The organism is Thioclava sp. ES.031 (assembly GCF_002563775.1).
GTDB lineage: Bacteria > Pseudomonadota > Alphaproteobacteria > Rhodobacterales > Rhodobacteraceae > Thioclava.
Genome location: NZ_PDJO01000001.1, coordinates 1,669,629 through 1,725,794, shown reverse-complemented (window position 1 = coordinate 1,725,794; position 56,166 = coordinate 1,669,629). Strand labels below are relative to the sequence as shown.

The window sequence follows — 56,166 nt, the reverse complement described above, 5'->3', positions numbered from 1 at the left end:
TTCTGGTGACGATGACGTTGAGCCTCTTCATGTCCAATACCGCGACCGCCGTGCTGATGGGCCCGATCGCGCTTGCCATCGCCAAGGGGATGGGCGCCTCGCCCGAACCCTTCATGATGTGCGTGGCATTGGCCGCGTCGACGGCCTTCATGACCCCCGTCGCCTCGCCGGTGAACCTTCTCGTGCTGAACCCCGGCGGATACCGGTTCGTCGATTTCCTGAAAATCGGGGCGCCCCTCGCGCTTTTCACGATGATTGTCGCGGTCGGGCTTCTGCCCATCGTCTATGCGTTCTGACCGCAGCCGCCAGCCATCAGGTGGCGCCCACCGAACCAGACCGGTCGCGCCCCGTCATATTTTCTGCGCGAGAAACGCCGCCGCAAGATCCGGGGTGGCGATCTGGGGATAATCCGCCTCGGCAATCGCGACGCCGAAGCGCTGGTTGAGCGCGATCACGAGGTTCAGGATATCCATCGAGTCGAGCTCGAGATCGTCCTGCAGATGGTCCGATCCCGCGATTTCGGTGGGATCGAGATCGGGGGCGACGCGCACGAGCTCCTCGATATAGGCGCTGCGGATTTCGTCTTCGGTCATAGCTCCTCCGGGGTTTGCAGCTTCGCGTCGATCGCGGTCAGGAATTTCGAGCCCAGCCGCCCGTCGCTCACGCGGTGATCGGCGGCGAGGGTCAGCGTGACGGCCTGCGCGGCGATCACCTTGCCGTCGCACACCAGCGGTTGCGGGCCGGGCGCACCGGCGGTCACGATGGCGACCTGCGGCGGCACGATGATCCCGGCCATCGCCTCGACCCCGCTTTCGCCGAGCGCCGAAAAGGTCAGCGTCGCCATGCTCATCTCCGAGCTTTTGAGCCGCCCGGCACGGGCGCGCATCGTGAGGTCGCGCATCGCCTCCATCAAATCCTGCAAGCTCTTCTTGTCGGCATCGAGGATTGCGGGCGCGACAAGCCCGCCGCCCCGCAGCGCGATGGCGAGGCCGAGATGGATCGCCGTGGAGGGCGTAAACCCATCCTCGCCATAATGCCCGCTCACCGCCTTTTCCTCGCGCGCCGCCAGCGCCATGGCCTTCATCAAGAGCGCGCCCATCAGGATGCGCTCTTCGGGCGGGCGGTCCGCATTGGCCGCGCTCAGCCAATCGCTCGCGGTGCTGAGGTCGACCGTGTGGGTGACGTAGTAATGCGGGATCTCACGTTTGGACCGGGCCATCGCGGCGGCGATCGCCTTGCGCATCTCGGCGAGATAGGCGCCGCGATCTTGCGCCGGGGACGGAGCCGCGGTGGGTTTCGTCGTCTCGACATCGGCGAGGACGATCGCGCCCCCCGGCCCGCTCCCGGTGAGATTCTCCAGCGCGATCCCCAATTCCGCCGCGCGCGCCCTGGCAGCGGGTGATGCGGCGATCCCCGACCGGGTTGCTGCGGGCGGAGCACTTGGCGGCGCCGCTTTCGCCACGGGCGCGACGGGTTCGGCCGCGGTCTGCGGCACAACTGGCGGCGCTTCCTCACTGGGTTCCGCGAGGGTCTCCCCCGGTGCCTGAATAACGGCGAGCGGCGCGCCGACGGGCAGGTCTTGCCCAAGCTCGGCCACCAGCTTCTCGACCACGCCATCCTCGAAGACCTCGATCTCGATCGCGCCTTTCTGGGTCTCGACCACCGCGACGATATCGCCATGCTTGACCGTATCGCCGGGCTTCACCAGCCATTCGACCAGCTTGCCCGCCTCCATATCCGCGCCGAGCGAGGGCATCTTGAAAACGGCCATCGCGTTACCCTTTCCCGAGCGCCGCCTTCACGGCGGCCACGATGGCGGGCACCTGCGGAATGGCGGCGTCCTCGAGATGTTTGGGATAGGGGATCGGCACCTCGGCCGAGCATACCCGCCCCACCGGTGCATCGAGATGCCAGAAGGATTTCTCGCCGATCCGGGCCGCAATCTCGGCCGAGAGCGAACCGGACCGCCAGCCTTCGTCCACGATCACCGCGCGGCGCGTGCGCGCAAGCGAGGCCATGATCGTCTCGTCATCGAGCGGCCGCAGGGAGCGCAGGTCGATCACCTCCGCCTCGATCCCCTCGCCTGCCAGCGCCTCGGCGGCCTCCAGCGTCTTCCAGAGCGAGCCGCCATAGGTGATCAGGCTGATATCCTTGCCCGCGCGCCGGATCGCGGCTTTGTCGATATCGACCGGCCCCGCATTCGCCGCGATCTTCCCGGTGATGTTGTAGAGCATGACGTTCTCGAAGATCAGCACCGGATCGGGATCCTCGATCGCGGTCCAGAGCATCCCGCGCGCGTCCTCCAGCGTGGCAGGCGCGAGGATGCGCAGCCCCGGAATATGCGCGTACCACCCTTCGAGCGAATGGGAATGCTGCGCCGCCAGCTGCTTGCCCGCGCCGGTCGCGAGGCGGATCACCACGGGCGCGCCGAACTGCCCGCCCGACATGTGCCGGATCGTGGCGGCGGTATTCATGATCTGGTCGAGCGCGAGCAGCGAGAAATTCACCGTCATCACCTCGACGATGGGACGCATCCCGGCCGCCGCCGCGCCGATCCCGGCCCCGGTGAAGCCGGACTCCGACAGCGGCGTGTCGCGGATACGGTCTTCGCCGAACTCGTCCATCAGCCCTTTCGAGACCGCGTAGCAGCCGCCGTATGCGCCCACATCCTCGCCCATCAGGAAGACCCGCTCGTCGCGGCTCATCGCGTCGCGGATGCCCTGCTTGACCGCCTCGCGATAGGTCATCTCGACGGTCTCGGCACTCGGTTCGGGCGGCGCGGGCGGCGCGGGGCGCTCCTCGGCCATGACATGGCGGGTGAGCGTTTCGAGCGGCTCCCACTCGCTCGCCTCGGCATAGGCCACGGCGGCGGCGATCTCGTCTTCAACCCCGGCCTCGATCTGCGCGACCTCTTCGGGATGCATCAGCCCGGTCTCGTAAAGCCAGGTCTGGAACCGCACGATCGGCCCCTTCTCGCGCCACGAGGCCACCTCGCTCTTGTCGCGATAGAGCTGGGCGTCGAACATCGAATGCGCCCGGAACCGATAGGTCAGACATTCGAGGAAATAAGGCTTGCCGGTCTCGCGGATCGCGGCGAGCGCGCGGCGGGTGGCCGCCTCGACCGCGACCACGTCCATCCCGTCCACTTGTTCCGTGGTCGTCCCATAAGCCGCCGCCTTGCGCCTTATGTCGGTCTCGGCCTCGGTGCGCGCCAGGGCCGAGCCCATCGCGTAGCCGTTATTCTCGCACACGAACAGCACCGGCAGCGACCAGAGCTGCGCGAGGTTCATCGACTCGTGGAACTCGCCCTCGGCCACAGCCCCTTCGCCGAAGAAGCAGGCGGTGACATTGGGCGCGCCCGTCATCCGGTCGCGCAGCGCGAGGCCCACGGCCAGCGGCAAACCACCCCCCACGATCGCGTTGCCGCCGTAGAAATTCCGCTCGGCATCGAAGATATGCATCGAGCCGCCCCGCCCGCCCGAGGCGCCCGTAACCTTGCCATACATCTCGGCCATCACGCGCTCCATCGGCACGCCGCGCACCAACGCATGGCCGTGCTCACGATAGGTCGCCACGACGCGATCCTCGGGGCCAAGCCGCGGGATCACGCCCGAGGCCACCGCCTCCTCGCCATCGTAGAGATGGAGGAAGCCGCGGATTTTCTCCTGCGTGTAGAGCTCGGCGCATTTATCCTCGAAATGGCGCACACGGATCATCGCCGTGAGCAATTCGCGGATGTGGTCATGGGTCAGGTGCGGTTTGTCGGCAGTCATGTCTCGTCACTCTCCAGCGTCGAAATATCGCCTTCCGGCAGGCCCAGCTCGCGCGCTTTCAGCAGACGGCGCATGATCTTGCCCGAACGGGTCTTCGGCAGGGTTTTGCGGAATACCACCTCGCGCGGGGCGACCGCCGCGCCGAGTTTCTTGCGCGCAAGGCCGCGGATGTCGCGTTCGAGGTCTTCGGAGGGCTCGAAGCCCGGATTAAGCGCGACATAGGCCTTCACCACCTCGCCCGCGGTCTCCTCGGGCAGCCCGATCACGGCGGCCTCGGCCACTGCCGGGTGCTCGATCAGCGCGCTTTCAACCTCGAAGGGGCCGATCAGGTGACCAGAGGATTTGATCAGATCGTCGGCGCGGCCCACGAACCAGAAATAGCCCTCGCTATCGCGCATCGCGAGATCGCCCGAGAGATACCAGCCATCCACGAAACACTTCTTGTAGCGCGCCTCTTCATGCAGATAGGCGCGCATCATCGAGGGCCAGCCGGGCCGCAACGCCAGTTCGCCGATCTCGCCGGGCTTGCAGTCGCGCAGCCCCTCATCGACACGCTCGACGATCCCCGCCTCGATCCCGGGCAGCGGCTTGCCCATAGAGCCGGGATGCACATCCATCGCGCGGGTATTGGCGATCATGATGCCGCCGGTCTCGGTCTGCCACCAGTTGTCGTGGAAGGGCTTGCCGAAGACCTCGTTGCCCCAGACCACGGCCTCGGGGTTGAGCGGCTCGCCCACCGAGGCCATAAACCGCAGCTTCGAGAAATCGTAAGGCTCGGCCGCCTCTTTCCCTGCGCGCATCATCATGCGGATCGCGGTCGGCGCGGTGTACCAGACCTCGATCTGCTCGCGCTCGAGAATGCCATACCAGCGGTCGAGATCGAAATCGGCCTCGTCGATGACCATCCGCACCCGGTTCACCAGCGGCGAGATGATCCCAAAGGAGGTGCCCGTCACCCAGCCCGGATCGGCGGTGCACCAGTAGCGCGTGCCCGGCGTCAGTTCGAGCGCGTAGCGACCCGCGGCGGCATGCATCACCACCGCATTATGCACATGCACCGCGCCTTTCGGGCGGCCCGTGGTGCCGGAGGTGAAATGGATCAGCGCGGGGTCTTCGGGGGCCGTGCGGACCGTCTCGAACTCCTCCGAGGCCGCCGCCATCGCGGGGCCGAGGGCTACGCAATCGTCGGGCGCCTCGTCGCCGATGATCAGCACCAGTTTCAGCGACGGGATCACGTCCCGCCAGGCGGCAATCTTGCGGCGATAGATCGAGGCGGTGGTGATCAGCGCATTGGCCTCGCCGATCTCGAGCCGCGTGCGCAAGGGTTCAGGCCCGAAGGCGGAAAAGAGCGGCGAGAAGATCATCCCCGCTTTCAGCGTGCCCAGCGCGGCTACGTAGAGATCGGGCACACGCCCCGCGAGACCGAAGAGCCGGTCGCCCGGTTTCAGTCCGTGGCTTGTCAGCACATTGGCGAAGCGCGCGGTCCGGGCGGCGAGGTCACCATAGCTCAGGCTTTCTCGCTCTCCCGACTTGCCCAGCCACAGGATCGCCTCGTCTGCCCCATGGCCCGAGGCGACATGGCGATCCACCGCCTCGTAGGCGATGTTCAACCCGCCATCGGGAAAGCCGTCGAGCATCGCCCGCGCGGTGTCCCAGGTGAACGCCTCGCGGACCTCATCGGTCAGCGTGGCGGCTGCCCGTTCGGCGGCCGGCTTCCGGATAATCGCCCAAGTCATCACGCCTCCTCCCATGGTGATGCCAGTCGATGGGCCGCCCCTGTCACGAACGGCCATGACCTTCCCTAGGCGAAGACAAGAGGCAGTTTCATTGATGTGGCTCAACGCGGGAGCGGAAATTATCTGCGGGTTGCGCGCGATACGACCAGATGCCCCAGCAGCGGCGGCAGCAGGCTCATCGCCCCGGCGAGCCCCAGCCCCGCGATACCGGGCGACGGCAGCTGCAGCACATCGGAGAGCCCCGGCAGCCAAAGCGCCCCGGCGATCAGCACAAGACACAGGACAAGCGCCCCCCAGACATAGGGGTTGCGCGTCACATCGTTGCGCAGGGCGTGGGTGTCGGCCTCGCGCATGTTGAACACGTTCCAAAGCTGGCCCAGCGCGAGAGTGACGAAGGCCACGGTGACGGCGGCGGCGGGCTCGAGCCGCAGACCGTAGAGCGCGCCCCCGAAAGCCAGCATCGTCGCCAGCGTGACGATCGCCCCGAGCGCAACGATGCGTCCCCATTCCCTGCGCGCGAGGATCGGCTCGGCGCGGTCGCGGGGCGGACGGCGCATCTCATGGCCGTCCCCATGTCCCAAGCCGAGCGCCAGCGCGGGAAAGACATCGGTGACGAGATTGAGAAACAGGATCTGCAGCGGCAGGAGCGGTGCAGGAAGCCCCACCCCCACGGCGATCCCGACCACAAGGATCTCCGAGAGATTGCACGACATCAGGTAGACGATGAATTTGCGGATATTGCCGAAGATCACCCTGCCCTGTCGCACCGCTTCGACGATGGTCGCGAAATCGTCGTCCTTGAGCACCATATGCGCCGCCTCGCGGGCGACCTGAGTGCCGCGCTGGCCCATCGCGATGCCGATATCGGCTTTCTTCAGCGCCGGCGCGTCATTCACCCCGTCGCCCGTCATCGCGACAGTCTCGCCCTCGCGCTGATAGAAGCTGACGAGGTCCAGCTTCGTCGCCGGAGCCACGCGGGCGAAGACGCTGGCCTTGCGCAGGCGGTCGAGCGTTTCCTCCGGGGCGTTTTCCAGATCGAGCCCTGTGAGGTCTCGCCCCTCGATCGCCACCGCACCGTTTCCGCTGATCCCGGCATCCTTCGCGATGCGCGCGGCGGTCTCGGCATGATCGCCCGTCAGCATGATCACCCGAACCCCGGCGCTCTGGCAGGCCGCGATCGCGGGAGGCACATCCTTGCGCAACGGATCGGCAAGGCAGGCAATCGCGACAAGCGTCAGCCCCTCATAGGGCGCGTCCTCCGCCCCGTCCGTCCGCTTCATCGCAAGGCCGATCCCACGCAGCCCCTCGCTCGCGGCGTCCGCGTTCCGCGCGATCCAGTCGGCCTTGTCTTCGGCACTCAGAGGGCGCGGGCCTTCCGCCCCCAGAACCTCGGAGCAAGAGGCGATCACCGCCTCGGGCGCGCCCTTCACCGCATAGAGCGCGCCCCCGTCCGGCAACGCATGGACGGTCGCCATCATCAGACTGTCGCTCTCGAACGCATGTTGGCGCAGGCGTGGCTCCGCTCCGTCCTCGGTCACCCCCGCCTGTCGTGCCGCACTCAGCAAGGCCAGTTCGGTCGGGTCGCCGATCCGGCCCTCATCGCCGTCGCCCAGCTCGGCATTGTTGCACAGCATGCCGATCTTCAACGCGGCGCGCAGACGGTCCTCCGCGATACCGGTCTCCGGCCCATCCAGATCCACGCTCCCCCCATCGAGCAAGACCTGCACCACGCTCATCCGGTTCTCGGTCAGGGTCCCGGTCTTGTCCGTCAGGATCAGCGTCGTCGCCCCGAGCGTCTCGACCGAGGACAGGCGGCTGATCAGGGCATTGCGCTGCACCATGCGCCACATCCCGCGCGCAAGCGACAAGGTGGCCACGACGGGGATGCCTTCGGGGATCGCGGCCACGGCAAGAGCGACCCCGGTCTGGATCATACTGGTGAGCGGGTGGCCCTGCGCCAGCCCCGTGACGATGATCGCGACGGCAAGAACGATCGTCAGCCAGACCAGTCGCTGCCCGAGCCGCGTCAATTGGTGTTCGAGCGGTGTGGGTTCCGTACTGGCCGCCATCGCAAGCTGGCTGATCTTGCCGATCTCGGTCTCCATGCCGGTCCGCACCACCACGCCGGTTCCGGCCCCCCGTGTGACGGCCGCGCCCTTGAACCCCATATTGGTGCGATCCCCCAGCACCGCATCGGATGGCAGCGGCTCGGTGGTCTTGAGCACCGGAAGGGACTCGCCGGTCAGCACGGATTCGTCGCAATGAAGCCCCGACGCCTCGACGAGTCGCAGATCGGCGGTCACCACATCGCCCGCTTCGAGCATGACGAGATCGCCCGGCACGAGATCGCGGGCATCCACCTCGATGAGCATCCCGTCCCGACGGACGCGGGTGCGGACCTCGGCGACGCTGAACAGCGCCTCCATCGAGCGGGTGGCGCGCAACTCAGTGAAAAACCCGATCGCGCCGTTCAAGAGCAGCACGACGAGGATCGCCAGCGCCTCGACGATATCGTCGATGACCAGCGAGAACACCGTTGCCAGAACGAGAAGCGCGACGATCACCCCCTGAAACTGATGCAGCAGGATGCGCAATGCGCTTCGGGGCTTGGGACGTCGCAGAGCGTTCGGGCCGTGGCGCGCGAGGCGCGTGGCGGCCTCCTCAGCGCTCAGCCCGTTCGGAAAGGGGACGGACAGACGCGCGATCACCGCCTCGGCGGTTTCGGCAAAAGCTGGCGCGGCGTCGGTATCCTGCATCACGGGGCCTTCAGTCATCCCGAGGCGATGGTAAGCCTTTCGGCAGGCAGCGCAATCGCCCGGACTTGCGTAGGGATGCCAAGGGTCAAACTCGCCTCTGCCCGGTCCGGCTCACCCGCGATTCACAAATCGTTGATCGAGATCAATGACGTTCTGCGCCTGTCGTCTCAGCCTAAATCTCGTGTCGGGCTGCGATCTTGGACCGCGAACTCGACCGGGAGGAGGAGGAAAACATGCACATTTGTAAAGCCATGATGGCGGCGGCAAGCGTCGCCGGCGCGCTCTGTGCGAGCGCGGCGCAGGCGGATGGCACGGTCGAGGTCCTGCACTGGTGGACTTCGGGCGGCGAGGCCAAGGCCGTCGGAGAACTGAAGAAAGCCTTCGAAGCCGAGGGCGGCGAATGGATCGACTCGCCGATCGCGGGCGGTGGCGGCGATGCCGCGATGACGGCGCTGCGCGCCCGCGTCGTCGCCGGCAATCCGCCGACGGCTGTCCAGCTCAAGGGGCCGGGCATCCAGGAATGGGCCGAGCAAGGCGCGCTCAACGACGTCCAATCCGTGGCGGATGCGGGCAACTGGGACTCGGTGCTGCCACCGGCGTTGGCCGAGATCATGAAATACCAGGGCAAATACGTCGCCGCGCCGGTCAACATCCACCGCGTCGACTGGATGTGGGCCAACCCGGAGGCGCTGAAGAAGGCAGGCGTCGAAGAGATGCCCACGACCTGGGACGAGTTCAACGCAGCCGCCGACAAGCTGCAGGCGGCGGGCATCGTGCCGCTCGCCCATGGCGGTCAGCCGTGGCAGGACGCGACGCTGTTCGAAGACGTGGTGCTGGGCATCGGCGGCGCCGATTTCTTCCGCAAGGCGCTGGTGGAGCTCGACCCGGAGGCTCTGACCTCGGACATGATGGTCAAGTCCTTCGATCAGCTGCGCAAGCTGCGCGGCTATGTCGATCCGAACTTCTCGGGGCGCGACTGGAACCTCGCGACCGCGATGGTGATGCGCGGCGAGGCCGGGTTCCAGATCATGGGCGACTGGGCGAAGGGCGAATTCCTTGCCGCCGGCAAAGTGCCGGAGAAGGATTTCCTGTGCTGGCCCACGCCGGGCAAAGGCTTCGTGCTGAACTCGGACAGCTTCACCTTCTTCAAGGTGGAGGGCGAAGACCGCATCGAGGGCCAGAAAGTGCTCGCACGGTTGATCATGTCGCCCGAGTTCCAGAAGGTGTTCAACCTCGCCAAGGGGTCGATCCCGGCGCGCACCGACGTGCCGCTCGACGATTTCGACGCCTGCGCCAAACGCTCGCACGCCGATCTGCTGGCGGCGATCGAGAACGACACGCTGGTGCCCTCGATGGCGCATGAGATGGCGGTGCCGCGCTCGGTGCGGGGCGAGTTCCTCGACGTCGTGACCGCTTTCTTCAACTCTGACATGAGTTCCGAGGACGCGGTCAAGCAACTCGCGGCCGCGATCAAGCGCGCGCAGGAAAACTAGGGCCTGCAATGCCCGGAGGCACGGGGCCCATGGCAAGGTTCGGGCGGGCGCTGGAACGGCGCCTGCCCGCGATCGTGGTCTCGCCGCTTTTCGCGGCGAGCCTGTTCTTCGTTTACGGCTTCATACTCTGGACCGCCTATATCTCGCTGACCCGGTCGGGGGTAATGCCCAACTACCAATTCGACGGTGTGAGCCAATATGTCCGGCTCTGGGAGACGCCACGCTGGTATGTGGCGATCCGTAACCTCTTCGTCTTCTCGGGTCTGTTCATCTCGATCTCGATGGCGATCGGCATCCTTCTGGCGATCCTGCTCGACCAAAAAGTGCGCATCGAGGGGGTGATCCGCACGATCTACCTCTACCCGATGGCGCTCAGTTTCATCGTCACCGGCACGGTCTGGAAATGGATGCTGAACCCCGGCCTCGGGCTGGAGCGGCTGATGCATCAGGCGGGCTTCGAGAATTTCAGTTTCGACTGGCTGGTAAACTCTCATTACGCGATCTACACGGTGGTGATCGCAGCCGTCTGGCAAAGCTCCGGCTACGCGATGGCGCTGTTTCTGGCCGGGCTCCGCTCGGTCGATGACGAGGTCCTGAAAGCGGCGGCGATCGACGGCGCGGGCCTGTGGCGCACCTATACCGGGATCGTGCTGCCGATGCTGCGGCCGGTGTTCCTGTCCACCGTCATCATCCTCGCCCATCTCGCGATCAAGAGCTTCGATCTGGTGATCGCGCTGACCGGCGGGGGGCCGGGCTATGCCACCGACATGCCCGCCACCTTCATGTATTCCTTCGCCTTCCAGCGCAGCGAGCTGGGCGTGGCGGCGGCGAGCGCCACGATGATGCTGATGACGGTCATCGCGATCATCGTGCCCTATCTCTACTCGGAACTGAGGAAGACAAGCGGATGAGCGGGCGGAGCAAAAGCGGGATCGTCCAGCGCCGGGGGCTGCATCACAGCCTGATGCGCGCCGTGCTGTTCGCCGTGCTCGGGGTGTTCTGCATCTACTACCTGATCCCGCTTCTGGTGATGATCTCGACCTCGCTGAAATCGCTGGCCGAGATCCGGGAGGGCTCGCTGATCAGCCTGCCGAAAGAGTTCGACTTCAGCGCCTGGGAGAAGGCGTGGAACGGCGCCTGCGTGGGCGTGCGCTGCAATGGGCTCGCGCCCTATGTCTGGAACTCGGTGATGATGACCGTGCCGGCGGTGGCGATCTCGACGATACTGGGCGCGCTCAACGGCTATGCACTGACCAAGTGGCGCTTTCGCGGCGCCGACACGATCTTCGCGCTGATGCTGTTCGGCGCTTTCATCCCGTTTCAGGTGATCTTGCTGCCGATGGCGCGGGTGCTGGGCCAGCTTGGCCTTGCGGGCACGATCCCGGGGCTGATCCTCGTACACACGGTCTATGGCCTCGCTTTCACCACGCTGTTCTTCCGCAACTTCTTCATTGGGGTTTCCAGCGGCATCATTCAGGCGGCGAAAGTCGACGGGGCGGGCTTCTTCGGGATCTTCTTCCGGCTCGTGCTGCCGATGTCGCTGCCCGCCATCGTGGTGACCGTGATCTGGCAGTTCACCCAGATCTGGAACGATTTCCTGTTCGGCGTGGCCTTCACCATCGGAGACAGCAATCCGGTGACGGTGGCGCTCAACAACGTGGTGAACACCTCCACGGGGGTGAAGGAATACAATGTCGACATGGCCGCGGCGATCATCGCGGCGCTGCCGACGCTGGCGGTTTATGTCGTCGCCGGAGCCTGGTTCGTGCGCGGGCTCTCGGCCGGAGCGGTGAAAGGGTAGCAATGGCAGCGGGAATTTCCCTTCAGGGCGTGCGCAAACGCTTCGGGACGAACGAGGTGATCAAGGGCATCGACCTCGAGATCGAGGCGGGCGAATTCATCGTCCTCGTCGGGCCCTCGGGCTGCGGCAAGTCCACCCTGCTCAACCTGATCGCCGGGCTCGAGACGCTGAGCGACGGCCATATCGAAATCGCCGGGCGGCTGGTCGATGACACCCCGCCGCGCGACCGCGACATCGCGATGGTGTTCCAGTCCTACGCGCTCTACCCGACCAAGACGGTGCGCGAGAACATCACGTTCGGGATGCAGACCCGCCACGTCCCGCGCGCCGAACAGGCCACCGCGGTCGAGGAGTTCAGCACGCTTTTGCAGATCCATCCCTATCTCGACCGCAAGCCCGGTCAGCTTTCGGGCGGCCAGCGCCAGCGCGTCGCGATGGGCCGCGCGCTGGTGCGCAAGCCCGAGGTCTTCCTGTTCGACGAACCCCTGTCGAACCTCGACGCCAAGCTGCGGATCGAGATGCGCACCGAAATCAAGAAGCTGCACCAGCGGCTGGGCAAGACCGTCGTCTATGTCACCCACGACCAGATCGAGGCGATGACGCTGGCGACCCGGATCGCGGTAATGGATAACGGCCATATCCGTCAGGTGGCCGAACCCGGAGAGATCTACGACGATCCGGTCGACCTCTTCGTCGCGAGCTTCATGGGATCGCCGTCAATGAACATGCTGCCCGGCGCCCTGCGGCGCGATGGACAGACGGGCGCGCTGTCGGTGGAGGTGACCGACGAGGGCACGGCGGGGGCGCTTCGCTTTCCCCTGCCCGCGAGGTTCACGGAGCGGGTCACCGCACCCGATGGGCACAAGGTCGTTCTGGGGCTCCGGCCGGAGGCGATCTTTATGGCCGGGACCGAACTGCCCGGCCCCGATCGTTTCGTCTTCGAACGCCCGGTCGATCTGGTCGAACCAACGGGCCCCGACACGATGATCGTCTTCGCCCTTGGCGAGATCGAGGTGATCGCCCGGGTCCGCCCGGAAGACGCCCTGCCCCCGGGTGCGCCCTTCAGCTTCGAGGTCGATATGGGCAAGGCCAAGGTCTTCGATGCCGAGACGGGCCTGCGGCTGTAAGGCTGTAAGTCGGAAACGCGGGACATTGCAGGGCCTCTTGTCCGGCCGCGGGTTGGAGACGGGCGCGCTCTGTTTGCAGGCGGGCTTAGGTCCCTCCCGACCGACACCAGCGCCGCCACATCCGCATCTTCGTCTCTCCCCCAATCCGATCTGGACAGGGCCGAATTTTCCTGCGATCAAATCCGGGATGGTGTCCGGCCCCAACGGGTCGGCTGAAAAGGGAACACGGTGCGGGCGATGCCCAACTCCGTGACTGCCCCCGCAACTGTAAGCGGCGAGCGCCACCGGAAACGCCACTGACCTGCAAAGGTTGGGAAGGTCCGGTGAAGCCACGACCCGCGAGTCAGGAGACCTGCCATCTCGGATGCGCGCCCGCGCGCATCTCGGTCACCTTAAACCCGGGCGGGGTGCCTTGGGACGGAGAGACGAGAGATGGACCAGATCGGACCTCGCATATCGCCGTGCCGCGACCACTTCCGCCGTTTTGCGCGGAGGGCGCGATGCTTTTGGAACGAACGCTTTCACTCTTACAACTCGATATAGGACCGATCTCGCCGCTGCGCGCGCGTGAGCTGGGCACGCTGGGCTACATGGAATGGCTCGGCGGACTGCCGGGCGACATGCCCTATGCGAAGGCGGCGATCATCGCCCATACGCAGGCCTATCCGTTCGGCGCAGCCTCGCCCGCCGTCGCGGTGTTCTGCGAGTTGCTGCTGGACTCGCTGCGCCCGCAGCCTTTCGCCCTGCCGATCGAGATGCCCCCGCCGCTCCGGCGCGGCGGCGCTCGCGCCCGACGCGGCCTCTGAGCCTGTTTTTCGTCTTGCGGTCGCATCCTGCGGCCCGGCCGAGGACCATTGCAGCAGGGAACGGCAGCCCCGTTCCCTGTGAGGCTCGGCACTCCAAACGATGGTCATGGATGAACTGAGAGGATCTCTCCATGAATGACAACAAACTGACCCGCCTGCTCGACGCGCGCCCGGTGATCTGCGCCGAGGGCTTTCTGTTCGAACTGGAACGGCGCGGCTATCTGACTGCCGGGGAATTCGTGCCCGAGGTGGCGCTCGAATACCCGCAGGCGCTGCGCAATCTGCATGTCGATTTCCAGCGCGCCGGCAGCGATATCGTCGAGGCCTTCACCTATAACGGCCACCGCGAGAAGATGCGCGTGATCGGTAAGGAAGACCTGCTGGAGCCGCTCAACCGCGCGGCGCTGAAGATCGCGCGCGAGGTCGCCGATGCGAAAACCGGCAACCTGATGGCGGGCAATATCTCGAATACGAATATCTGGGACCCCGCCGATCCGGCGCGGCAGGCCGAGGTGCGTGCGATGTTCGACGAGATGGTCGGCTGGGCGGTCGAGGAAGGCGCGGATATCCTCATCGGCGAGACCTTCTACTACGCGGGCGAGGCGCTTTGTGCGCTGGAGGCTGCGAAGGCGTCGGGTCTGCCGGTGGTGCTGACGCTCGCGCCGATGGCGGCCAACGAGATGATGGACGGAGTCGGCATCGTCGAGACCTGCCAGCAGCTCGAACAGGCGGGCGCCGATGTCGTCGGGCTGAACTGCTTCCGCGGGCCGCAGACGATGATGCCGTGGCTGCGCAAGGTACGCGCGGCGGTGAGCTGCCATGTCGGCGCCCTGCCCGTGCCCTACCGGACCACGAAGGAGGAGCCGACCTTCTTCAACCTCTCCGATCACAACGGCTGCACCTGCCCCTCGCCGCATGGCCGGACCTTCCCGACCGCGCTCGATCCGCTGGCCTGCAACCGCTACGAGATCGGCACCTTCGCGCGTGAGGCGCAGGCGATCGGGGTGAATTACCTCGGCGTGTGCTGCGGGGCGAGCCCGATGCATATCCGCGAAATGGCCGAGGCCGTGGGCCGCGAGACCGAGGCTAGCCGCTTCTCGGAGCGCATGGAGAACCACTTCATGTATGGCCAGAGCGCCCGCCTCCCGGCGCATATCCGGGCCCTTGGCGACGGGGCCTGAGGCGTGACACTGCCCTGTCGCGCGCGCATTTCGCGCGGCAGGTAAATCTATATATTGACAGCCGTCATCGCATTAACCCAATATGATGTTGCTTTGGTTCCTGCGAGTCACTCCGCAGGCGAAGAGGGAAGCCGGTGAGATTCCGGCGCTGCCCCCGCAACTGTAAGCGGCGAGCCTTAGGTCCGAATGTCACTGGTGCGATGCGCCGGGAAGACGGGCCCCGAGGCGCTCGAGCCGCGAGCCAGGAGACCTGCCAGAGCAGATAGACGACGACCGCGGCGGAGGGCCCGGGCGCGTGGCTATGTGCTGCGGCACCCTGCCCACGAGCCTTGTCCCGCGCTGCCGACAGCAAACAAAGGGACAGAACATGACCATCACCGTCTATTCGAAACCGGCCTGCGTGCAATGCACCGCGACGACCCGCGCGCTCGATGCCAAGGGGATCTCCTATGACGTGATCGACCTCACCGAGGACGCCGCCGCGATGGAGATGGTGCAGGATCTCGGCTACCGGCAGGCGCCGGTCGTGATCGCGGGCGAGGATCACTGGGCGGGCTTCCGGCCCGACATGATCAACCGGTTGGCCTGAGACCTAGCCGCGATGGGACAGGCACGGCTGATCTATTACTCTTCGGCATCGGGGAACACGCAGCGCTTCGTGGAGCGGCTGGGCCTGCCCGCGCAGCGCTTACCCGTCTCGGCAGACGCCCCGATGCCGACGCCCTCCGGCCCCTATGTGCTGATCTGCCCGAGCTATGCCGACGGCAAGGGGCGCGGCGCGGTCGCGAAACCGGTCATCGCCTTTCTCAACGATCCCACCCGCCGCGCGGGCCTGCGCGGCGTCATCGCCAGCGGCAATCGGAATTTCGGCGCGCTCTTCGCCTGCGCGGGCGATCTGCTTGCGCGCAAATGCAATATTCCCGTGCTCTACCGGTTCGAACTGGCGGGCACGGACAGTGACATCGCCCGCGTGCGCGCGGGTCTCGAAACCTTCTGGAGGCAGGAATGCTCGACAGCGACGTGACACCGAGCGGGGCCGCGGCCTCGGAATTCGCGGGGCTTGATCACCACGCGCTCAACGCGATGCTCAATCTCTATGACGCGGAAGGAAATATCCGCTTCGACGCCGACCGGATGGCGGCGCGGCAATATTTCCTGCGCCATGTGAACCAGAACACGGTGTTTTTCCATTCGCTGGATGAAAAGCTCGGCTATCTGGTGGAGGAAGGCTATTACGACGCCGCCGTGCTCGATCAGTATTCGCGCTACTTCCAGCGCGCGATCTGGGAGGCGGCCTTTGCCGCCAAGTTCCGCTTTCCGACCTTCCTCGGCGCTTTCAAATATTACACCTCCTACACGCTGAAGACCCGCGACGGGCAGCGATATCTCGAACGCTACGAGGACCGGGTGGTGATGGTGGCGCTGACGCTGGCGCGCGGCGACGAGGCGCTGGCGATGCGGCTGATGGAAGAGATGCTGGCGGGGCGTTTCCAGCCCGCGACGCCCACCTTCCTCAACGCAGGCAAGACAGCGCGGGGCGAGTTCGTCTCCTGCTTCCTGCTGCGGCTGGAAGACAACATGGAAAGCATCGGGCGCGGCATCAACTCGGCGCTGCAACTGTCGAAACGCGGCGGCGGCGTGGCCCTGATGCTGACCAATATCCGCGAATACGGCGCGCCGATCAAAGGGATCGAGAACCAGTCCTCGGGCGTGATCCCGGTGATGAAACTGCTCGAAGACAGCTTCAGCTACGCCAACCAGCTGGGCGCGCGTCAGGGCGCGGGCGCGGTCTATCTGCACGCGCATCACCCCGACATCCTGCGTTTCCTCGACACCAAGCGCGAGAATGCGGACGAGAAGATCCGGATCAAGACGCTGAGCCTCGGCGTGGTGATCCCCGATATCACCTTCGAGCTCGCGAAGAAAAACGAGGAGATGTATCTTTTCTCGCCCCATGACGTGGAGCGGGTCTATGGCTGCGCCTTCTCGGAGATTTCGGTCACCGAGAAATATCACGAGATGGTCGACGACGCGCGCATCCGCAAACGCAAGATCAACGCCCGCGCCTTCTTCCAGACACTGGCCGAAATCCAGTTCGAGAGCGGCTATCCCTACATCATGTTCGAGGACACGGTGAACCGCGCCAACCCGATCGCGGGGCGGATCACCATGTCGAACCTGTGCTCGGAAATCCTGCAGGTGGCCGAGCCGTCGGAGTTCGACGAGGATCTGGGCTATGCGCAGATGGGCACCGATATTTCGTGTAATCTGGGCTCGCTCAACATCGCGAAAGTGATGGATGGCGGCGATCTCGGCGCGAGCGTCGGGGCTGCGATCCGGGCGCTCTCGGCGGTGTCGGAGATGAACGCGATCAACGCCGTCCCCTCCATCCGCAAGGGCAACGAGGAAAGCCACGCGATCGGCTTGGGCCAGATGAACCTGCATGGTTTCCTCGCCCGCGAGCGCATCCATTACGGCAGCCCCGAAGGGATCGAGTTCACCTCCGTCTATTTCGCCGCCGTGGCCTATCACGCGCTGGCGGAGTCTAACCGGCTGGCCGCCGAGCATGGCCGCAGCTTCAAGGGGTTCGAGACCTCCGCCTATGCCGATGGCAGCTTCTTCGAAAAATACGTCACCCGCGACTGGCTGCCTGAGAGTGAGGCCGTCGTGGCCCTGTTCAAGCGCTTCGGGATCACCCTGCCCTCGCGCGACGACTGGGCCGCCCTGCGCGACCGGGTGATGGAGACCGGCCTGTGGAACCGCAACCTGCAAGCCGTGCCGCCCACCGGCTCGATCAGCTATATCAACAACGCCACCGCCTCGATCCACCCGATCACCGCGAAGATCGAGATCCGCAAGGAAGGCAAGATCGGCCGGGTCTATTACCCCGCGCCCTACATGACGAACGACAATCTGGAGTTCTACCGCGACGCCTATCAGATCGGCCCCGAGGCGATCATCGACACCTATGCGGCGGCGACCGAGCATGTCGATCAGGGGCTCTCTCTGACGCTGTTCTTCCCCGCCGAGGCCACCACCCGCGACATCAACCGCGCCCAGATCTACGCCTGGCGGCGTGGCATCAAGACCATCTACTACATCCGCCTGCGCCAAGCGGCCCTTGAGGGGACCGAGGTGCAGGGCTGCGTTTCCTGTTCCCTGTGAGGCCCGCCATGAAAGATCTGCACACGCCCCGCCCCGTTCCGCGCCCCGTCCCCCGTGCCGTCAACTGGAACCGCCTTCAGGACGACAAGGATCTGGAGGTCTGGAACCGGCTCACGTCGAATTTCTGGCTGCCCGAGAAGGTGCCGCTGTCGAATGACATTCAAAGCTGGTCGCAACTGACCGAGGACGAACAGACGCTCACGATCCGGGTCTTCACCGGGCTGACGCTGCTGGACACGATCCAGAACACGGTCGGCGCGCCCGCGCTGATGGCGGATGCCTCGACGCCCCACGAGGAAGCCGTGCTGTCCAACATCGCCTTCATGGAGGCGGTCCATGCGCGCAGCTATTCCTCTGTCTTCTCGACGCTGTGCAACACCGCAGAGGTCGACGAGGCCTTCCGCTGGTCGCAGGAGAACCCGCATCTGCAGGCGAAGTCGCGGCTGATCCTCGACGAATACGACGCGACGGCGAGCCCGCTCAAGCGCAAGCTCGCGAGCGTCTTCCTCGAGAGCTTCCTGTTCTATTCGGGCTTCTACCTGCCGATGCACTGGTCGAGCCGCGCGCGCCTGACCAACACCGCGGACCTGATCCGGCTGATCATCCGCGACGAGGCGATCCACGGCTATTACATCGGCTACAAGTTCCAGCGCGCGCTGGAGCATGTGACCGAGGCCGAGCGCGCCGAGATCAAGGATTTCGCCTTCTCGCTGATGTTCGATCTCTATGACATCGAGGGCCGCTATACCGAGCAGCTCTATGACGGTCTGGGCCTGACCGAGGATGTGAAGCATTTCCTGCATTACAACGCCAACAAGGCGCTGCAGAACCTCGGCTACGAGGCGCTCTTCCCCGACGAGGCCACCCGCGTGAACCCCGCGATCCTCGCCGCCCTCTCGCCCGGATCGGACGAGAACCACGACTTCTTCTCGGGCTCGGGGTCGAGCTACGTGATCGGCAAGGCCGTCGCGACCGAGGACGAGGACTGGGCGTTCTGAGAGCACGTCCGCCGCAGAAATGCGAAAGCCCCCTGCCGCGTGCGACAGGGGGCTCCGGGACGATCCGTTTCAAAGGCGATCAGGCTTGGCCGTCGACCACCACGACCAGATTGCCGTCGGCGTCGATATAGGCGGCGGCGACATCCTCGGCCGTGTAGCCGGTGCCGTCGAAGACGCTGCTGGGAAGCTGGCTGTAATCGGCATCCACGTCGGCGCTCATCGCGTTCTCGAGCGCGGCGGAGCCATTCTCTGCGCCTGCGCCTTTCAGGTCGGAAAGCGCGACGATCTCCGCATTGCCATCGGTGCCCACTTCATAATCGGCGAACTGCTCGGTGGAGGCCTCCCCGTTGGCCTTCAGGCCCGCGATGAGCTGCCCATAGGTCGTCACCGACCCATCTTGACCCATGCCGGCATTGGTTCCGGCCTCTGCCGAAGCGCCCATATCCGCGCTCGCGCCGACCTCAGCGCCTGCACCCTGTGCCGCAACCGATGCGGCGCCGTTCGTTTCCGTCGAGACGTCAGCCTGAGCGAGGGCCGCAACGGGCGCGGCACCGGCCAGAAGTCCCGCGATGGCGATCGACTTGATGGTGTAGGTCATAGTGTTCTCCTTCCATTATATGCGCCGACCGTCGGCCGGCAGACAGAGAACACCGCGGGGTGAGGACCGTTCCTGAGCCCCCGCGGGCTCGGAGAAACCCCGCTCAAAGGTCGAAAATCCTGCGCACGATCATGCCGGGGAACCGGGCGGCAGTCTGTTTGGCAGGAACGACTTCTAAAGCCGTCGATTGCGCGCGATCCCTCGATCGCCTTGGCTCAGCTGTTCAGCGTCAGCGAGCTGTCGAAGGTCAGCCGGAAGTAATCGTAGAGCGCGACCGCGCCCGGAGACAGCTCGGCCCCGCGGCGCCACGCCAGGCCGACATCCATCGTCGGAACCGGCGGATCGGTTTCGACCGTCACGATGCGTTTGCCCTCGAGAGACCAGGGCCGATAGACCATGTCGGAGAGCACGGTTACCCCCTGCCCGTTCGCCACGATCGAGCGCACGGCCTCGATCGACGAGGTGCGCAGCTTCACGCGCGGCTGGGTCGAACCGAAGTTCCAGTATTTCATCGTCGTGTTCGCCGCCTCGTCGACGGTGAGCATGATATAGTCCTCGTCGGCGATCTCCTTGAAATCGACGCTGCGCAGGTTCGCCAGCCGATGGCCTTGCGGCAGCCAGAGCCTGCGGGGCGAGCGCATCAGCGTCTCGCTCTCCAGTTCCGGGTTCATCACGTTCGAGGTCAGCACGATCGCGATGTCGAAGCGGTTCGACAGCAGCCCTTCCTCCACCGCCTCGCGGTTCAGCTCGTGGAGCTGAATATCGAGATTGGGATGCAACCGCGCCAGCCGCCCCAGATGATAGGGCAGGAAATATCCGATCACCGTGTAGGTGGTCGCGACGAGAACCCGCCCGGTGACGCCGGAGCTGCGCTCGCGGATATTCACCGCCTCGTCGAGCTTGGTGAGGATATCGTAGGACAGGCCCAGCAACTCGCGCCCGGATTGGGTCAGCTCCATCCCGTGCGAGGTCCGGGTGAAAAGCTCGGTATCCATCTCGGCCTCAAGCTCGCGGATCGCGGTGGTCACCGAGGACTGGGAAATCGAGAGTTCGTTGGCCGCCCGGCTGACCTGTCCGGTCTCGGCGGTGGCCACGAAATACTTGAGCTGACGGAAGTTCATGCCGTCTCCTTTCGGATTTTCCGATAATGGCATCCCACCATTTCAGATACCCAACGTTCGCAATCTGCACAGCGCAAAATCAGCGTTCTATTTTTCAATGGGTTACGCCTGACGTCGCGACCCATCTATATCGGTTAACACGATAAAGCTGTCGGTGATATTAGAATTTTACATGTCGTTCACATTATCGAAAGCTGATCTTGCAACAGAGATCTGGAAAGAGACATGCCGAAACTCATCGACCTGAACTGTGACCTCGGAGAAGGCTTCGGCCATTGGGCCATGGCTGGCGCGCCGGATGATCAGCTGATGCCGCTGATCTCCTCGGCCAATGTCGCGAACGGTTTTCACGCTGGCGACCCGATGCAGATGAACCGGGTCGCGAAGCTCTGCCATCAGCATTCCGTCGGTCTCGGCGCGCATCCCGGCTATCGCGATCTCGTAGGTTTCGGGCGCCGCCACATCAACGCGAGCTCCGAGGAGCTGGTGAACGACATCATCTACCAGGTGGGGGCGATGCGCGAATTCGGCCGCCGCTACGGGGTGCCGCTGCAGCACGTCAAACCGCACGGCGCGCTCTACATGGAGGCCGCGCGCAACGAGGACCTCTCGCGCCATCTGGTCGAGACGCTGCAACGCTACGCGCCGGGGCTGATCCTGTTCTGCATGGATATCTCGAAGACCTACGCGGTCGCCAAGCGCCTCGGTCAGCCGGTCGTGCGCGAGTTCTATGCCGACCGCGACTATGACGACAGCGGCTCGATCGTCTTCGCCCGCCACGTCTCCGCCCCCGACCCCAAGAAGCTCGCCGCGAAATGCGTACGCGCCTGCCTCGAGAACACCGTCGAGACGGTCACCGGAAAGACGATTACGGTGGAGTTCGAGTCGATCTGCTTCCACTCGGACACGCCCGGTGCGCTGGAAATCGGCCACGCGATCAAGACTGCACTGCAAGAAAACGGCGTCACCATTGCCCCCGCGGCGATGGTTCTCGCTGAAAATGAAAAGACCTGACAGGAGAGAGCCATGACGGATATCGTTTCCCCGCTTCCCGGAACTTTCTACCACAAGCCCGACCCGAATTCGGCGCCGTTCAAATCCGCGGGCGACGCGGTCACGGTCGGCGACACGATCGGGCTGATCGAGGTGATGAAGACCTTCATCGAGGTGAAGGCCGAGGCCGCGGGCACCTTCTCGGACTATGTCGCGGCGGATGCGACGCCGGTTTCGGCGGGCGATGTGCTCGCGAAGATGGGCTGATCCAATGGCGATCGAAACTCTCTTCATTGCAAACCGGGGCGAGATCGCCGTGCGGATCATCCGCGCTGCGCAATCGCTCGGCATCAAGACGGTGCAGGCCTATTCCGAGGCCGATGCCGAGATGCTGGCGGTCAAGCTCGCCGATGAGGCGGTCTGTGTCGGGCCTGCCCCGGCTGCGAAATCCTACCTGAACATCCCCGCCGTCGTGGCGGCCGCGAAAGACGCGGGCGCCGATGCGGTCCATCCGGGCTACGGGTTTCTCGCCGAGAACGCCGATTTCGCCCGCGCCGTGGAAGACGCCGGGATGATCTTCGTCGGCCCCAAGGCCGAGACGATCGAGCGGATGGGCGACAAGGTCGCCGCCCGGATCGCCGCGAAAGAGGCTGACGTGCCGACGGTGCCCGGCTCTGACGGGCGCATCTCGGCAGACGAGGCCCTGCGCGTGGCGGACGAGATCGGCTACCCGGTGATGATCAAGGCCGCCGCCGGTGGTGGTGGTCGCGGCATCCGGATCGCGCAGGACGCGGCCGAACTTTCCCGTCTCGCCCCGCAGGCCCGCGCCGAGGCCGAAGCGGCTTTCGGCGACGGTGGCCTCTATCTGGAAAAGGTGATCGTCAATCCGCGCCATATCGAGGTGCAGATCCTCGGTGACGGCACGGGGGCCGCGGTCCATTGCTACGAGCGCGAATGCTCGCTGCAGCGCCGCCGCCAGAAGGTCTGGGAAGAAGCCCCCGCTTTCGGCCTGCCGGACGCCACCCGCGAGGCGATGTGCAACGCGGCGGTCGCGCTGGCCGAAGCCGTGAACTACCGCGGCGCGGGCACGATCGAATATCTCTACGATGCGGCCGCCGATGAGTTCTACTTCATCGAGATGAACACCCGTATTCAGGTCGAACATCCCGTGACCGAGATGATCACCGGGCTCGATCTGGTCGCGATGATGCTGCTGATCGCGGGCGGCGAGACGCTGCCCGTCACGCAAGATCAGATCACCTGCACGGGCCACGCGATCGAGGTGCGCCTCAATGCCGAGGATCCGCTGATGCAGTTCCTGCCCTTCCCCGGCAAGGTGGCCTCGCTGTCGATCCCCGAAGGCAACGGTCTGCGCTTCGATCACTTCCTCTATGAGGGCTATCAGATCCCGCCCTTCTACGACTCGCTTCTGGGCAAGATGATCGTTCATGCGCCGACCCGCGAGGCCGCGATCGACCTGATGGCCGAGACGCTGAAAGACCTGGAAATCGGCGGTCTGAAGACCACCACGCCCCTGCATCTGGCGCTCGCCGCCGATCCGGGCGTGCGCGCCGGCGACTTCCATACGCAATGGCTCGAGCCGTGGCTCGATGCCGGCAACCTCACCGCAACCGACGCAGCATAGGAGATCCCCATGAAGACAAGGTATTCCTTTGGCGGCGACGAGCACGTCTATGTCGAGGTCGACGAGGAGATGTCGCTCGAAGCCTTCTTCGTAGCACTGTCGCTGCGCAACGCCGTGGCCGAGGCGAACATTCCCGGTGTGACCGAGATCTGCCCCGCCAATGCCAGCTTTGAAGTGCGCTTCAACCCCGACGTGATCTCGCCCGACGAGATGATGGCGCGGATCAAGGAACTCGAGCACAAGGCCGAGGCCGGCGAGAAGCGCCTCGACACGAGGATCGTCGAGGTCCCGGTCTATTTCCAGGACCCCTGGACCCACGAAACCCTGATGCGGTTCCGCGAACGCCATCAGGATCCGGAGGCGACCGATCTCGAATATGCCGCGCGGATCAACGGCTATGACAGCGTGGAGGCCTTCATCGAGGCCTATCACTCGCAGCCGTGGTTCGTGTCGATGGTGGGTTTCGTGGCGGGCTTGCCCTTCCTTTACCAGCTCGTCGAGCGCGAGAAGCAGATCGAGGTGCCGAAATACCTGCGCCCCCGGACCGACACGCCCAAGCACACGGTCGGTATAGGCGGCTGCTTCGGCTGCATCTACTCGGTGCGCGGCGCGGGCGGTTACCAGATGTTCGGCATCACCCCGATGACGATCTTCGATCCGACCCAGACCGTCTCTTATCTGCAAGACTTCATGGTCTTCTTCAAACCCGGCGACATCGTGAAGTGGAAACCGATCGACCGCGCCGAGTTCGACCGGATCGAGGCCGCCGTGAAAGACGGCACCTATACCCCCCGCATTGCCGAAGTGACCTTCGATCTCGAAGCGTTCAACGCCGATATGGCGGGCACCAATGCGAAACTGATGGAGGCCCTCAATGGCGTTTAAGGTTGTCAAACCCGGCCTGTCGACGACGATCCAGGATCTTGGTCGTCCGGGCTATTTCCATCTCGGCATTCCCGAAGGCGGCGCGATGGATCGCTTCGCGATGCGGGTCGCCAACATGCTGGTCGGCAATGACGAGGCCGAGGCCGGTCTGGAAGCCGTCTTCATGGGCCCGGAGCTGAGTTTCGAGGATGACACGCTCGTGGCCGTCACCGGTGGCGAGATGCCGATCATGGTCGATGGCGAGCCGCGCGAAAGCTGGTCCTCCTTCGTCGTGAAGGCCGGTCAGACGCTGAGCTTCGGCTTCCTGAAATCCGGCGCGCGCATCTACATCGCCTTCGGCGGCGGGATCGACACGCCGAGCGCACTCGGCTCGCGCTCGACCTATCCGATCGGCGCACTTGGCGGGGTCGAGGGCCGCGCCATTGCGGCGGACGACGTGATCCCTGTCGGCAAGTCCAAGGACATGACCGAGCGCACGCTCGACAAGGCGCTGCTCGCCCCGGTCGAGACGCCGGTCAGCCTGCGGGTCCTCCCGGGCCTCTACTGGCACCGGCTGACCCCGGCCTCGCAGGCGCAGTTCTTCGCCGACGAGTGGACCGTCGCCCCCGAGGCGGACCGGATGGGCTATCGCTTCCGCGGCGGCGCGCCGATGGAATTCGTCGAGCGTGAACAGCCCTTCGGCGCGGGCTCCGACCCGTCGAACATCGTCGATGGCTGCTATTCCTACGGCTCGATCCAGGTGCCGGGCGGACAGGAGCCCATAGTGCTCCATCGCGACGCGGTCTCGGGCGGGGGGTATTTCACCCTCGGCGCGGTGATCTCGGCCGATATGGACCTGATCGGGCAGCTGCAACCCAACACCAAGGTGCGCTTCGTCGAAGTGACCATGGAACAGGCACTGGCCGCGCGCACCGCACGCCGCGAACGGCTCGACAAGATCCGCGCCGCGCTCGGGTAAATCCCGGGTGCCCCGCGCCGACGCTATTCCACAAGCGGGGTCAACCCGCGATCAAACCAAGCAACAGAGAGGTCTCTGAACAATGAAACATGTCCTGACATCCGTCGCGCTTCTGGGCGCAACGTGTGCCGCGCTCCCGGCCATGGCCGAGGATGCGTGGTTCCCCTACCCCGCCGAAGAGGTCGTCCCGGCCTTCTCCGCCGATGGCACCGCCCAGCCCATCGAATATGAGGCGCTGGCCAAGGCCGACAAGGATTACAAGATCTGCGTCTCCTTCCCCCACATGAAAGACGCCTATTGGCTCGGCGTCGATTACGGCGTGACCGAAGAGGCCAAGCGCGAAGGCGTCAGCCTGAACGTGGTCGAGGCCGGTGGCTACACCAACCTCGCCAAGCAGATCAGCCAGATCGAGGACTGTGCCGCCGGTGGCGCGCAGGCGGTCATCATCGGGGCGATCTCCTATGACGGTCTGAACTCGGTCGTGAAGGAACTGGCCGACAAGAACATCCCGGTCATCGACCTTGTCAACGGCATGTCCTCGCCCGACCTCGCGGCCAAGTCGCTCGTCTCCTTCGAGACGATGGGCAAGGAAATCGGCTCCTACCTAGCGCAGAAGCACCCCGAGGGCAGCGACGAAGTGACCGTCGGCTGGTTCCCGGGCCCGGCAGGCGCAGGCTGGGTCGAAGCCGCGAACAAGGGCTTCATGGAAGCCGTGAAAGGCTCGGCCGTGAAAGTGCTCGAGCCGCGCTATGGCGACACCGGCAAGGAAGCCCAGCTCAAGCTCGTCGAAGACGTGCTGCAGGCGAACCCGGAAGTGAGCTACATCGCGGGCACCGCGGTGACCGCGGAAGTGGCACAGGGCCTGCTGCGCGAGCGCGGCCTGACCGACAAGGTCGGCAACCTCGCCTTCTACCTGACGCCCGGCGTCTATAGCGGCATCCAGCGCGGCTTCATCGAGGCAGCCCCGGCGGACTCGATGGTCATCCAGGGCCGGATCGCAGTCGATCAGGCGGTGCGGATCCTCGAGGGCAAGGACTACGTCAAACATGTCGGTCCGAAGATCTTCGTCATCACCAAGGACAATATCGAAGACACGCCGCGTTCCGCGGTGCTGCCGCCGGACGGCTTCCAGCCGGTCTTCTCGGTGAACTGACGACGCGCGGCGCCGGCCCTCCCCCTTCCGCCGGCGCCGCCAATTCCTGCCCTGGGAGACAGCAAATGACGAGCAAACCGCTTCTACAGGCGCATGGGCTGAGCAAAGCCTATCCGGGCGTCCTCGCCCTCGATGCCGTCGATTTCGACCTCTATGCGGGTGAGCTGCATGTGCTGTTCGGTGAGAACGGCGCGGGGAAATCGACGATGATCTCGCTGCTGGCGGGCGCCAATACCCCGACCTCCGGCACGATCGAGATGCGCGGCGAGCCGGTCCAGTTCGCCTCGGTGGCCGATGCGCAGGCCAAAGGCATCCATACCGTTTTTCAAGAATTTTCGCTGATCCCGACGATGAGCGTGGCGCAGAACATGTTTCTGGGCCACGAGCCGGGCGTCGGCCCCTTCCTGTCGCCGCGCGCGATGCGCCAGCGGGCAAAGCAGATCCTGACCGATCTGGACTTCGACATCGACCCGGATCTGACCGTGGCGCGCCTGTCGCGGGCGCAGCAGCAGATGGTCGAGATCGCCAAGGCGATGCAGGGCGATCTGTCGGTCCTGATCCTCGACGAGCCTACCGCCTCGCTGACCGATCGCGAGGTCGATCAGCTCTTCGAGGTGATCGGGCGGCTCAAATCCGAAGGTGTGGGGATCATCTATATCTCGCACCGCGTGCATGAATTCGAGCGCATCGCCGAGCGCGTGACGGTGCTGCGCGACGGCGCGCATATCGGCACCGCGCCGATGGCCGAGATGACCGAGCAATCTCTCGTGGACATGATGGCCGGACGCGAGATCCGCGACATCTACCCGACGATCGCCCATACGCCCGGCGAGGTCGTCCTCGACGTGCAAGACCTCAGTGCCCCCGGTATCGATCACGCTTCCTTCGAGGTGCGCCGGGGCGAGGTTCTGGGCGTCGCGGGCCTCGTGGGCTCGGGCAAGTCGCGGCTGTTCCGCTCGGTGATGGGGCTCAACCCGACCCATGCCGGACAGGTCCGCTTCAAGGGCCGGGACGTCACCGGCGCCCAGACCCGCAAGCTGGTGAAGGCGGGCGCGTGGTATCTCTCGCCCGACCGCAAGCACGAGGGCCTGATCCTCGCCGAGACGCCGCGCGGCAATCTGGTGATGGATCTGATGGCCGAAGGCGGCCCGCTGCTGCGCTCGCGTCAGTTGAGCACCCGCGCGGCGGAAATCTTCGGCCATGTCGAACTGCACGAAAGCTACCGCAGCCGCGTCGTCGGCAAGCTCTCGGGCGGCAATCAGCAGAAGGTGCTGTTCGGCAAGGCCTTCGGGCATGAGGCCGATCTCTACATCTTCGACGAGCCGACCGTGGGCGTCGACATGGGCACCCGCGCGGCGCTCTACCGGCTGATCGCGGAACTGGCCGAGGCCGGAAAGGCCGTGGTGGTGATCTCGTCGGATCTGCCCGAGGTGATGAACCTCGCCCACCGCGCCATCGTGCTCGCCAATGGCAAGATCACCGCCGAGCTGCCGCGCGATGACCTGCGCGAGGACATCGTCCTGCGCTATTTCTTCGACCAGCCCGGCGCCTCCCAACAGACACTCCAAGACACAGAAGGAAGCCCCGCATGATGCAGGCCAATTCCAAGCCGTCGCTGGCGGCGCTGCCGCTGCGTATCTTCATCAAGCTCGGCGTGCTGCCGTTCTTCCTCATCGCGGCCGTCGTGATCTTCACCCTCGCCGCGCCGAACTTCCTGTCGCCGCAGAACCTGATTAACGTGGCACGGCAATCGGTCTATCTGGTGCTCGTGTCGCTGGGCCAGATGCTGGTGCTGATCTCGGGGGGCTTCGACCTCTCGGTGGGCACGGTGATCGCGCTCAGTTCCGTCGTCTCGGCGCTGGCGATGACATGGGCCGCGCAAATCTTCCCCGATGCGATCTGGCTCGTCATACTGATCGGCGCTTTCGCAGGCTTCGCGGTCGCGCTGATCGTGGGCGCGGTGAACGGGATCGGCGTCGCGCTGTTCGACGTCTCGCCCTTCATCATGACGCTGGGTGTCTCGTCTGTCGGGACCGGGCTTGCGCTGTTCCTGACCGGGGGCGTGCCGGTCTCGGGCCTGCCCTTCGCCTTTGGCGACACGTTCGGCTTCGGCCGGGTGTTCGGAGTTCCCGTGCCCGTGGTGATCGCCGTGATCGCCATCATCGTGATGTGGGTGCTGATGGCCCGCACCCGCGTCGGCGCCCGGATCTATGCCGTGGGCGGCAACATCAAGGCGGCCCATCTGTCGGCGATCAACACCCGCGGCACACTGATCCTCGTCTATGGGCTTTGCGCCGTGATCGCGGCCCTGACCGGCCTGCTGCTGACCGCGCGCGTCGAGAGCGGCGATGCGAACCTCGGCGGCACGATCGCTATGGAGAGCATCGCGGCCTGCGTCATTGCCGGGGTCTCGCTGCGCGGCGGGATCGGCCGGGTGGAGAATGTCGTGCTCGGCGCGTTCTTCATCATCCTGATGCAAAACGGGATGAACCTCGCGCAGGTCAGCTCCTACATGCAGATGGTGCTCATCGGCCTGTTGCTCATCTTCGCGGTGATCTTCGACCAGCTGCGCTATCGGATGATCGTGAAAGGCTAAACAGCCTTGCCCCGCCGGGTGCGCGTCCTGCGCGCGCCCGGCCTTTCCTTTTCCGCTTCGGCGGCCCTCCCCCATACCATGATCGACGCACGCCAAGCAGCCGCCCGCAGGACGCCTGCCCAAGAGCGCCCCCGTGCGAAACCGTCTTCCCGGAAAACACTGAAAGCCAACAAAGTTCGCCGCAAATGGGCGCGATCCACCCTGCGTCACATTTGCGCTAGCTACCGGCGCTCAGGTTTGCAAAAGTAGTCAAAAGACATGCGCGAAGAGGGACGTCATGGTTGGAATTGGAACGGGCCTCGCACGGCTCGCGATGGTGGCGGTTCCGACCGCGCTCGGTGTGGCCGCGATCGTTTTTGCGGGCGATCTGAAATCTCTGCCCAGCCCGAGCGAGGCGAACCGGCCCGCCGCGCTGGTGCGGGTGATCACGCTCGCCCCGATCGAGATGATCCCGCGCGTCACCGGCTATGGCACGGTCGCGCCGGTGCGCGAATGGCGCGCCGTCGCCCGGATCGAGGGAGAGATCCGCGACATCGCCAAGCCGCTCGCGCCGGGCGATATCGTGGCCAAGGACACGCCGCTTTTCACCATCGACGACAGCGATCTGAAGCTGCAGCGCGCCAGTCTCGAGGCGCAGGTCGCGGCCTCCAAGGTCAAGGATGACACGGTGCGCACGAGCCTCGAGCTGGCGCGCTCCGATCTTGCGCTGGCCCAGGACGAACTCGACCGCCAGAAGACGCTGCACGATCTGGGCCGGATCACCCAGCCCCAGCTCGACGCGGCGCGCCGCCAGCAGCTGACCGCGCAGACCAAGGTGACCGATCTCGAAAGCCAGCTGAAGCTGAACGAGGCCGAACGCGAGGTGCTCGATACGCAGGCGGCGACGATCGACCGCTCGATCGGGCTGTCGACGATCACCGCGCCCTTTGAGCTGCGGGTGAACGCGCTCGACGCGGATCTGGGCCAATACGTCAATCGCGGTCAGGTTCTGCTGAGTGGCGAAGGCGTCGCAGCGGTCGATATCTCGGCGCAATTCCCGATCGGGCGGATGGGACCCCTGCTCCGGCTCGCGGGCGACGGCACCAAGGTCACCGATCTAAAGGCGCGCGTCACCCTGCCCGAGCCCGAGCATCCCATTGTCTGGAAGGCCCGGGTCGAGCGGATGGGCGAGGCGATCGACGAGACCACGCAAAGCGCGCCCGTCGTGGTGCGCGTCGACGATCCGCTGGGTCAGGCGCAGGCGGGCGAGCGCCCGCCCCTGCGGCGCAACATGGTCGTCGCGGTGGAGCTCGCCGCGCCAAAGCAAAGCCTGCTCGTCGTGCCCGCCGAGGCGGTCGCTGGCGGCACCGCGATGGTGGTGTCCGAGGATGGTACGCTGGAGAAGCGCGCGGTGAAGACCAGCTTCGTCTCGGGCGATCTGGCAGTGATCGCGCAGGGGCTCAAAGCGGGCGACAAGCTGGTCGTCACCGATCCCTCCATCGCCGTGCCGGGCATGACGGTAAAGGCGACCGAGGATGAGGCGCGCAAGGCCGAGATCGCCGCCGAGGCGCTCGGCCAGACGGCCACCAGCCCGCAACCGGGCAGCGGTGGCGGTGGCGGAGGTGGCGGCGGCGGCAAGGGCACCGCGCCCGAAGGCGACGCCGCACCGAGCGGAGACAGCGCCGCCAAGCCCGCGGGAGATGCGCAATGATCGCGCTTTTTGCTGGTCATCGCACGGCGGCCAATATCGCGATGATCGCGATTGCGGGCCTCGGGCTGATGGCGCTGCCGAGCCTGCAGCGCGACACCTTCCCGGCGACCCCGCCCTCTGATGTCTCGGTCCGCATCACCTATCCCGGCGCCGCGCCTTCGGAGGTCGAGACCGGCATCTGCACCGTGACCGATCCGGTCCTGACGCGGGTCGAGAACCTTGCGAAACTGACCTGCCTTGCACGCGACAACAGCGCCCAGATCACCGCCGAGATGATCGAGGGCGCCGACATGACGCGCTTCTACAACGACATCAAGGATGCGGTGGACGGGATCAATTCCTTCCCCGAAAAGGCCGACGATCCGGTGGTGCAGATCGTCGAGCGCACCGCCTCGGTCTCGTCGGTGGCGGTGACCGGGCCGGACGATCCGGCGGTGCTCTACGCCTATGCCCAGAGCTTCGCCGATCAGCTGCGCGCCGACCCGGCGATCTCGCTGGTCTCGGTGAACGGCTTTTCCGACCGCGAGATCGCGATCGAGTTCGACCGCGCCGCGCTGGAGCGCTTCGGGCTTAACCTGAGTTCCGTGGGCGCGACGCTGGCGCGTTACAGCCTCGATATGCCCGCAGGCTCGATCGAGGGGCGTTCGGGCGAAGTGGCGCTGCGCTTCCTTGGCGAGAAACGCACGCCCGCCGAGCTGGCGCAGATCCCGATTGCGGGCAGTGCCGCGGGCGGCGAGGTGCGCTTGGGCGATGTCGCGAAGATCCGCGAAGGCTTCGCCGATCCCTCGCAGGCCACCTATTTCGACGGCAAGCGCGCCGCCATCGTCACGGTGCAGAAGACCGCTTCTCAGGATGCGCTGCGGGTGCGGGCCGCGCTCGACCGCGAAATGGCACAGGCACAGGCCGAAGCGCCGGGCAATATCCAGCTCGCGATCTCGGCGGATTCCACGCGTAACATCGTCGAGCGCCTGCGCATCATCGGGGTCAACGGGCTGCAGGGCCTGATCCTCGTGCTGGTCGCGATGTGGCTGTTCTTCGGGCTGCGCATGTCCTTCTGGGTCGCGATGGGCCTACCGATCAGCTTCCTCGGCGCGATCTTCGCGATGCAGATGCTGGGCTATACGATCAACATGATGACGATGGTGGCGCTGTTGGTCGCCACGGGTCTGTTGATGGACGATGCGATCGTGATCTCGGAAAACATCGTGCGCAGGCGACAAACGGGAGAGCCCGCCCGTGTCGCCGCCGTCAAAGGAACGATGCAGGTCTTTCCCGGCGTTCTGGCGTCTTTCCTGACCACCGCGATGGTGATCGGGCCGCTCAGTTTCCTGACCGGAAATATCGGCGCGCTGCTGAAATACATCCCGATCGTGCTGCTGATCACGCTGACGGTCAGCCTGATCGAGGCCTTCCTGATCCTGCCCGCGCATATGCGCCACTCGCTGAAACACGACATGCGCCCCGGCCCCGTGCAACGCGCGGTCAACGGCGCTTTCGAGCGGCTGCGCGACCGTGCCATCGTGCCGCTTGCCGGGGTCGCGCTGCGTTGGCGTTACCTGACGCTGGGGCTGGCTATCTTTGTCGTGGCGCTCTCGATCGCGCCCTTCACCGGAGGGTTCCTGAAATACCAGAGCTTCCCAACCTTGGAGAGCGACACGGTCGAGGCGCGGCTTCTGCTGCCCGCGGGCGCGCCGCTCTCGCTGACCGAGGCGCGGGTGAGCAAGGTCGTCAAGGCGCTCAAGGAGATGGATGCCGAGCTGAGCCCCGCTCAGCCGGACGGCCAGCCCCTCGTCAGAAGCTACACGATCACCTATGGCAGCAATGCCGACAGCCCGACCACGGGGCCGAACATGGCCACCGTGAGCGCCTCGCTGCTGCCTGCCGGAACGCGCACCACCGAGGTCGGCACGGTGCTCGATCGCTGGAAGCAGTTGGTCGGCAAGATGCCCGACATGGCCGCCTTCCGGATCACCGACAAGGAGCGCGGCGCGGGCGGCAAACCGATCGATCTGCTGGTCACCGGGCCGGATCTTGACGAACTGGCGACTACCGCGCGCGAGCTGCGCCGCTTCTTCCGCGGCTTCGACGGGGTGCGTGACGTGACCTTCGATCTGCAGCCGGGCAAGCCCGAGCTGGTGGTGCGGATGAAACCGGCGGTGGCCAATCTGCTGGGTGTGACGCCTGCCGCGCTGGCGGGTGAGCTGCGTGCGGCCTTCCGGGGCGACAGCGCAGTGAGCTTCGCCGATGCTCGCGGTCAGGTCGATATCGTGGCCCGGCTCGCGCCCTCCGAGCGGCGCGCTATCGGCGATGTTCTGGCGCTGCGGGTGCCCGGCAAGAACGGCGCGCTGGTGCCTCTGTCTGCAGTGGCGACGGTCAGCGAGACGCGCGGTTACACCACGATCACCCATGTGAACGGGCAGCGCGCGGTCTCGGTGCAGGGCACGATCGACCCGACGCGGGCCAATTCGCGCGAGCTGATGGCGGCGATGCGGGCGGATTACCTGCCCGAACTTGCGCAAAAGCGTCCCGACGTGAAGGTGCAGGTTCTGGGCGAGGAACAGGACACCGCGACCACCGGCGCCTCGCTTGCGCGTTTCATGACGACGGGCGCGGTCGGGGTCTACCTGCTGCTGGCCTTCTACATGGGCAGCTTCATCCGCCCCATCGCGGTGATCGCGACGATCCCGCTCAGCCTGATCGGCGTGATGTGGGGGCATGTGCTGCTTGGCCTGCCGCTCTCGCTGCCGAGCCTCGTGGGGCTGGCGACGCTGGCGGGCGTGGTGGTGAACGACGCGATCCTGCTCGACGCCTTCATCGGCGAGAGACGTGCAACCGGAACGCCGATGCTCGAGGCCGGAAAGGAGGCCGTGCGCGACCGCTTCCGCGCGATCTTCCTGACCTCGCTGACGACGGTGGTCGGGCTCGGCCCGCTTTTGCTGGAGACCTCGACGCAGGCGCAATTCCTGCGCCCGATCGTGGCGAGCCTCGCCTTCGGTCTGAGCGCGGCCACGGTGCTGTCGCTCTTCGTGACCCCGGCGATCCTCGCCGTGCTCGAGGATTTCGGCATCCGCACCGCCGAGCCCGAGCCCGAGGAGACGGACCCCTCTGTCGAGCACCCCGCCGACGCGCTGCGCGTCTGAGGCCCGCCCGCGCCGGGGCGGCGCGGCGGTCCTATCCGCGGCAGGTCTCGACGATCACCTCGCGCAGCCAGCGATGGATGGCGGAATCGTTCTTGCGCGCGGTCCAGACGACCGACAGGTCGAACGGGCCGGGAAACGGGCTTTCGTTGAGCACGAGCCCCTCCATCGTCTTGCCGAGCCGACTGGGCATCGTCGCGACAAGGTTCGACTGGGCAAGCAGCGAGGCCAGCCCGGCCGGGCTTGGCACCGTGATCGTCGGGCGCAGCGAATGGCCTGCGGCTTCGAGTTCATGGATATAGGCCGATTTCCAGCCGCCGCCGTAATTGATGTAGACATGGTTGAGCGCAAGGTAGCTGTCCACATCGAGCGCCTGCCCCGCCATCGGATGCCCCGGATCCATGAAACAGGCATATTCCTCGGTATAGAGCCTGCGCGAATGGAAACCGGACTCGCCGCGCGCGAAAGGTCCGACCAGAACATCGGCCTCACGCCGCAGAAGCCGCAGGTGGCCGTCGCCCAACGCATTCACCACCTCTACCTCGAGATGGGGCGCCTGTTTGCGCAGGGCCGAGACGATCTTCGGGATCATCAGGATGCGCTCGTAATAATTGCAGGCGATCGTCACCTTGGCGCGCGATTGCGCGGGATCGAATTCCTCCGGCTGCGCGACATCGTCGAGCTTCTCGAGGATCTCGATCACCTGCTGGAGGATATGTTCGCAGCGCTCCGTCGAGACCTGCCGCCCGCCCTCGCGCACGAAGAGCGGGTCCTGAAAATAGCTACGCAGCTTGGCGATCGTGTAGCTCACCGCCGACTGGTTCACGTCGAGCTTCTCGGCGGCCGCCGTGAAGGAGCCCAATTCATGGACGAGCCGCAGCGTCTCGAGCGCGGCGATATCGATCCTGCCGGTGAACGTGGTTGATTGTGACATGAGATCCATCAAATTATTTGATGATATATACTAAATTCATCTTATTGTTACAAGTTACTGCAGCCTTTAGTCAGGACCCCGGAGGAGATTTCGGGAGGAAACTATGGCGCTCGCACCGCTGGACGAGGAGATTACGCTCGCGCAACTGACGACGGATCCCTATCCGATCTATCGCAGATTACGCGCTGAAAGCCCGGTTCTGCGGGTCGCCTCTGCCGGGCGCACATTCCTGACGACGGCAGAGCTGACCAAGCAGGTGAAGGACAATCCGACGCTGTTCAGCAGCGACGACCCCAACACGCCGATGAAGCCCGCCTTCCGCGCGCATACCCTGATGCGCAAGGATGGCGAGGAGCATCTGCGCGAGCGCATGGCGATGGCGCCGGCGCTGACGCCCAAGAAAATCCAGTCGGACTGGGGGCCGCTCTATCAGAAATTCGCCGAGGAATATGTCGGGCGGCTGCCGCGTGGCGAGATGGTCGATCTGTTCTCCGAGCTTTGCGGCCCTCTGGCCGCGCGCATCCTCGCGCATATCCTCGGCATCCCCGAGGCCAGCGACGCGCAGATGCAGCGCTGGTCGCAGCACCTGATCGACGGGGCGGGAAACTTCGGCTGGCAGCCAGAGCCCTTCGCGATCTCAGACAAGGCCAATGACGAGATGGACGCGCTCTTTACCGAGCTGCGCGAGAAGCGGATCGCGGAGCCCGACGGCTCGGCCTATTCGGTGATGCTCAATGCCGATAATCCGATCCCGATGAGCCAGATCTGGGCCAATATCAAGATCGCGATCGGCGGCGGCATCAACGAGCCGCGCGACGCGCTGGCCACGATCCTTTACGGGCTCCTGACCAATCCCGACCAGCTGGCACAGGTGCGTGCCGAGGGCGCGTGGAGCAAGGCTTTCGAGGAGGGCGTGCGCTGGGTCGCGCCGATTCAGGCCAGCTCGCGGCTAGTGACCGAGGATACCGAGTTGGGCGGCTTCGAGATCCCGAAAGGCGATACGGTGATGACGATCCAGGCCTCGGCCAATCGCGACGAGAGCATCTTTGAGAATGGCGAGGAGTATTTCGTCTTCCGCGACAAGAACCCCCATCAGGCCTTCGGCAACGGTCCCCACCATTGCGCGGGCGCCCATATCGCGCGGCGCACGGTGGGCAAGATCATCCTGCCGCTGCTGTTCGACCGCTTCCCCGATATGCGCCTGCCCGACCCGGACGCGGTGATCTGGCGCGGCTTCGGGTTCCGCGGACCGATCAACCTGCCGGTGGAGCTGAACTGACCCGACCCCGCGCGGATCGGAGAGAGGAGGAGGAATTTCAATGGTTAAAGTGACTTACGTCGCTCAGGACGGCACCCGCACCGATATCGACGCCGATGAGGGCGACAGCGTGATGCATGCGGCGGTCTCGAACGATGTCGACGGGATCGTCGGCGAATGCGGCGGCTCGATGATGTGCGCGACCTGCCATTGCTATGTCGACGAGGCATGGGCGGACCGGGTCGGACCGCGCAGCAGCGGCGAGGAGGACATGCTCGAAGGCGCAGCCTCGGAAGTGACCGACCGGTCTCGCCTGTCGTGCCAGATCAAGCTGACGCCCGAGCTTGACGGGCTCGTGGTCCATCTGCCCGAGGAACAGTTTTGACCCCCGAGAGCGTCACGATAGTCGGCGCGGGCCAAGGCGGTCTGCAGGCGGCGATCAGCCTGCGGCAGAACGGCTTCGAGGGCGCGATCACCCTGATCGGCGACGAGCCGGGCCTGCCCTATCAGCGCCCGCCGCTCTCGAAGGTCTATCTGCAGGACGGCAAGGCCGAGGCGCTCTACCTGCGCCCCGAGAGTTTCTTCGACACCAAGCGGATCGACTACCTGCCGGGCGCGCGGGTGGAGGCGATCGACCGCGCGGCGCAGCGGCTGAGCGTCCTGCGCGACGGGGCCGAGCAGTCCCTGCCCTATGACCATCTGATCCTCGCGACCGGGACGCGCAACCTGCGCCCGCCGATCGAGGGGATCGCCCATGCCTGCGATCTGCGCACGCTGGCCGACGCGCAGCGCCTGCGCGAGAAACTCGACCAACCGACCCGCATCGCGGTGATCGGCGGCGGTTTCATCGGGTTGGAATTCGCAGCCGTCGCGCGCAAGCTCGGCCATGAGGTCGCGGTCATCGAGGCCGCCCCGCGCCTGATGGCCCGCGCGGTCTCGCAGCGGATGTCGGAGCATTTCGCCGATCTGCATCGCGGTTGGGGCAACGCACTTCATCTGGGCCAGCCCGCCGTAGCAGTGGAGCCTTCGGGCGTGACGCTGGCCGATGGGACCGCGATCGCCGCCGATTTCGTGCTGGTGGCGGCGGGCGTGCGCCCGAATGTGGAACTGGCCGAGGCGGCGGGGCTCGCGATAGACAACGGCGTGAAGACGGATGCCCGGCTTCTGACCTCAGACCCTGCGATTTCGGCGCTCGGCGATTGCGCGAGCTTCCCCGATCCGCGCGGTCGCGTGCATATCCGGCTCGAGAGCGTGCAGGCCGCCACCGATCACGCGCGGCTCATTGCGAAGCGGATCGCGAAGGGCGACACCGACGCTTACGGCGCGCTGCCGTGGTTCTGGTCGGATCAGGGCGCGTGCAAATTGCAGATCGCGGGCTATGCGACCCCCGATGCGGCGGAGGAGGAGATCGCCGCGGGGATCGTGGGCCGGTTCGACGAACGCGGGCTTGCCGCGATCGAGACCGTCGACAACGCGCGGGCCCATATGCGGGCCCGCAAACTCATCGCGTCGCCGGAGCCGGTGACGCGCGCAGATCTGGAGGAGCTCGCCGCCTAGCGCGGCACATGAACGACAGGCCCTCGGAGGAGGGGCTCAAACGGTCCAAAGGGAGGAGAGACCATGAAACACACGACCCTTAGCGTCGCCACCGCCATCGCGGTCGGTGCCACGATGAGCATCGCGACCGGCGCCGGCGCGCAGGAGCTGAAATACGCGAACTGGGCGCCGCCGACCCACACGATCAACGCGGCCCAGATCGAGCCTCTGGCCAAGGCGCTCTCCGAGGGCACCGACGGGGCGGTGACGCTGCGCGGCTATCACGGCGGCGAGCTGGGCGCGGGTCCGGCCGATCAATATGTGCGCGTGCTGCAGGGCACGGCCGATATGGGCTGGGGGCTGCAGGGCTATACCTCGTCGCAATTCCCGAAAAGCCTGATCGCGGAACTGCCGGGCGCGCTGCCGCTCGACGCGCCGGGCTACAAGGCGCTCTGGCAGGCCTTCGACACCATCAAGGGCGAATATCCGCAGACCGAGGTGATCGCGCTCTGGGGGTCGGAGCCCAACGTCCTGATGATGCGCGACAAGGAGGTGCGCACACCCGCCGATCTGAAGGGCCTCAAGATCCGCGTCGCGGGGTCGATTTCGGCGGCCGCGATGGATGCGCTCGGCGCGACCCCGGTGCAGATCCCGATGACGCAGGTCTATAACGGGTTGCAGACCGGGCTGATCGACGGCGTGGTCAGCGGCGCTTCGGTGCTGTCGGATTTCAAGCTCAACGAGGTCGTGGGCAGCGTGACGACGGGTCCGAACCTTGGCCGCCTCGCCTTCTACACGGTGATGAACAAGGCCGCCTATGACGGGCTGTCGCCCAAGGCCAAAGCGGCGCTCGATGCGATGAAGGGCGAGAAGGTCTCGAAGATGACCGAGGAGGCGTGGATCGCCACCGCGAACAAGGCGCTGGAGGCCGCGCGGGCCTCCGACAGCACCACGGTGATCGATCTCGACGCGGCTGGCTCGAAAGCCTTCGACGACGCGCTCGCCGACGTGACCGACACCTATGTGAGCAAGGTCGGCGGAGAGGCGACGCTCGCCGCGATGCGGGGCGAGTGATGCTCGCGCGCGCGCAGAAACTGGCGGACAGGCTGATCGGCCTGTCCGCGATCATCGGCACGACGGGGTTGATCTTCGTCGTGGCCGTGATCGTCATCGACGTGATCGGGCGCAATTTCGGCATGCCGCTTTACGGCTCGCAGGACCTGATCACGATGACGATGGTGCTGATCGTCTTCGGCGGCATGGCGCTGTGCGATCGCCGCGACGGTCATATCGTCGTCGACATCTTCGAGAGCGCCTTCCCCCCTGCCCTCAACCGCGCGATCGACATTTTCTCGGCGCTCCTGGGCGTCGCGATCTTCGTGCTGATCGCGGTGACGGTCTACAAGAGCGCGCAGCTGAGCCAGATGCTCAACCTCTCGACCAATCTTCTGAACCTGCCCAATGCGTGGTTCCAATATGCGCTTTGCGTACTCTCGCTGGTGGGCGCGCTGACGATGGTCCTGCGCGCACTGCGGCTCATGTCGCGCCACGGCTATGAGCACCACTCCGAAAGGGACGTAATATGACCCCCGCTCTCACCGGATCGGTCGGGCTCGCGCTGCTTCTCGGCATGCTCCTGATGCGCGTGCCGGTGGCCTTCGCGATGTTCGCGGTGGGCTTCGTCGGCATCTGGATCCTGAACGGGCTGCAGGCCGCGACCGGGCTTCTGGCCTCCGAGACCTTCTCGCTCGCGTCGAATTCCGAACTGATCGTGGTGCCGCTCTTCATCCTGATGGGCAATGTCGCGAGCGTCACCGGCATGAGCCGCAAGCTCTATGACGCGGCCTATGCGACCGTGGGCCAGGTGCGCGGCGGGCTGGCGCTGGCGACAGTCGTGGGCTGCGGCGGGTTTGCGGCGCTGTCGGGCTCGTCGGTCGCCTCGGCGCTGACGATGGGCCGCACCGCACTGGCCGAGATGGACCGCTACGCCTACAGCCCGCGCCTCTCGACCGGGGTCGTGGCCGCGGGCGGCACGCTGGGCATCCTGATCCCGCCCTCGACCGGCTTCGTGATCTACGCGATCCTCACCCAACAAAGCATCGGGCGGCTCTTCATGGCGGGCATCCTGCCGGGGCTTCTGCTGCTGAGCGCCTTCATCCTGACCATCGCGATCCTCTGCGTGCTGCGCGCCGAGATGGGACCGAAAGGCCCCGCGACCAGCACCGCCGAGAAAGGCCGCGCATTCCTCGGTGCGATCCCGATCCTCATGGTGATCGTGCTGACCATCGGCGGCATCTATTCGGGCCTGTTCTCGCCCACCGAAGCGGCGGGCGTCGGCGCGGCCTTCGTGATCGCGATCGGGGCTTTCAGTGGCACGCTGAGCCTGCGCAGCTTCTGGCGCGCCGCGCAGGACAGCATCGTGACCACCGCCTCGGTCATGCTGATCCTGATCGCGGCGCATCTGATCAATCCCTTCGTGGCGCTGAGCCACCTGCCCGCCGAGGTGAGCGACCTTCTCGTCTCCCTCGATCTGGGCCGGATCGGCACGCTGGTCCTGATCCTTGCGATCTACATGGTGCTGGGCTGCTTCCTCGAAGGGCTCGCGATGCTGGTGCTGACCCTGCCGATCTTCCTGCCGGTGATCCTCAATCTCGGCATCGACCCGATCTGGTTCGGGGTGCTGGTGGTGCTGACGCTCGAGATGGGGCTGATCTCGCCCCCGGTGGGGATCAACGTCTTCATCGTGAAATCGGTCGCGCAGAACGTGCCGCTGATCGAGATCTTCCGCGGCGTCCTGCCCTTCTGGTTCGCGATGTTTGTAACCCTTGCAATCCTCGTCGCGGTGCCCGGAATATCGCTGTGGCTGCCCGGGATGATGTGAGGCACAAAGGTCTGGAACGGCGCCGATCCGCGAACCGCCGCGCCGCGTAACGCAAGAGCGAACACTCAAAGGGAGGACATTTCATGAAAGAGATCGGATTGCTGCTGGACGGGGCCTCCGCCCCCGCCGCTTCGGGCGCAACCTACGACCGGATCGACCCCGTCACCGGCGCGGTCGCCACCCGCGCCGCCGCGGCGGGGCGTGACGATGTCGAGGCGGTCGTGGCTTCCGCCGCGCGCGCCTTTCCCGGCTGGTCCGCGACCGGGCCGAACGGGCGGCGCAAGATCCTGTCGAAAGCCGCCGACGTGATGGAGGCGCGCGTCGACGATTTCATTCAGGCGGTGATTGCCGAGACCGGCGCGACCGGGCCCTGGGCCGGGTTCAACGTGCATCTCGCCGCGGGCATGATCCGCGAGGCTGCGGCGATGACCACCCAGATCGGCGGCGAGATCATCCCCTCCGACAAGCCCGGCACGATGGCGATGGGCGTTGCGCGCGCCAAGGGCGTCTGCCTCGGCATCGCGCCGTGGAACGCGCCGGTCATTCTCGGCACGCGGGCGGTCGCGATGGCGCTTGCCTGCGGCAATACCGTGGTGCTGAAAGCGTCCGAGATGTGCCCTGCGACGCATCGCCTGATCGGGGAATGTTTCGCCGAAGCCGGGCTTCCCGAGGGCGCGCTCAACGTCGTGACCAACGCCCCCGAGGACGCGGCCGATGTGGTCGAGGCGCTGATCGCGCACCCGGACGTGAAGCATGTGAACTTCACCGGCTCTTCCGCCGTCGGCCGGATCATCGGGCGGCTCGCAGGCGAGCATCTGAAACCCTCGCTGCTGGAGCTGGGCGGCAAGGCGCCGCTGATCGTGCTCGACGATGCCGATCTCGACGGTGCGGTGAATGCCGCGATCTTCGGCGCCTTCATGAACCAGGGCCAGATCTGCATGTCGACCGAGCGGATCATCGTAGACGAGAAAGTGGCCGACGCTTTCGTCGAGAAGCTCGCCGCACGCGCCAGTGCCCTGCCCGCAGGCGATCCGCGTGGCGAGGTGGCGCTTGGGGCGCTTGTCTCCGAAGCGGCGGCCGAGAAGATGGATGCGCTGATCGCCGATGCCACCGGGAAAGGTGCGAAGCTGGTCGCCGGCGGGTCGCGCGAGGGGACGATCGTTGCGGCCACACTGCTCGACGGGGTCTCGGAAAGCATGCGCATCTATGCGGAGGAAAGCTTCGGCCCGGTCAAGTCGATCATCCGGGTTAAGGGCGACGAAGAGGCGCTGAAAGTGGCCAATGACACCGAATATGGGCTCTCGAGCGCGATCTTCAGCGCCGATGTCTCGCGCGCGATGGCGCTGGCGAACCGGCTTGAGACCGGCATCTGCCATATCAACGGCCCGACGGTCGGCGACGAGCCGCAGATGCCCTTCGGCGGGGTCAAGGCCTCGGGCTACGGGCGGTTCGGCGGGCGCGCGGCGATTGCCGAATTTACCGATCTGCGCTGGATCACCATCGAGGACCCCAAGCAGCATTACCCGATCTGAGCCGGGCTCTCAGAGGGTCGAAACAGCAAGGAGCCGGCCCCGATGGGCCGGCTCCTTTCAATGTCGGATCGCCGCAGAGGCGGCCCGCCCCGATCAGTCCGTCTTCGGTTTGGGATAGACCGGCAGATGCGGGATCAGAACGTGATCGGGCTGGTCGATCGCGAAGAGGAAGGCCCGCGCGACATCGTCGGGGCGCAGCGCGTCGGGCTTTGCCTCGTCGAAGAAGGGCGTGTCGACCATGCCCGGATGCAGACAGGTGACGCGACCGCCCGCCGCGCCAAGCTCTTCGCCGAGATTGTCGGCATAGCCTCGGATGAACCACTTCGTCGCCGAGTAGACCGAACCGAACATCGCGCCCTGCGACGCCTTCGAGCCGGTCAGCACCATATGCCCTTTCGAGGCGCGCAGATGCGGCAGCGTGAATTTCGCGGTGTAGGTCACGGCAAGGCAGTTCACCTCGATCATCTTCTGGAAGCTCTCGACCGATCCGGCCTCGGTCCCGCGCGCCGAGGCGCCGACGCCCGCATTGGCCAGCACCACGTCGAGACGTCCGAAATGCTCGACCGCGCGCGCGACCATGCGTTCCTGAGCATCGGGGTCGGTGACATCGGTGGGCAGCGCGAGGGCGTTTTCCTCGCCCAGATCTTTGACCAGAGCTTCGAGCTTGTCCTCGGAGCGCGCGGCCAGCGCCACCTTATGACCCGCTTCGACCGCATGGCGCGCACAGCTCTCGCCGATGCCCGTGGATGCACCGGTGATTAGAATGACTTTCGACATGTCAGCCTCTCTGAATTGATGTGGAACGAAGACGGCGCCGCCCGAACCGGGCGGCGCCTCTCGATATCAGCCCAGCAGGGCCAGCACTTCTTTCGCAGCCGCCTCGGACGATGCCGGGTTCTGGCCCGTCACCAGACGCCCGTCGGCCACGGCATGGGGCTGCCAGTCGTCGGTGCTCTCGAACTGAGCGCCAAGCTCGCGCAGGCGGGTTTCCAGAAGGAACGGCACTGCATCGGCAAGACCCACGCCACGCTCTTCGCTATCGGTGAAGGCCGAAACCTTGCGGCCTTTCACGATGGAGTCGCCGTTCTTGTCCACGACTTTGTCGAAGGCCGCGGGACCGTGACAGACCGAGGCGACCACCTTGCCGCTATCCCACGCGGTGCCGATCGCCTTGGCGGAGATATCGCTTTCGGCGAGGTCATACATCGCGCCGTGGCCGCCGGGGATGTAGAGCGCGTCATAGGCAGTGATGTCCTCGTCCTCGATCCGCGACGGGTTATCCAGAACCGCCTTGGCCTCCGCATCGTCGCGGAAGCGGGTGACCGAGGCCGGGGCGTCTTCGCCGGTCACGTCGGAATTCGGATCGATCGGGATCGCGCGACCGCCGATGGTGGCCACTTTCACCTCGTGGCCTGCGTCGAGGAAGGCGTAATAGGGCGTCGCCAGTTCCTCATACCAGACGCCGGTCTTTTTGCCCGTGTCGCCCAGAGCGTCGGCTGCGGTGGAGAGAATAAGAATGCGTGCCATGGGTTTGGCCTCCTTCGTCATGAATGTGAGGGCATTTCCGGCCCTGTTCGTCTCGGGCCGTCAACGCGTCCCAGCAGAGATAGGTTGCGTTTACTGATCGAGAAATTGATGCAGACAACGTCAGAAATCGATAATTCAAAGACATGACACCCGATATCTCGCTTCTGCGCGTGTTCCATGCGGTCATGGAAGAACGCAATGTCACCGCCGCCGCCCAGCGGCTCGGCCAATCCCAGAGTACCGTGAGCGCGGCGCTGTCACGTCTGCGTGCGGCGCTGGGTGACGAACTGTTCCTGCGCGCCCGCTACGGCGTGGAGCCGACCGAGAAGGCGCTCGAGATCGCGCCCGACATCGCCGCCGGGCTAGAGCGGCTGGAACAGGCCTTCCGCGCCGCCGAGCCCTTCGATCCCGCGCGCACCACGCGCCGCTTCCGGCTGTTGCTGGGCCCCTATACCGAGATCGTTCTCGCGCCGGAACTCGCGGCGGCCTTTGCCGACAGGGCCCCTTCGGCCCGTCTCGAAATCTCGCCCATCGGGCCCGATCTGGACCCCCGCGCGCTTGCCGGACGGGCTTTCGATCTGGCGGTCGGGCGGTTCGACGCCCCGCCCGAGGATCTCGTGGTCTCAGACCTGTTCGAGGACGGGTTCCGCTGCATCGTCGCGCCGCAGGCGTTGCCCGAGGGCGCGTCGCTCGACCGGAACCTCTATGAGACCCTGCCGCATGTGGTCGTCGCCCCGCCCGGCAAGTGGCGCACAGGGGTCCATAAGCGCACCGAGGCGACGGGGCTGCACCGGAATACGGCCGTCGTGGTCACACATTTCCTGACCGCCGCGCCCGCGGTCGCGCGTCTCGGCGGCATAGCCACCGTGCCCGCGCGGGTGGCCGCGATGACCGCCGGGCCCTATGGGTTGCGCAACGCGCCCGTGCCGGTCGACCTCGGCACCTTCCCCAGCCAGATCGCGTGGCACCCGCATCTGCGCCGGGATCAGGGCCATGTCTGGCTGCGCGAGCTGATCCGAGAGGTCGTCGCCGAATTCACGTCGCCGGGCTGACCGGCGCACGCAAGGGAAACGGGGGCGCAAAAGGTGTTGTTTCGCTATGCAGGACGGATCGGACGTCGTTGCCCCGCCAAAGCGCGTCTAGCGCTACGCGCGTTCTATCGGTTTTCGCATATTGATGCCTGTCGGAGCGAAACCCGCCGACAGGTATAGGTTCTTTGCAATACTGTTGCCTGCTGCGACACGGAGGCGAAATTCGCCAAACTCGGTTTCTGAGAACCACTCGTTCAGCGCTGCCAATGCAAGACGCGCAAACCCTTTTCCCCGATGCGGCGGCAGAATGCAGAAGTCGCTGATGAACACGGTTTGATTTTCCGCGTTCGACTGGCACCAGAGATATCCGACCAGGGTGTCCGCCTCGTCCCGTTCTGCGACGATGCATAACAAGAGCTGACCGGGCGTTTCGACACCCTGTGCCAAGCTTTCCTCGACCGCCTGCTCGGCTCGTTTCGTGGCGGTCTGGATATCCACGTCATAATTCGCAGAGATATCTGCGGCATAATCCGGAACGAAATACTCAACGTAGGCCGAAAATTCGTCAGCCCTCATTCTCCGAAGCTTAACCATCGTAGTGCCAATCTCCTGTAGAATGAGCGCGCCGTAGGGGCAGCGTTCGTCGTGAAAACCGACTACGTGCCGCATGCTCGCGGTTCAAGTTCAAAACAAAACCCAAATGTCGTGGGTGGGCTATAACAGACTAACGACAGCGCGGCTCGCGCGAAGGGGGGCGCGCTCGGATGACGCCAGCGGACAATCCGCACCTCTTGGAACAGGCTTCATGGCAGCCAGTTGTCCGCCCGGAGCCCTTCATGCCCCGCAATTAAAGGGATTTCGAGAGCAAGAGCGCGTCACCGCCGTCTGACCGGAAACCGCAGCTTTCGTAGAATGATCGGGCCGTAACGGTGCTTTCCAAACGGCAGCGCCGGATGCCACGCGCGCGCAAGACGTCCTCCAAGCCTGAAAGAATAGCTTTGCTGACGCCACCAAAGCGGGCATCGGGATGGACATAGTTCAAGAGGATGTCACCGCTCAGGCTGGCCATCCCGACCCCTAAGATCTTCCTGTCCCGCTCGGCCACCAGCACCACGGCGTCATCCCGCGCGACCCACTGTCGCCAGGTCTCGACCGTCTTATTGCCAAGCCAGTCTTCGATATCGGACGGATCGTTCTGATGATCTGCAACACAAAGTTCGGTGATCGAGCGACGCAGGGTGTTTACCGCCTCGACAGCATCGGCATCCATCGCTTGCCTGATCTCGATCATGCTTCCTCACTCTCCGTCTCTAGCTTACCGACGCCGCGTTTGCCCGCAACAGCGGCTTTGTCCACTTAACCGACCAACACGCATTGCGAACGCCCCCAAACGAAAAACGCCCGACCGGGATTCGGTCGGGCGCTGTCTGGATGGGTCTCCCGGCGCTCGGGATCAGACCGCCATGCCGTCCGCGTCGAAGAACACCGTGCGCTCGGCCTCGAAGCTCAGCCCCGCCACGTCGCCCGGACGCAGATCGGTGTCGCCCGCGACGCGCACGTTCACGGCGCCCAAGGGGCCGCAATCGAACAGGATGAACGTGTCGGCGCCGAGGAATTCCACCACGTCGACGCGCCCGTCGCATTGCCCCTCGCCCTCGGCCACCAGCGAGATGTGTTCGGGCCGGATGCCAAGCTGCGTGGCTTGCGGCGCAGGACAGGTCCCGCCGCGCCCGCCTTCGAGGCTGTAGCTGCCCCCCGAGACCGCGCAGGGCATCACGTTCATCTTCGGGCTGCCGATGAATTGCGCGACGAACAGGTTCGCGGGCTTCTCGTAGAGCTCGCGCGGGGTGCCGACCTGCGCGATCCGGCCGTATTCCAGCACCACGATCCGGTCGGCGAGCGTCATCGCCTCCACCTGATCGTGGGTGACGTAGATCATCGTGCGCTGGAGGTTGCGGTGCAGCCGGGCGATCTCCAGCCGCATCTCCACGCGCAGCGCCGCATCGAGGTTCGACAGCGGCTCGTCGAAGAGGAACGCCGTCGGGTCGCGCACGATCGAACGCCCGATCGCGACGCGCTGACGCTGGCCGCCCGACAGGTCCTTGGGGCGCCGGTCGAGGAAGCTCTGCAGCTTCAGGATATCGGCCGCCTCGTCGACCTTGGCGCGCCATTCGTCCTGCGGCGAACCGGCCATCTTGAGCGAGAAGCCCATATTCTCGGCCACCGACATATGCGGGTAGAGCGCATAGGACTGGAACACCATCGCGAGGCCGCGTTTCGAGGGCGGCTGATCGGTGACGTTCGCGCCGTCGATCTCGATCGCCCCGCGCGAGGTATCCTCAAGCCCGCCGATCATCCGCAGAAGCGTGGACTTGCCGCAGCCCGAGGGCCCCACGAAGACGACGAATTCGCCATCCTTGATCTCGAGGTCGATGCCCTTGATGACCTGGACGTCGCCGAACCACTTCTCGACACCGTTTAGCGTGATCGAACCCATTTCACCCCTCCTTGCCGGCCCAGGCGAGCCAGACGGCCGCCGTCCAGGTAAATGCCTTGCCGCCCGCGGCCGCGCCCGTCATCGGGTCGAAATACTCGACGAAACCGTAGCGCCCGATCACCTCGCGGGTGCGCTTGCGGACCTCTTCGCCAAGCGCGACGCCCCGCTCCGAGGCGCCCTCGCCGATCATCATGTTCATCATTCCCCAGGTCGGACCACGCCAGTAGCGCTTGGCGTCGAACCGCGGATCGAAGGGCGCGAGCGAGGGCACGCCATAGGGGGCCGCATCGAGCACGCGGGCCAGATGCTGCTCCATATGCGGCGCGTCGAGCCCGCCGAACCAGCACAGGAAGGAGGCGTTGCTCAGCGCGTTCGACCAGATGCCGTTGTTGCAGTTGTAGCTGTCGTAATAGCCCATGCCGGGGTTCCACAGCGCGTCCGCACCGGCTTCCAGCTCGGCCAGCTGCGCGGCCATGTCGCCGGTGTCGAGATCCTGCGCCTCGCCAGCCGCCAGCAGGTCGCGCAGGCCGCGCATCAGGATGAAATGCATCGTCGGATCGGCCACCTTGAACGGGTTGCCCTCGGCGACTTTCGCGTCGTCCCAATCCAGCGCCTTGGCGCGCTGCACCAGCCAGATGTAACGGTCGTAATCGTATTTCGTCGGGCGCATCGAGGCGTCGACATGCTGGGTGTCGCGGCGCTCGTAATGGCCCACATCCTGCGGGTCGATCCCGCTCATCGCGTCATCCCAGTCGGGCGCGTTGTCACGACCCGACTCCCACGGATGGATCACGAAGATTGCGCCCTTTTCGTCGCGGCGCCATTTCAGGAACCACTCCGCCCATTTGCGCATCTTCGGATAGAGCGCCGCGAAGCGGGCCGCGCCTGCTTCCGGGTCAGCCGCCAGAAGCCGCGTCGCGAAGCTGAGCGCAACCGGCGGCTGGGTGATGCCCGAGGACGCGATCGGCCCGTTGCAACCCCAGACGTCGGGGCCGGGGAAATAGCCCGGATCGGGCTTGTGGAAGATGATATGCGGGACCATGCCGTTGTCCCACTGCCCCGAGAACAGCGTCTCGATCTCCTGCCAGGCCCGGTTCAGGTCGAACTCGGCGAAGCCGAGGCTCGCGAAGGCGCTGTCCCAGTTCCACTGGTAGGGATAGAGGCCGTCGGTCGGCACCGTATAGCCGCCCCGGTCGTTTTGGGTGAGGATGTCGCGCGCCGCTGCGTCCCGGTCGGAGAAGTCGTCTGCGGCAGCCAGAGTTTCGGTCATCATGTCTTATCCTTTCACCGCGCCGGCCGTCAGGCCGCGGGTCATGAAACGTTCTAGCCCGAGGAACAGCGCCATGATCGGCACCGTCGCGATGACGGCGCCCGCCATCAGGTGCTGGCGCGGGATCTCGGAGGAGTTGAGCGAGGCGATGCCCCGCGTGAGGGTGAATTTGCTGGGATCGTCGAGCAGCATGAAAGCGAGCAGGAACTCGTTCCATGCGATCATGAAGACATAGAGCCCGACCGAAGCCATCGCGGGCAGCGCCAGCGGCAGGGTGATCTTCCAGATCACCTTGAGCCGCGACAGCCCGTCCATCAGGCCCGCCTCCTCGACCTCGACGGGGAGGCCGCGGAAATAGCCCTGCAGCATGTAAAGCGCGACCGGGATCGTGGTGACCGGGTAGATCATGACGATCCCGAGGATCGAGTTGCGCAGACCGACCATCGAGTAGGCGATATAGATCGGCAGCGCGAGCACGATCATCGGCACCATGTAGATCAGCAGGATGCCGCGCGAGAACACTTTCTGCCCGCGGAAGCGCAGCCGTGCGACCGCATAGGCGCCGGGCACCGAGAACAGCAGCGTCAACGCCACGGTGAGCACCGAGACATAGAAGCTCGTCCAGAGGTAGCGGCCGAAATGGAACCGCGTCATCAGCTCGTAATAGCTGTCGAACAGGTGCCAGCCCCGGCTCAGGTCGATGGTGAAATCGAGCGGGTTGAGCATCAGCTGCTGCTGCGACTTCATCGAGGTCATGACCATCACGTAGAACGGGATGACCACGATCGCGGTGAAGAAGATATAGCCGAAGCCGGTCAGGAAGCGGATCACCGCATCCTCGAACTGGTGGCGGGTGAGCGCGCCGAAATGCAGTTCGCGCAGGATCGAGCGGAGCGGGATCGAGACCGTTCCGGCCAGCACCACGCTGAGCACGACGCGCGCAACAAGGCTGAAGCTGTCGTCGAATTGCAGCGCGCCGAGGCCCACCAGCATCAGTGCAAGCGCCACGACCACCGCCACCGCATCCGCAGCCCAGCGATTGGTGATGCGCACGCGGGCAAACCCGGTCGCGAGCCCGAGGATCAGCGACCCGATCAGAGCGGGCTTGGCCGCAGCGCCGGTGGCAAAGGAGATCGCAACCCCCAGCGTGACCGAGATGACCAGCGCCCAGAGCGCGCCGATGATCGGTCCGGTGAGATAGCCTTTATGCAGGATTTTCATAGCCCTTCCTCCCGGCTCATGGTGCGGAAGAACAGCCCCGAGAAGACCAGAAGGCAGGCGAAGATCACCACGGCGACCGCGGCACCCGCACCGATATTCGACACCGCGAAAGCCTGTTCGTAGACATTGACCGTCAGGACCCGCGTGCCGGCATTGCCGCCGGTGAGCAGGAAGATGTCGTCGAACTTGTTGAAGGTCCAGATGAAGCGCAGCAGGAACAGGACCGACAGGATCCCCAGCAGCTGCGGCATCGAGAGATACCAGAATTTCTGGAACGGAGAGGCCCCGTCCATATCCGCTGCCTCATACATATCCGTGTCGATGCTCTGCATCCGCGCGAGGATGAAGAGGAACGAGAGCGGGAAATAGCGCCAGATTTCGAACACCGTCACCATGATCAGCGCAAGCGGCTTGGCCCCGAAGAAGTTGATCGCGCCTTCGCTCACGCCCATCTGCACCAGCAGCGCGTTGGCGGAGCCCGAATAGGGGTCGAACAGCGTGATCCATGTGAAGGCCACGGCGATCACCGGGGCCACATAGGGAAAGAGATAAAGCCCGCGCAGGATACCCTGCCCGCGGAAGCTCTTGTTCAGCAGCAGCGCCGCGAACAGCCCCACGACCAGCGCGCCCAGCGTGCCGAAGACCGTGTAGAACAGCGTGATGCCCAGCACGCTCCAGAACTCGCTGCCCGAAAAGAGCTGGCGGAAGTTGTCGAGCGTGAAGGTGGAATTCGTCAGGACGCTCGAGACGTGACCGGTTGCCGTGACATCGGCGTCGCGCATGGCGCGCTCCATTTCACGCATGTCCCCCGTCACCTGCGCGTCGACGCGGAAGCGTTCGTTCAAGCCGGGTTTCAGCGTGCCGAAATCGCAAGACAGGTCCTGCCCGTCCATCGCGCAGCCCTGCGGCAGATCGCCGGTCAGCGTCACGCCCTCGGGCAGGGTCACGTTCAGCCCCGCCTTGGTCATCTCCTGCTCGCGCGAGGGGTTGATCACGCGCAGTTCCAGAAGTGCCTGATCGCCGCGTTCGCGCAGCGCCACCCGCGTGCGGATCTCGGCCGGACGCAGATCGCCCAGCGTCACCGGCTTCACGGAGATCCAGAAGATCGCCAGCAGCGGCACGATCACGACAAGCGCCACGATCGCGATGGTCGGGAACAGCAGGCCCCAGGCCAGACGCGCCTCGCGACGGGCAAGCGCGCCGCGCCCCTTGGGCGGCGATATGTCAGTCATGACAGTCTCCAATCCATGCAGTCAGAGCGGGCTTTGGTCCCGGGGCAAGGCGCAGCCGCCCTGCCCCGGCCAGAGGTCAGATCAGTTGATCTTGCCCAGCTCGTCGTTCATCTTCGCGACCGCATCCTCGGCCGAGATGTTGCCGTCGATGAAGTCGCGCACAACCCGGTTGATGACCTGGCTGTTGAGCATCTTCGAGGCCAGCGCGAGCTGCCCGTCCTTCACACCCCAGCGCTGTGCGGTGTCGAGACCCTTGGTGATCTCGTCGACCACGGCCGGCGCGTAGAGATCCTTGAGCGGCGCCTTGCGGTCCACGCCCACCGGCAGGGTCGCCCAGAGCTTGGTGAATTTCTCCGGATCCGCATCGGTGCCGCGACGGGTCGGGAACTTGCCCTCGGGCGCGATCGACAGCGTCTGCTCGTAGCCGTCATTCATCGAGTAATCGACGAATTGCTCGGCCGCTTCGGTGTCGGCATCGGCGGTGATGGTGAAGTAACGCAGGTCCGCCCAGCTCGCACCGTCGGGGTTCGACGGGCCCGCGAGGTTGGTCACGACGCCGGTATCCTTCGACAGCTCGGTCGAGGTCGGATCGTCGTTGATCATCGGCGGGGCGCTGTCACGCAGGCCAGCCAGTTCGTCGAGGATGAAGGGCGACCACATGATCATCGCCGCCTTGCCCGCGAAATACAGCTCGCGCGACTGCTTCCAGTAGTTCTCGCCGGGCGGGGAGGCGTCGGCCAGCTTCTTGTAGAAGTTCAGCACTTCGACCGTCTTCTTCTCGTCGAGCGGCTTGAAGCCGTCCGGCCCCACCGGCGAGACGCCGTTGGCGAGGAAGATCTGCTCGAGGATCTGGCTCATGTAGCTCTCGTCGACCTTGGTCGCGGCGACGAAGCCATACATGTTCGGCGGATTGTTGAGCTTGTCGAGCGCGGCTTCCATCGACTTGAAATTGGTCGGCGGCGCGAGGCCCGCCTTGTCGAACAGGTCCTTGCGATAGAGGATCATCTGCGTCCAGCCATCGACCGGAACGGCGGCGTAATCACCATCCGTCTCGACCATTTTCAGCGCGCCGGGCGCGAAGGTCGCCGGATCGAGCTTGTCGACCACATCGGTGCTTGCCAGCGTGTCGACGATACCCGCATCGGTCCAGGGCAGCACGTTTTGCAGCGGCGTGTAGATCACGTCGGGCAGATCACCGGCCGCGAAAGCCGCGGTGGCGCGCTGGTTCAGGTCGCTCTCCGTGACCGGGATCACGTCGACGGTGATGCCGGTCTTCGCCTTGAAGTCGTCGGCCATCTGCTGCTGCTTGGCCAGACGCTCGGGCTGTTCCTCGGTGGTCCAGAACTTGATCGTCTCGGCCTGCACCGCGACGGCGCCCGCCATCAGCGCCAGCACGGTCGAGCCCATCAGCATCGCCGTTTTATGTCCTCGAATTAGCTTCATTTACTTTCCTCCCAGTAGATTGCGTTTCTCTTATGGGTCGACCGGCGGCCCGTCGGAGCCTCCCGGTTCCAGTTGCGCCGCCACCAATTCCGTCAGCTCTCCGGGCGGCGCACCGCGGAGCTGCGCGATCAGCAGTGACGCGAGACGCGCACCCGCGTGCTGGCTGTCGACTGCGAATGTCGTGAGGGGCGGATCGACCATCCGGCCCTCGGGAATACCGTCATAGGAGATGATCGACAGGTCGCGCCCGATCGTCAGCCCCCGCTCGCGCGCCACGTCATAGGCCCCCAGCGCGGTCGCGTCGGTGGAATAGACGATCGCGGTCGGGGGATCGGGCAGATCGAGCAGATCGCGCGCCGCCTGCGCCCCTTCCGCGCGGTCGGAAATCTCCATCAGCTCGAGCGCGGGATCGAAGGGCAGACCGGCCTCTTCCAGCCCCGCGCGGTAGCCGTCCCGGCGCAGCAGCGCGAAATTGTAGCTCGCATGCGACCCGGCGAAGGCGATGCGGCGATGACCGAAGCCCGCCAGCCGCGCGACCGCGGCGCGCATCGCGCCCTCGCCATCCACGTCGTACCACGACAGGCCCGGATCGGGCTGACCGTGGCCGGTGCGGCCGAACAGAACGAAGGGCACGTGTTTCGCCTGCAAAAAGCTCACCCGCGGATCCACGACCTGCGTCCGCGGCAAGATGAAGCCGTCGACCTTGTGCTCCTGCAAGAGCCGCGTGACCGTGTCCTCCATTTCCTCGCGCGAGTTCGACGAGGCGATCGTCAGGGTCCAGCCTTCGAGCGAGGCCTCCTGCGTGATCCCGCCAAGGAAATCCGTGAGGAACGGCCCGTAGCGGTCCGGCGCGTCGAGTTCGAGCACCAGACCCAGCGCCCGCACCCGCCCCGTGCGCACAGCCTGCGCATAGGGCATCGGCGCATAGCCCATCTCGGCCGCCACGCGCGCCACGCGCTCGCGGGTCTCGGGAGAGATGTCGGAATAATTGTTGAGCGCCCGCGACACGGTGCTCTTGGTCAGCCCCAGCGCCTGCGCAAGATCAGAGATCCGCACCCGGCGCGGCGCCGGTTCGGACGGTTGCTGATCGGTATCGCGAATCTCCTCCATGGCCAGAGACTAGGCCTGCGAAACCGGTTTCGTAAAGCCGAAACCGGTTTCGAAACACCGAGCGGAGGTCAAGACGCTGTGTGCCGCGCTGCGGCATCGCGGGCGCAGCCCCTCGCGCCCAGGGCCGTCGCCTGTCGGAAAATGCGAGAAAAAACTGGGGTCCGGGCGCGGCTCGCACGTCCCGCCATCGGCCGGGCTTTGCGCCGTCGCCATTGGGCATCCCGAAACCGAAATCTCGCGGGGTCACCCTCATACCGCATTGCCCGAGCGGGGTTTTTCTCGTAACGACCGGGAAAGGTGCCGGGCACCTGCCGCCTGCAGACGCAAGTCACGGTGAAGCCCGGAGCGATACGACATCTCACCCTCGAAGCATTTCACAGGTGGGCAATGCAGGCTCCCCCCAATTCGAAATGCCTCTCCGGAGGAATGAGCGATGTCTGTTGGACCCGCCTCAAATACTGTTGAAAACCGCTTTCTGACCCGCCCTATCGGGCGATTGTTCCTGTCGAATGCGCTCCCGATGGCCGTTGTGATGTCCACGGGCGGCCTGCTGAACGTGATCGACGGCATCTTCGTCGGGCGCTTCATTGGCGCTCAGGCGCTGGCGGCGGTCAGCCTGGCCTTTCCCGTCGTCATGTTGCTCACCGCGCTGACCGCCCTGAGCGGCGGCGGCATGTCGAGCCTGCTCGCCCGGCATCTGGGGGCCGGGCAACGCCGGGAAGCCGGCGCCGTCTTCGCAAGAGCCCACGGGCTGGCGCTCGCCCTGAGCGCTGTGCTGATCATCTTGGCGCTGACGGCAGGCCCTGCCCTTATCTCCACCCTCGCCGCCGGGAACGACGCGGTCGCGGGTCCGGCGCAGAGCTATCTGCTGATCCTGATCCTTGGCGCGCCGGTCCAGTTCGCTCTGGGGCTGCACGCCGATGCCCTGCGCAACGAAGGGCGCGCCGGGCTCATCGCCGCGCTCTCGGTGCTCGTGAACCTGCTCAATATCGGGGCAAATTACGTGGCCATCGTGCTTCTGGGGCTCGGCGTGGCGGGCTCCGCCCTCGGCACCGTCAGCGCACAGATCCTCGGCCTGGCGCTGGTGTTGGTCGTGCGCGCACGGGACCGCGAGCTTCTGCCGCTTGGGGCGCTTTGGCGGTCCAGCTGGCTTTCGGGATGGGGACGTATCCTCGCGCTCGGGCTGCCCCTGTGTCTGAACTTCATCGGGATGGCGCTGGTGAGCAGCACGGTCCTTCTCGTCATCGGCACCACCGCCGCGGGGCATGCAAGCTATATCGCCGCCTACGGGGTGGTCACGCGCCTTCTCGGGCTGGCCTATCTGCCGCAGATGGCGATCGCGCTGAGCACCCAGAGCATCACCGGCAACAACGCCGGTGCGGGCCGGATGGATCGCGCCAGCGCGGCCCTGCGGATGGCCATCTCCGTCGCGTTTCTCTGGTGTGCTGGCGTGGCGTTGACCTGTCTCGTCGCGGGCGACGCGCTCGGCGCGATGTTCTCGAAGGACCCCGAGGTCGTCACGGCGGTCGCCACGATCTTGCGTCCGATGGTGGCACTCTACGTCATCACCGGGCCGATCCTCGTGCTCGCGATGCATTTTCAGGCGATGGGCCATCCGCTTCGGACCGCGGCGCTGACTTTGGTCAAGCCGTGGCTGCTGGTGCCTGCTCTGCTCGTCCTCATGAATGCGCTGGCGGGGATCGAAGGTCTGTGGTTCGCCTTCCCGATTGCCGATGCGGTACTACTCCTCCTCGCCCTGACGCTCATAGTGCGGGGGCGCCTGATCGCGCCTGTCACGGCGACGCCCGCGGCCGAGAAGGCGGCCTGAGATATTCGCCCCTCACGCGCGGCGCCCGATAAAACGCGGCGTCGGGTCGGAGCCGCCTGCACCTGCGGGCGGCTCCGACGCGTTCACGATGCTTTGCCAGATGAAATCTCTATGGAACGAGGCGTTGCAGGGCGCGTTTTCTGGGTAGGCATGACGACCCTCGCGTGCAGCACCGCACGGGTCTCACGCGGGGACTCGCTTTGAACGAAGGCGGCCCAACATGTTGACCAGACTACTTCTTGCCGCTTCGGCCCTCGGCGCCGTGGGGTATATCCTCAGGCAGCGACGCGCAGCCGGCACGCATCACGTGCGCCCAGCAGGGCCCGGGCAGATGCGGAACCCGCCCCGGCAATGGGACCGCGTCGACGAGGAGATGGACCAGACCTTTCCGGCGAGCGACCCGCCCGCGAATTACTGACCTCACCAGCGCAAGCCCCGCAGCGGGAAGAGGCGAGGAGAGCGACCAGATGAGCTACCTGGACGAGACATTGATAACGCTGGAGGCGCGGCTGATCGCGCAGCGCCGCATTCTGGCACGGCTGGTTGCGGAGATGCCGCCAGAGCGGCGCGAGGCCCTTCTGGCGTGGATTGCCGAGCGCGAGGTGATGCATGACGGGCAGGAAGATCCCGGGGCCGTGCCGGACGCGACCGACACGCTGCCGCTGAGTATCGCCGACGAATTCCGCCGGATCGCCGCGCTCGCGCGCCGCCATCGCCGCAACGCAGCTTGATCCGCGCGACCTGAGTGGCGCAGGGCAAGCTGTGGGCGAGCTGTGCGCATTAGCGGCGCAGGCTCTCAGGGGTGGACGGGCGGTAGGCGGTCTTTCTCGACATTGAGAAGCGCTTCGACCTGCGCGCTCACCTCCGCGCCCGGAAGCCCGGGCGGGATTGCCGGGAAATAGGCGACGGTGATCATGCCGCCGGTCTTCACGTCCCTGCGCCAGACATGGCCCGCGTTATGCGCGACCGGCACGATCGGCAGGCCCAGCTTGCGATAAAGCGCGATGAGACCCGGCTGGAATTCGCAGCGATCGGTCACACCGACCCGCGTGCCTTCCGGGAAAATCAGGATCGAGCGGCCTTTGGCAGCCTCTTCGCGCGCCTGGGTGATCATCCCAGCAAGGGCACGCCCGCCGCCGCTGCGGTCGATCAGGATCATCGGCGAATGTTCGAGGAACCAGCCGAAGATCGGGATGCGCCGCAATTCGCGTTTCGCGATGATGCAGACGTCGGGCACGAGCTGGTTGAACGCCA

At 65.5% G+C, this 56,166-nt stretch carries 50 protein-coding genes and 2 riboswitches (2 of these 52 running past the window's edge); of the genes, 31 read left to right on the top strand and 19 right to left on the bottom strand.

The features are described 5' to 3' along the window. Positions 1-296 carry the 3' portion of an SLC13 family permease gene (locus AXZ77_RS08355; RefSeq protein ID WP_098410792.1) on the top strand. It extends 1,534 nt beyond the left edge of the window, so the window shows 296 of its 1,830 coding nt (coding positions 1,535-1,830); its start codon lies off the left edge, out of view; it ends in the stop codon at positions 294-296. Positions 297-350: 54 nt separating this feature from the next. On the opposite strand, the gene AXZ77_RS08350 is transcribed toward AXZ77_RS08355, so the two are convergent. The 5 genes from AXZ77_RS08350 to AXZ77_RS08330 form a co-directional block, all read right to left on the bottom strand. Then, a complete protein-coding gene (locus AXZ77_RS08350) occupies positions 351-593 on the bottom strand; it encodes an acyl carrier protein (protein ID WP_098410791.1) in 243 nt (80 codons plus the stop codon). Next, positions 590-1,771 (bottom strand): dihydrolipoamide acetyltransferase family protein, encoded by a 1,182-nt coding sequence (locus AXZ77_RS08345; RefSeq protein WP_098410790.1) that lies wholly within the window; start codon positions 1,769-1,771, stop codon positions 590-592. The genes AXZ77_RS08350 and AXZ77_RS08345 overlap by 4 nt, the downstream gene beginning before the upstream one ends. 4 nt (positions 1,772-1,775) lie before the next feature. Beyond that, on the bottom strand, positions 1,776-3,773 hold the full coding sequence (gene pdhA, locus AXZ77_RS08340; protein WP_098410789.1) for a pyruvate dehydrogenase (acetyl-transferring) E1 component subunit alpha: 1,998 nt from the start codon (positions 3,771-3,773) through the stop codon (positions 1,776-1,778). Further along, the gene (acsA, locus tag AXZ77_RS08335; protein ID WP_098410788.1) at positions 3,770-5,509 is read right to left on the bottom strand and encodes an acetate--CoA ligase; all 1,740 of its coding nucleotides are present in this window, start codon (positions 5,507-5,509) and stop codon (positions 3,770-3,772) included. The genes pdhA and acsA overlap by 4 nt, the downstream gene beginning before the upstream one ends. Before the next feature lie 119 nt (positions 5,510-5,628). Beyond that, positions 5,629-8,265 carry a cation-transporting P-type ATPase gene (locus AXZ77_RS08330; RefSeq protein WP_218000479.1) on the bottom strand — a complete coding sequence of 879 codons (2,637 nt, stop codon included), beginning with the start codon at positions 8,263-8,265 and terminating at the stop codon, positions 5,629-5,631. A gap of 233 nt (positions 8,266-8,498) precedes the next feature. On the opposite strand from AXZ77_RS08330, the gene AXZ77_RS08325 reads away from it, so the two are divergent. From AXZ77_RS08325 to nrdF, 10 genes are all read left to right on the top strand, one after another. After that, complete coding sequence (locus tag AXZ77_RS08325) at positions 8,499-9,758, top strand: ABC transporter substrate-binding protein (RefSeq protein WP_098410786.1); 1,260 nt, start codon at positions 8,499-8,501, stop codon at positions 9,756-9,758. Positions 9,759-9,787: 29 nt separating this feature from the next. Continuing rightward, the gene (locus AXZ77_RS08320; RefSeq protein WP_098410785.1) at positions 9,788-10,669 is read left to right on the top strand and encodes a carbohydrate ABC transporter permease; all 882 of its coding nucleotides are present in this window, start codon (positions 9,788-9,790) and stop codon (positions 10,667-10,669) included. Next, on the top strand, positions 10,666-11,559 hold the full coding sequence (locus tag AXZ77_RS08315; protein WP_098410784.1) for a carbohydrate ABC transporter permease: 894 nt from the start codon (positions 10,666-10,668) through the stop codon (positions 11,557-11,559). Before AXZ77_RS08320 ends, AXZ77_RS08315 begins: the two co-directional genes overlap by 4 nt. A 2-nt stretch (positions 11,560-11,561) precedes the next feature. After that, positions 11,562-12,686, top strand: coding sequence for an ABC transporter ATP-binding protein (locus AXZ77_RS08310; protein WP_098410783.1), 1,125 nt, complete (start codon positions 11,562-11,564; stop codon positions 12,684-12,686). Between the two features lie 171 nt (positions 12,687-12,857). After that, a riboswitch (cobalamin riboswitch) is annotated at positions 12,858-13,061 on the top strand. Positions 13,062-13,186: 125 nt separating this feature from the next. Next, positions 13,187-13,492: a hypothetical protein gene (locus AXZ77_RS08305; protein ID WP_078519181.1), complete on the top strand. Its 306-nt coding sequence runs from the start codon at positions 13,187-13,189 to the stop codon at positions 13,490-13,492. Between the two features lie 131 nt (positions 13,493-13,623). Then, complete coding sequence (locus AXZ77_RS08300) at positions 13,624-14,673, top strand: homocysteine S-methyltransferase family protein (RefSeq protein WP_098410782.1); 1,050 nt, start codon at positions 13,624-13,626, stop codon at positions 14,671-14,673. Between the two features lie 77 nt (positions 14,674-14,750). After that, positions 14,751-14,946: riboswitch (cobalamin riboswitch) on the top strand. Positions 14,947-15,040: 94 nt separating this feature from the next. After that, positions 15,041-15,262 (top strand): glutaredoxin-like protein NrdH, encoded by a 222-nt coding sequence (gene nrdH, locus AXZ77_RS08295; RefSeq protein WP_098410781.1) that lies wholly within the window; start codon positions 15,041-15,043, stop codon positions 15,260-15,262. A gap of 12 nt (positions 15,263-15,274) precedes the next feature. Then, positions 15,275-15,697, top strand: a complete 423-nt coding sequence (gene nrdI / locus AXZ77_RS08290) for a class Ib ribonucleoside-diphosphate reductase assembly flavoprotein NrdI (protein WP_098410780.1) — start codon at positions 15,275-15,277, stop codon at positions 15,695-15,697. Beyond that, a complete protein-coding gene (nrdE, locus tag AXZ77_RS08285; protein ID WP_098410779.1) occupies positions 15,679-17,838 on the top strand; it encodes a class 1b ribonucleoside-diphosphate reductase subunit alpha in 2,160 nt (719 codons plus the stop codon). Before nrdI ends, nrdE begins: the two co-directional genes overlap by 19 nt. A gap of 8 nt (positions 17,839-17,846) precedes the next feature. Continuing rightward, entirely contained in the window at positions 17,847-18,836 is a 990-nt protein-coding gene (gene nrdF, locus AXZ77_RS08280; RefSeq protein ID WP_098410778.1) for a class 1b ribonucleoside-diphosphate reductase subunit beta, read from the top strand. A gap of 79 nt (positions 18,837-18,915) precedes the next feature. Here nrdF and AXZ77_RS08275 read toward each other — a convergent pair whose 3' ends face one another. Both AXZ77_RS08275 and AXZ77_RS08270 read right to left on the bottom strand, forming a co-directional pair. Next, a complete protein-coding gene (locus AXZ77_RS08275) occupies positions 18,916-19,434 on the bottom strand; it encodes a hypothetical protein (protein ID WP_098410777.1) in 519 nt (172 codons plus the stop codon). 215 nt (positions 19,435-19,649) lie between these two features. After that, complete coding sequence (locus tag AXZ77_RS08270; RefSeq protein ID WP_078545613.1) at positions 19,650-20,555, bottom strand: LysR family transcriptional regulator; 906 nt, start codon at positions 20,553-20,555, stop codon at positions 19,650-19,652. A 225-nt stretch (positions 20,556-20,780) separates the two neighbouring features. Here AXZ77_RS08270 and AXZ77_RS08265 point away from each other — a divergent pair, with 225 nt between their 5' ends. The 10 genes from AXZ77_RS08265 (at position 20,781) to AXZ77_RS08220 (ending at position 33,615) form a co-directional block, all read left to right on the top strand. Beyond that, positions 20,781-21,569 carry a 5-oxoprolinase subunit PxpA gene (locus AXZ77_RS08265; protein ID WP_078569730.1) on the top strand — a complete coding sequence of 263 codons (789 nt, stop codon included), beginning with the start codon at positions 20,781-20,783 and terminating at the stop codon, positions 21,567-21,569. A 12-nt stretch (positions 21,570-21,581) separates the two neighbouring features. Next, entirely contained in the window at positions 21,582-21,815 is a 234-nt protein-coding gene (locus tag AXZ77_RS08260) for an acetyl-CoA carboxylase (RefSeq protein ID WP_098410776.1), read from the top strand. A gap of 4 nt (positions 21,816-21,819) precedes the next feature. After that, positions 21,820-23,193 (top strand): acetyl-CoA carboxylase biotin carboxylase subunit, encoded by a 1,374-nt coding sequence (locus tag AXZ77_RS08255; RefSeq protein WP_098410775.1) that lies wholly within the window; start codon positions 21,820-21,822, stop codon positions 23,191-23,193. Between the two features lie 9 nt (positions 23,194-23,202). Continuing rightward, on the top strand, positions 23,203-24,078 hold the full coding sequence (locus tag AXZ77_RS08250; protein WP_078540024.1) for an allophanate hydrolase subunit 1: 876 nt from the start codon (positions 23,203-23,205) through the stop codon (positions 24,076-24,078). Further along, positions 24,068-25,036 (top strand): biotin-dependent carboxyltransferase family protein, encoded by a 969-nt coding sequence (locus AXZ77_RS08245; protein ID WP_078545609.1) that lies wholly within the window; start codon positions 24,068-24,070, stop codon positions 25,034-25,036. The genes AXZ77_RS08250 and AXZ77_RS08245 overlap by 11 nt, the downstream gene beginning before the upstream one ends. A gap of 82 nt (positions 25,037-25,118) precedes the next feature. Then, complete coding sequence (gene torT / locus AXZ77_RS08240) at positions 25,119-26,189, top strand: TMAO reductase system periplasmic protein TorT (RefSeq protein WP_098410774.1); 1,071 nt, start codon at positions 25,119-25,121, stop codon at positions 26,187-26,189. Between the two features lie 65 nt (positions 26,190-26,254). Next, positions 26,255-27,781, top strand: coding sequence for a sugar ABC transporter ATP-binding protein (locus AXZ77_RS08235; RefSeq protein WP_098410773.1), 1,527 nt, complete (start codon positions 26,255-26,257; stop codon positions 27,779-27,781). Then, complete coding sequence (locus AXZ77_RS08230; RefSeq protein WP_255266439.1) at positions 27,778-28,785, top strand: ABC transporter permease; 1,008 nt, start codon at positions 27,778-27,780, stop codon at positions 28,783-28,785. The genes AXZ77_RS08235 and AXZ77_RS08230 overlap by 4 nt, the downstream gene beginning before the upstream one ends. 277 nt (positions 28,786-29,062) lie before the next feature. Further along, positions 29,063-30,475, top strand: coding sequence for an efflux RND transporter periplasmic adaptor subunit (locus AXZ77_RS08225; protein WP_098410772.1), 1,413 nt, complete (start codon positions 29,063-29,065; stop codon positions 30,473-30,475). Then, positions 30,472-33,615, top strand: a complete 3,144-nt coding sequence (locus AXZ77_RS08220; protein WP_098410771.1) for an efflux RND transporter permease subunit — start codon at positions 30,472-30,474, stop codon at positions 33,613-33,615. Before AXZ77_RS08225 ends, AXZ77_RS08220 begins: the two co-directional genes overlap by 4 nt. Before the next feature lie 31 nt (positions 33,616-33,646). Here the strand turns inward: AXZ77_RS08220 and AXZ77_RS08215 are convergent, their stop codons facing one another. Further along, complete coding sequence (locus AXZ77_RS08215; protein WP_098412480.1) at positions 33,647-34,546, bottom strand: LysR family transcriptional regulator; 900 nt, start codon at positions 34,544-34,546, stop codon at positions 33,647-33,649. A gap of 103 nt (positions 34,547-34,649) precedes the next feature. Here AXZ77_RS08215 and AXZ77_RS08210 point away from each other — a divergent pair, with 103 nt between their 5' ends. The 7 genes from AXZ77_RS08210 to AXZ77_RS08180 all read left to right on the top strand — a co-directional run bounded on the left by AXZ77_RS08210 (position 34,650) and on the right by AXZ77_RS08180 (position 41,753). Beyond that, entirely contained in the window at positions 34,650-35,825 is a 1,176-nt protein-coding gene (locus tag AXZ77_RS08210) for a cytochrome P450 (protein WP_098410770.1), read from the top strand. A 40-nt stretch (positions 35,826-35,865) separates the two neighbouring features. Continuing rightward, positions 35,866-36,189, top strand: a complete 324-nt coding sequence (locus tag AXZ77_RS08205) for a 2Fe-2S iron-sulfur cluster-binding protein (RefSeq protein ID WP_098410769.1) — start codon at positions 35,866-35,868, stop codon at positions 36,187-36,189. Next, the gene (locus tag AXZ77_RS08200; RefSeq protein ID WP_098410768.1) at positions 36,186-37,361 is read left to right on the top strand and encodes an NAD(P)/FAD-dependent oxidoreductase; all 1,176 of its coding nucleotides are present in this window, start codon (positions 36,186-36,188) and stop codon (positions 37,359-37,361) included. The genes AXZ77_RS08205 and AXZ77_RS08200 overlap by 4 nt, the downstream gene beginning before the upstream one ends. A 63-nt stretch (positions 37,362-37,424) precedes the next feature. Beyond that, a complete protein-coding gene (locus AXZ77_RS08195; protein ID WP_098410767.1) occupies positions 37,425-38,414 on the top strand; it encodes a TRAP transporter substrate-binding protein in 990 nt (329 codons plus the stop codon). Next, a complete protein-coding gene (locus tag AXZ77_RS08190) occupies positions 38,414-38,926 on the top strand; it encodes a TRAP transporter small permease (protein WP_098410766.1) in 513 nt (170 codons plus the stop codon). The genes AXZ77_RS08195 and AXZ77_RS08190 overlap by 1 nt, the downstream gene beginning before the upstream one ends. Beyond that, positions 38,923-40,221 (top strand): TRAP transporter large permease, encoded by a 1,299-nt coding sequence (locus AXZ77_RS08185; protein WP_098410765.1) that lies wholly within the window; start codon positions 38,923-38,925, stop codon positions 40,219-40,221. Before AXZ77_RS08190 ends, AXZ77_RS08185 begins: the two co-directional genes overlap by 4 nt. An 83-nt stretch (positions 40,222-40,304) precedes the next feature. Continuing rightward, a complete protein-coding gene (locus tag AXZ77_RS08180) occupies positions 40,305-41,753 on the top strand; it encodes an aldehyde dehydrogenase (protein WP_098410764.1) in 1,449 nt (482 codons plus the stop codon). Between the two features lie 93 nt (positions 41,754-41,846). Here the strand turns inward: AXZ77_RS08180 and AXZ77_RS08175 are convergent, their stop codons facing one another. Further along, positions 41,847-42,530 carry an SDR family oxidoreductase gene (locus tag AXZ77_RS08175; RefSeq protein WP_098410763.1) on the bottom strand — a complete coding sequence of 228 codons (684 nt, stop codon included), beginning with the start codon at positions 42,528-42,530 and terminating at the stop codon, positions 41,847-41,849. Positions 42,531-42,596: 66 nt separating this feature from the next. Next, on the bottom strand, positions 42,597-43,280 hold the full coding sequence (locus tag AXZ77_RS08170) for a type 1 glutamine amidotransferase domain-containing protein (protein ID WP_098410762.1): 684 nt from the start codon (positions 43,278-43,280) through the stop codon (positions 42,597-42,599). Between the two features lie 143 nt (positions 43,281-43,423). On the opposite strand from AXZ77_RS08170, the gene AXZ77_RS08165 reads away from it, so the two are divergent. Continuing rightward, positions 43,424-44,332: a LysR family transcriptional regulator gene (locus AXZ77_RS08165; protein WP_098410761.1), complete on the top strand. Its 909-nt coding sequence runs from the start codon at positions 43,424-43,426 to the stop codon at positions 44,330-44,332. 93 nt (positions 44,333-44,425) lie between these two features. Here AXZ77_RS08165 and AXZ77_RS08160 read toward each other — a convergent pair whose 3' ends face one another. The 8 genes from AXZ77_RS08160 to AXZ77_RS08125 form a co-directional block, all read right to left on the bottom strand. Further along, the gene (locus tag AXZ77_RS08160; protein ID WP_176535990.1) at positions 44,426-44,905 is read right to left on the bottom strand and encodes a GNAT family N-acetyltransferase; all 480 of its coding nucleotides are present in this window, start codon (positions 44,903-44,905) and stop codon (positions 44,426-44,428) included. Positions 44,906-45,158: 253 nt separating this feature from the next. Beyond that, a complete protein-coding gene (locus tag AXZ77_RS08155) occupies positions 45,159-45,602 on the bottom strand; it encodes a GNAT family N-acetyltransferase (RefSeq protein ID WP_098410759.1) in 444 nt (147 codons plus the stop codon). 162 nt (positions 45,603-45,764) lie between these two features. Continuing rightward, the gene (locus tag AXZ77_RS08150) at positions 45,765-46,808 is read right to left on the bottom strand and encodes an ABC transporter ATP-binding protein (protein WP_098410758.1); all 1,044 of its coding nucleotides are present in this window, start codon (positions 46,806-46,808) and stop codon (positions 45,765-45,767) included. Position 46,809: 1 nt separating this feature from the next. Next, the gene (locus AXZ77_RS08145; RefSeq protein WP_098412479.1) at positions 46,810-48,078 is read right to left on the bottom strand and encodes a hypothetical protein; all 1,269 of its coding nucleotides are present in this window, start codon (positions 48,076-48,078) and stop codon (positions 46,810-46,812) included. A 6-nt stretch (positions 48,079-48,084) separates the two neighbouring features. Next, on the bottom strand, positions 48,085-49,299 hold the full coding sequence (locus AXZ77_RS08140) for a carbohydrate ABC transporter permease (RefSeq protein WP_098410757.1): 1,215 nt from the start codon (positions 49,297-49,299) through the stop codon (positions 48,085-48,087). Further along, complete coding sequence (locus AXZ77_RS08135; RefSeq protein WP_098410756.1) at positions 49,296-50,531, bottom strand: carbohydrate ABC transporter permease; 1,236 nt, start codon at positions 50,529-50,531, stop codon at positions 49,296-49,298. Before AXZ77_RS08135 ends, AXZ77_RS08140 begins: the two co-directional genes overlap by 4 nt. 81 nt (positions 50,532-50,612) lie before the next feature. Further along, positions 50,613-51,974, bottom strand: a complete 1,362-nt coding sequence (locus AXZ77_RS08130) for an ABC transporter substrate-binding protein (protein ID WP_098410755.1) — start codon at positions 51,972-51,974, stop codon at positions 50,613-50,615. 30 nt (positions 51,975-52,004) lie between these two features. Further along, on the bottom strand, positions 52,005-53,084 hold the full coding sequence (locus AXZ77_RS08125; protein WP_098410754.1) for a LacI family DNA-binding transcriptional regulator: 1,080 nt from the start codon (positions 53,082-53,084) through the stop codon (positions 52,005-52,007). Positions 53,085-53,604: 520 nt separating this feature from the next. Between AXZ77_RS08125 and AXZ77_RS08120 the strand changes: the two genes are divergently transcribed. Together AXZ77_RS08120 and AXZ77_RS08110 are read left to right on the top strand one after the other, a co-directional pair. After that, on the top strand, positions 53,605-54,912 hold the full coding sequence (locus tag AXZ77_RS08120; RefSeq protein ID WP_255266438.1) for an MATE family efflux transporter: 1,308 nt from the start codon (positions 53,605-53,607) through the stop codon (positions 54,910-54,912). Positions 54,913-55,379: 467 nt separating this feature from the next. Next, positions 55,380-55,643: a hypothetical protein gene (locus tag AXZ77_RS08110; protein WP_098410751.1), complete on the top strand. Its 264-nt coding sequence runs from the start codon at positions 55,380-55,382 to the stop codon at positions 55,641-55,643. 65 nt (positions 55,644-55,708) lie between these two features. Here AXZ77_RS08110 and AXZ77_RS08105 read toward each other — a convergent pair whose 3' ends face one another. After that, on the bottom strand, positions 55,709-56,166 hold the 3' portion of the coding sequence (locus AXZ77_RS08105; RefSeq protein ID WP_098412478.1) for a 1-acyl-sn-glycerol-3-phosphate acyltransferase. Its footprint extends 190 nt past the window's final position; 458 of the gene's 648 nt are visible here — the last part of the coding sequence; the start codon falls outside the window, past its right edge — the gene reads right to left on this strand; the stop codon is at positions 55,709-55,711.

Excerpts from the sequence above, each read along its gene's own strand:
- AXZ77_RS08165 (WP_098410761.1), top strand. The coding sequence starts at position 43,424 with ATGACACCCGATATCTCGCTTCTGCGCGTGTTCCATGCGGTCATGGAA.
- AXZ77_RS08185 (WP_098410765.1), top strand. The coding sequence starts at position 38,923 with ATGACCCCCGCTCTCACCGGATCGGTCGGGCTCGCGCTGCTTCTCGGC.
- AXZ77_RS08155 (WP_098410759.1), bottom strand. The coding sequence starts at position 45,602 with ATGATCGAGATCAGGCAAGCGATGGATGCCGATGCTGTCGAGGCGGTA.
- AXZ77_RS08315 (WP_098410784.1), top strand. The coding sequence starts at position 10,666 with ATGAGCGGGCGGAGCAAAAGCGGGATCGTCCAGCGCCGGGGGCTGCAT.
- torT (WP_098410774.1), top strand. The coding sequence starts at position 25,119 with ATGAAACATGTCCTGACATCCGTCGCGCTTCTGGGCGCAACGTGTGCC.
- nrdH (WP_098410781.1), top strand. The coding sequence starts at position 15,041 with ATGACCATCACCGTCTATTCGAAACCGGCCTGCGTGCAATGCACCGCG.
- AXZ77_RS08225 (WP_098410772.1), top strand. The coding sequence starts at position 29,063 with ATGGTTGGAATTGGAACGGGCCTCGCACGGCTCGCGATGGTGGCGGTT.
- AXZ77_RS08330 (WP_218000479.1), bottom strand. The coding sequence starts at position 8,265 with ATGCAGGATACCGACGCCGCGCCAGCTTTTGCCGAAACCGCCGAGGCG.
- nrdI (WP_098410780.1), top strand. The coding sequence starts at position 15,275 with ATGGGACAGGCACGGCTGATCTATTACTCTTCGGCATCGGGGAACACG.
- AXZ77_RS08245 (WP_078545609.1), top strand. The coding sequence starts at position 24,068 with ATGGCGTTTAAGGTTGTCAAACCCGGCCTGTCGACGACGATCCAGGAT.
- AXZ77_RS08150 (WP_098410758.1), bottom strand. The coding sequence starts at position 46,808 with ATGGGTTCGATCACGCTAAACGGTGTCGAGAAGTGGTTCGGCGACGTC.
- AXZ77_RS08175 (WP_098410763.1), bottom strand. The coding sequence starts at position 42,530 with ATGTCGAAAGTCATTCTAATCACCGGTGCATCCACGGGCATCGGCGAG.
- AXZ77_RS08145 (WP_098412479.1), bottom strand. The coding sequence starts at position 48,078 with ATGACCGAAACTCTGGCTGCCGCAGACGACTTCTCCGACCGGGACGCA.
- AXZ77_RS08195 (WP_098410767.1), top strand. The coding sequence starts at position 37,425 with ATGAAACACACGACCCTTAGCGTCGCCACCGCCATCGCGGTCGGTGCC.
- AXZ77_RS08230 (WP_255266439.1), top strand. The coding sequence starts at position 27,778 with ATGATGCAGGCCAATTCCAAGCCGTCGCTGGCGGCGCTGCCGCTGCGT.
- AXZ77_RS08210 (WP_098410770.1), top strand. The coding sequence starts at position 34,650 with ATGGCGCTCGCACCGCTGGACGAGGAGATTACGCTCGCGCAACTGACG.
- AXZ77_RS08135 (WP_098410756.1), bottom strand. The coding sequence starts at position 50,531 with ATGACTGACATATCGCCGCCCAAGGGGCGCGGCGCGCTTGCCCGTCGC.
- AXZ77_RS08190 (WP_098410766.1), top strand. The coding sequence starts at position 38,414 with ATGCTCGCGCGCGCGCAGAAACTGGCGGACAGGCTGATCGGCCTGTCC.
- AXZ77_RS08265 (WP_078569730.1), top strand. The coding sequence starts at position 20,781 with ATGCCGAAACTCATCGACCTGAACTGTGACCTCGGAGAAGGCTTCGGC.
- AXZ77_RS08235 (WP_098410773.1), top strand. The coding sequence starts at position 26,255 with ATGACGAGCAAACCGCTTCTACAGGCGCATGGGCTGAGCAAAGCCTAT.
- AXZ77_RS08180 (WP_098410764.1), top strand. The coding sequence starts at position 40,305 with ATGAAAGAGATCGGATTGCTGCTGGACGGGGCCTCCGCCCCCGCCGCT.
- AXZ77_RS08110 (WP_098410751.1), top strand. The coding sequence starts at position 55,380 with ATGAGCTACCTGGACGAGACATTGATAACGCTGGAGGCGCGGCTGATC.
- AXZ77_RS08140 (WP_098410757.1), bottom strand. The coding sequence starts at position 49,299 with ATGAAAATCCTGCATAAAGGCTATCTCACCGGACCGATCATCGGCGCG.
- AXZ77_RS08255 (WP_098410775.1), top strand. The coding sequence starts at position 21,820 with ATGGCGATCGAAACTCTCTTCATTGCAAACCGGGGCGAGATCGCCGTG.
- AXZ77_RS08125 (WP_098410754.1), bottom strand. The coding sequence starts at position 53,084 with ATGGAGGAGATTCGCGATACCGATCAGCAACCGTCCGAACCGGCGCCG.
- AXZ77_RS08275 (WP_098410777.1), bottom strand. The coding sequence starts at position 19,434 with ATGACCTACACCATCAAGTCGATCGCCATCGCGGGACTTCTGGCCGGT.
- AXZ77_RS08345 (WP_098410790.1), bottom strand. The coding sequence starts at position 1,771 with ATGGCCGTTTTCAAGATGCCCTCGCTCGGCGCGGATATGGAGGCGGGC.
- AXZ77_RS08130 (WP_098410755.1), bottom strand. The coding sequence starts at position 51,974 with ATGAAGCTAATTCGAGGACATAAAACGGCGATGCTGATGGGCTCGACC.
- AXZ77_RS08305 (WP_078519181.1), top strand. The coding sequence starts at position 13,187 with ATGCTTTTGGAACGAACGCTTTCACTCTTACAACTCGATATAGGACCG.
- AXZ77_RS08205 (WP_098410769.1), top strand. The coding sequence starts at position 35,866 with ATGGTTAAAGTGACTTACGTCGCTCAGGACGGCACCCGCACCGATATC.
- nrdE (WP_098410779.1), top strand. The coding sequence starts at position 15,679 with ATGCTCGACAGCGACGTGACACCGAGCGGGGCCGCGGCCTCGGAATTC.
- AXZ77_RS08160 (WP_176535990.1), bottom strand. The coding sequence starts at position 44,905 with ATGGTTAAGCTTCGGAGAATGAGGGCTGACGAATTTTCGGCCTACGTT.
- pdhA (WP_098410789.1), bottom strand. The coding sequence starts at position 3,773 with ATGACTGCCGACAAACCGCACCTGACCCATGACCACATCCGCGAATTG.
- AXZ77_RS08310 (WP_098410783.1), top strand. The coding sequence starts at position 11,562 with ATGGCAGCGGGAATTTCCCTTCAGGGCGTGCGCAAACGCTTCGGGACG.
- AXZ77_RS08350 (WP_098410791.1), bottom strand. The coding sequence starts at position 593 with ATGACCGAAGACGAAATCCGCAGCGCCTATATCGAGGAGCTCGTGCGC.
- nrdF (WP_098410778.1), top strand. The coding sequence starts at position 17,847 with ATGAAAGATCTGCACACGCCCCGCCCCGTTCCGCGCCCCGTCCCCCGT.
- AXZ77_RS08220 (WP_098410771.1), top strand. The coding sequence starts at position 30,472 with ATGATCGCGCTTTTTGCTGGTCATCGCACGGCGGCCAATATCGCGATG.
- AXZ77_RS08170 (WP_098410762.1), bottom strand. The coding sequence starts at position 43,280 with ATGGCACGCATTCTTATTCTCTCCACCGCAGCCGACGCTCTGGGCGAC.
- AXZ77_RS08270 (WP_078545613.1), bottom strand. The coding sequence starts at position 20,555 with ATGAACTTCCGTCAGCTCAAGTATTTCGTGGCCACCGCCGAGACCGGA.
- AXZ77_RS08300 (WP_098410782.1), top strand. The coding sequence starts at position 13,624 with ATGAATGACAACAAACTGACCCGCCTGCTCGACGCGCGCCCGGTGATC.
- AXZ77_RS08215 (WP_098412480.1), bottom strand. The coding sequence starts at position 34,546 with ATGTCACAATCAACCACGTTCACCGGCAGGATCGATATCGCCGCGCTC.
- AXZ77_RS08320 (WP_098410785.1), top strand. The coding sequence starts at position 9,788 with ATGGCAAGGTTCGGGCGGGCGCTGGAACGGCGCCTGCCCGCGATCGTG.
- AXZ77_RS08325 (WP_098410786.1), top strand. The coding sequence starts at position 8,499 with ATGCACATTTGTAAAGCCATGATGGCGGCGGCAAGCGTCGCCGGCGCG.
- AXZ77_RS08120 (WP_255266438.1), top strand. The coding sequence starts at position 53,605 with ATGGCCGTTGTGATGTCCACGGGCGGCCTGCTGAACGTGATCGACGGC.
- acsA (WP_098410788.1), bottom strand. The coding sequence starts at position 5,509 with ATGACTTGGGCGATTATCCGGAAGCCGGCCGCCGAACGGGCAGCCGCC.
- AXZ77_RS08250 (WP_078540024.1), top strand. The coding sequence starts at position 23,203 with ATGAAGACAAGGTATTCCTTTGGCGGCGACGAGCACGTCTATGTCGAG.
- AXZ77_RS08260 (WP_098410776.1), top strand. The coding sequence starts at position 21,582 with ATGACGGATATCGTTTCCCCGCTTCCCGGAACTTTCTACCACAAGCCC.